Source organism: Asticcacaulis sp. MM231 (assembly GCF_964186625.1).
GTDB lineage: Bacteria > Pseudomonadota > Alphaproteobacteria > Caulobacterales > Caulobacteraceae > Asticcacaulis.
In genome coordinates this window covers 2,976,095-3,033,495 of the sequence record NZ_OZ075108.1, presented here as the reverse complement: position 1 = coordinate 3,033,495, position 57,401 = coordinate 2,976,095, and the positions used below count along the sequence as shown (strand labels likewise).

51 protein-coding genes, 1 other RNA gene and 2 pseudogenes (1 of these 54 cut by a window edge) are annotated in these 57,401 nt (G+C 59.9%); 23 read left to right on the top strand and 31 right to left on the bottom strand.

What is annotated here, in order from left to right:
* Positions 1-42: 42 nt before the first annotated feature.
* Positions 43-1,089 carry a sigma-54-dependent Fis family transcriptional regulator gene (locus tag ABQ278_RS14855; RefSeq protein WP_023447237.1) on the bottom strand — a complete coding sequence of 349 codons (1,047 nt, stop codon included), beginning with the start codon at positions 1,087-1,089 and terminating at the stop codon, positions 43-45.
* Positions 1,090-1,381: 292 nt separating this feature from the next.
* On the opposite strand from ABQ278_RS14855, the gene ABQ278_RS14850 reads away from it, so the two are divergent.
* On the top strand, positions 1,382-2,899 hold the full coding sequence (locus tag ABQ278_RS14850; RefSeq protein ID WP_349320270.1) for an aldehyde dehydrogenase family protein: 1,518 nt from the start codon (positions 1,382-1,384) through the stop codon (positions 2,897-2,899).
* 153 nt (positions 2,900-3,052) lie between these two features.
* Complete coding sequence (locus tag ABQ278_RS14845; protein ID WP_349320269.1) at positions 3,053-3,265, top strand: DUF4287 domain-containing protein; 213 nt, start codon at positions 3,053-3,055, stop codon at positions 3,263-3,265.
* Between the two features lie 67 nt (positions 3,266-3,332).
* On the opposite strand, the gene ABQ278_RS14840 is transcribed toward ABQ278_RS14845, so the two are convergent.
* The gene (locus tag ABQ278_RS14840; protein WP_349320268.1) at positions 3,333-3,935 is read right to left on the bottom strand and encodes a DUF4142 domain-containing protein; all 603 of its coding nucleotides are present in this window, start codon (positions 3,933-3,935) and stop codon (positions 3,333-3,335) included.
* 113 nt (positions 3,936-4,048) lie between these two features.
* Between ABQ278_RS14840 and ssrA the strand changes: the two genes are divergently transcribed.
* Positions 4,049-4,411: a transfer-messenger RNA gene (gene ssrA, locus ABQ278_RS14835) on the top strand.
* A 327-nt stretch (positions 4,412-4,738) separates the two neighbouring features.
* On the opposite strand, the gene ABQ278_RS14830 is transcribed toward ssrA, so the two are convergent.
* Together ABQ278_RS14830 and ABQ278_RS14825 are read right to left on the bottom strand one after the other, a co-directional pair.
* Positions 4,739-5,452 carry an ABC transporter ATP-binding protein gene (locus tag ABQ278_RS14830; RefSeq protein ID WP_349320267.1) on the bottom strand — a complete coding sequence of 238 codons (714 nt, stop codon included), beginning with the start codon at positions 5,450-5,452 and terminating at the stop codon, positions 4,739-4,741.
* Complete coding sequence (locus ABQ278_RS14825) at positions 5,449-6,609, bottom strand: hypothetical protein (RefSeq protein WP_349320266.1); 1,161 nt, start codon at positions 6,607-6,609, stop codon at positions 5,449-5,451. Before ABQ278_RS14825 ends, ABQ278_RS14830 begins: the two co-directional genes overlap by 4 nt.
* 841 nt (positions 6,610-7,450) lie before the next feature.
* On the opposite strand from ABQ278_RS14825, the gene ABQ278_RS14820 reads away from it, so the two are divergent.
* Complete coding sequence (locus ABQ278_RS14820; protein WP_349320265.1) at positions 7,451-8,287, top strand: IS5 family transposase; 837 nt, start codon at positions 7,451-7,453, stop codon at positions 8,285-8,287.
* Between the two features lie 209 nt (positions 8,288-8,496).
* On the opposite strand, the gene ABQ278_RS14815 is transcribed toward ABQ278_RS14820, so the two are convergent.
* A complete protein-coding gene (locus ABQ278_RS14815) occupies positions 8,497-9,834 on the bottom strand; it encodes a globin-coupled sensor protein (protein ID WP_349320264.1) in 1,338 nt (445 codons plus the stop codon).
* Between the two features lie 205 nt (positions 9,835-10,039).
* Between ABQ278_RS14815 and ABQ278_RS14810 the strand changes: the two genes are divergently transcribed.
* Complete coding sequence (locus ABQ278_RS14810) at positions 10,040-10,582, top strand: ClpXP protease specificity-enhancing factor SspB (protein WP_349320263.1); 543 nt, start codon at positions 10,040-10,042, stop codon at positions 10,580-10,582.
* Positions 10,583-10,672: 90 nt separating this feature from the next.
* Positions 10,673-13,039, top strand: a complete 2,367-nt coding sequence (locus ABQ278_RS14805) for a serine hydrolase (RefSeq protein ID WP_349320262.1) — start codon at positions 10,673-10,675, stop codon at positions 13,037-13,039.
* On the opposite strand, the gene ABQ278_RS14800 is transcribed toward ABQ278_RS14805, so the two are convergent.
* From ABQ278_RS14800 to ABQ278_RS14765, 8 genes and pseudogenes are all read right to left on the bottom strand, one after another.
* Positions 13,040-13,396, bottom strand: a complete 357-nt coding sequence (locus ABQ278_RS14800; RefSeq protein ID WP_349322176.1) for a RusA family crossover junction endodeoxyribonuclease — start codon at positions 13,394-13,396, stop codon at positions 13,040-13,042.
* A 210-nt stretch (positions 13,397-13,606) separates the two neighbouring features.
* A pseudogene (locus tag ABQ278_RS14795) lies at positions 13,607-14,185 on the bottom strand (peptidylprolyl isomerase); the annotation flags it as partial.
* Between the two features lie 23 nt (positions 14,186-14,208).
* Positions 14,209-14,814, bottom strand: coding sequence for a hypothetical protein (locus tag ABQ278_RS14790; RefSeq protein WP_349320261.1), 606 nt, complete (start codon positions 14,812-14,814; stop codon positions 14,209-14,211).
* Positions 14,815-14,817: 3 nt separating this feature from the next.
* Positions 14,818-15,006 (bottom strand): hypothetical protein, encoded by a 189-nt coding sequence (locus ABQ278_RS14785; RefSeq protein WP_018081247.1) that lies wholly within the window; start codon positions 15,004-15,006, stop codon positions 14,818-14,820.
* 52 nt (positions 15,007-15,058) lie between these two features.
* Positions 15,059-16,312 carry a cytochrome P450 gene (locus tag ABQ278_RS14780; protein WP_349320260.1) on the bottom strand — a complete coding sequence of 418 codons (1,254 nt, stop codon included), beginning with the start codon at positions 16,310-16,312 and terminating at the stop codon, positions 15,059-15,061.
* Between the two features lie 56 nt (positions 16,313-16,368).
* Entirely contained in the window at positions 16,369-18,672 is a 2,304-nt protein-coding gene (locus ABQ278_RS14775; RefSeq protein ID WP_349320259.1) for a UvrD-helicase domain-containing protein, read from the bottom strand.
* A gap of 220 nt (positions 18,673-18,892) precedes the next feature.
* Complete coding sequence (locus tag ABQ278_RS14770) at positions 18,893-19,126, bottom strand: ribbon-helix-helix domain-containing protein (protein ID WP_349320258.1); 234 nt, start codon at positions 19,124-19,126, stop codon at positions 18,893-18,895.
* Between the two features lie 159 nt (positions 19,127-19,285).
* Positions 19,286-19,483 carry a DUF4169 family protein gene (locus ABQ278_RS14765; protein WP_349320257.1) on the bottom strand — a complete coding sequence of 66 codons (198 nt, stop codon included), beginning with the start codon at positions 19,481-19,483 and terminating at the stop codon, positions 19,286-19,288.
* Between the two features lie 387 nt (positions 19,484-19,870).
* Here ABQ278_RS14765 and ABQ278_RS14760 point away from each other — a divergent pair, with 387 nt between their 5' ends.
* Entirely contained in the window at positions 19,871-20,269 is a 399-nt protein-coding gene (locus ABQ278_RS14760; RefSeq protein ID WP_349320256.1) for a YccF domain-containing protein, read from the top strand.
* Between the two features lie 80 nt (positions 20,270-20,349).
* On the opposite strand, the gene ABQ278_RS14755 is transcribed toward ABQ278_RS14760, so the two are convergent.
* The gene (locus ABQ278_RS14755; RefSeq protein WP_349320255.1) at positions 20,350-21,201 is read right to left on the bottom strand and encodes an MCP four helix bundle domain-containing protein; all 852 of its coding nucleotides are present in this window, start codon (positions 21,199-21,201) and stop codon (positions 20,350-20,352) included.
* 136 nt (positions 21,202-21,337) lie between these two features.
* Positions 21,338-22,633, bottom strand: coding sequence for an MFS transporter (locus ABQ278_RS14750; protein WP_349320254.1), 1,296 nt, complete (start codon positions 22,631-22,633; stop codon positions 21,338-21,340).
* 324 nt (positions 22,634-22,957) lie between these two features.
* Here ABQ278_RS14750 and ABQ278_RS14745 point away from each other — a divergent pair, with 324 nt between their 5' ends.
* Positions 22,958-23,794 (top strand): lysophospholipase, encoded by an 837-nt coding sequence (locus tag ABQ278_RS14745; RefSeq protein WP_349320253.1) that lies wholly within the window; start codon positions 22,958-22,960, stop codon positions 23,792-23,794.
* 88 nt (positions 23,795-23,882) lie between these two features.
* On the opposite strand, the gene ABQ278_RS14740 is transcribed toward ABQ278_RS14745, so the two are convergent.
* From ABQ278_RS14740 to ABQ278_RS14730, 3 genes are all read right to left on the bottom strand, one after another.
* The gene (locus ABQ278_RS14740; protein ID WP_349320252.1) at positions 23,883-25,682 is read right to left on the bottom strand and encodes an IlvD/Edd family dehydratase; all 1,800 of its coding nucleotides are present in this window, start codon (positions 25,680-25,682) and stop codon (positions 23,883-23,885) included.
* 9 nt (positions 25,683-25,691) lie between these two features.
* Positions 25,692-26,885 (bottom strand): aldose epimerase family protein, encoded by a 1,194-nt coding sequence (locus ABQ278_RS14735; RefSeq protein ID WP_349320251.1) that lies wholly within the window; start codon positions 26,883-26,885, stop codon positions 25,692-25,694.
* Positions 26,886-27,109: 224 nt separating this feature from the next.
* Positions 27,110-27,940, bottom strand: a complete 831-nt coding sequence (locus ABQ278_RS14730; RefSeq protein WP_349320250.1) for a FadR/GntR family transcriptional regulator — start codon at positions 27,938-27,940, stop codon at positions 27,110-27,112.
* 145 nt (positions 27,941-28,085) lie between these two features.
* On the opposite strand from ABQ278_RS14730, the gene araD1 reads away from it, so the two are divergent.
* Entirely contained in the window at positions 28,086-29,081 is a 996-nt protein-coding gene (araD1, locus tag ABQ278_RS14725; protein WP_349320249.1) for an AraD1 family protein, read from the top strand.
* A gap of 164 nt (positions 29,082-29,245) precedes the next feature.
* Positions 29,246-29,761: a hypothetical protein gene (locus tag ABQ278_RS14720; protein ID WP_349320248.1), complete on the top strand. Its 516-nt coding sequence runs from the start codon at positions 29,246-29,248 to the stop codon at positions 29,759-29,761.
* Here ABQ278_RS14720 and ABQ278_RS14715 read toward each other — a convergent pair.
* The 4 genes from ABQ278_RS14715 to miaA all read right to left on the bottom strand — a co-directional run bounded on the left by ABQ278_RS14715 (position 29,758) and on the right by miaA (position 33,969).
* Positions 29,758-31,362 carry a S9 family peptidase gene (locus tag ABQ278_RS14715; protein ID WP_349320247.1) on the bottom strand — a complete coding sequence of 535 codons (1,605 nt, stop codon included), beginning with the start codon at positions 31,360-31,362 and terminating at the stop codon, positions 29,758-29,760. The genes ABQ278_RS14720 and ABQ278_RS14715 overlap by 4 nt on opposite strands.
* 250 nt (positions 31,363-31,612) lie before the next feature.
* On the bottom strand, positions 31,613-32,695 hold the full coding sequence (locus ABQ278_RS14710) for an IS5 family transposase (protein ID WP_349320246.1): 1,083 nt from the start codon (positions 32,693-32,695) through the stop codon (positions 31,613-31,615).
* Positions 32,696-32,755: 60 nt separating this feature from the next.
* The gene (locus ABQ278_RS14705) at positions 32,756-33,016 is read right to left on the bottom strand and encodes a hypothetical protein (protein WP_349320245.1); all 261 of its coding nucleotides are present in this window, start codon (positions 33,014-33,016) and stop codon (positions 32,756-32,758) included.
* A gap of 71 nt (positions 33,017-33,087) precedes the next feature.
* The gene (gene miaA / locus ABQ278_RS14700; protein ID WP_349320244.1) at positions 33,088-33,969 is read right to left on the bottom strand and encodes a tRNA (adenosine(37)-N6)-dimethylallyltransferase MiaA; all 882 of its coding nucleotides are present in this window, start codon (positions 33,967-33,969) and stop codon (positions 33,088-33,090) included.
* Between the two features lie 153 nt (positions 33,970-34,122).
* Here miaA and ABQ278_RS14695 point away from each other — a divergent pair, with 153 nt between their 5' ends.
* The 3 genes from ABQ278_RS14695 to ABQ278_RS14685 all read left to right on the top strand — a co-directional run bounded on the left by ABQ278_RS14695 (position 34,123) and on the right by ABQ278_RS14685 (position 38,357).
* Positions 34,123-35,229, top strand: a complete 1,107-nt coding sequence (locus ABQ278_RS14695) for an Mrp/NBP35 family ATP-binding protein (protein ID WP_349320243.1) — start codon at positions 34,123-34,125, stop codon at positions 35,227-35,229.
* Positions 35,230-35,300: 71 nt separating this feature from the next.
* Complete coding sequence (locus ABQ278_RS14690; RefSeq protein WP_349320242.1) at positions 35,301-36,395, top strand: NADH:flavin oxidoreductase; 1,095 nt, start codon at positions 35,301-35,303, stop codon at positions 36,393-36,395.
* Positions 36,396-36,476: 81 nt separating this feature from the next.
* Entirely contained in the window at positions 36,477-38,357 is a 1,881-nt protein-coding gene (locus tag ABQ278_RS14685) for an acyltransferase family protein (RefSeq protein ID WP_349320241.1), read from the top strand.
* On the opposite strand, the gene ABQ278_RS14680 is transcribed toward ABQ278_RS14685, so the two are convergent.
* Positions 38,323-39,084 carry a methyltransferase gene (locus ABQ278_RS14680; RefSeq protein ID WP_349320240.1) on the bottom strand — a complete coding sequence of 254 codons (762 nt, stop codon included), beginning with the start codon at positions 39,082-39,084 and terminating at the stop codon, positions 38,323-38,325. The genes ABQ278_RS14685 and ABQ278_RS14680 overlap by 35 nt on opposite strands.
* 140 nt (positions 39,085-39,224) lie before the next feature.
* Between ABQ278_RS14680 and ABQ278_RS14675 the strand changes: the two genes are divergently transcribed.
* From ABQ278_RS14675 to ABQ278_RS14665, 3 genes are read left to right on the top strand one after another with little or no spacing between them, the layout of a single operon-like run.
* Positions 39,225-40,262, top strand: coding sequence for a polyprenyl synthetase family protein (locus tag ABQ278_RS14675; protein ID WP_349320239.1), 1,038 nt, complete (start codon positions 39,225-39,227; stop codon positions 40,260-40,262).
* A gap of 6 nt (positions 40,263-40,268) precedes the next feature.
* Entirely contained in the window at positions 40,269-41,465 is a 1,197-nt protein-coding gene (locus tag ABQ278_RS14670; protein WP_349320238.1) for an acyltransferase, read from the top strand.
* A 30-nt stretch (positions 41,466-41,495) separates the two neighbouring features.
* Positions 41,496-43,052 carry a helicase HerA-like domain-containing protein gene (locus ABQ278_RS14665; protein ID WP_349320237.1) on the top strand — a complete coding sequence of 519 codons (1,557 nt, stop codon included), beginning with the start codon at positions 41,496-41,498 and terminating at the stop codon, positions 43,050-43,052.
* Here the strand turns inward: ABQ278_RS14665 and ABQ278_RS14660 are convergent.
* A complete protein-coding gene (locus ABQ278_RS14660) occupies positions 43,049-43,798 on the bottom strand; it encodes an SDR family oxidoreductase (protein ID WP_349320236.1) in 750 nt (249 codons plus the stop codon). The two genes, ABQ278_RS14665 and ABQ278_RS14660, sit on opposite strands and share 4 nt — an antisense overlap.
* 219 nt (positions 43,799-44,017) lie before the next feature.
* On the opposite strand from ABQ278_RS14660, the gene ABQ278_RS14655 reads away from it, so the two are divergent.
* Positions 44,018-44,491 (top strand): NUDIX domain-containing protein, encoded by a 474-nt coding sequence (locus ABQ278_RS14655; protein ID WP_349320235.1) that lies wholly within the window; start codon positions 44,018-44,020, stop codon positions 44,489-44,491.
* A gap of 164 nt (positions 44,492-44,655) precedes the next feature.
* On the opposite strand, the gene ABQ278_RS14650 is transcribed toward ABQ278_RS14655, so the two are convergent.
* On the bottom strand, positions 44,656-45,840 hold the full coding sequence (locus tag ABQ278_RS14650; RefSeq protein ID WP_349320234.1) for an acyltransferase: 1,185 nt from the start codon (positions 45,838-45,840) through the stop codon (positions 44,656-44,658).
* Positions 45,841-45,933: 93 nt separating this feature from the next.
* Positions 45,934-47,133, bottom strand: a complete 1,200-nt coding sequence (locus tag ABQ278_RS14645; RefSeq protein ID WP_349320233.1) for an XAC2610-related protein — start codon at positions 47,131-47,133, stop codon at positions 45,934-45,936.
* Between the two features lie 139 nt (positions 47,134-47,272).
* Between ABQ278_RS14645 and uvrC the strand changes: the two genes are divergently transcribed.
* The 6 genes and pseudogenes from uvrC to ABQ278_RS14615 all read left to right on the top strand — a co-directional run bounded on the left by uvrC (position 47,273) and on the right by ABQ278_RS14615 (position 54,260).
* Positions 47,273-49,165: an excinuclease ABC subunit UvrC gene (gene uvrC / locus ABQ278_RS14640; RefSeq protein ID WP_349322175.1), complete on the top strand. Its 1,893-nt coding sequence runs from the start codon at positions 47,273-47,275 to the stop codon at positions 49,163-49,165.
* 75 nt (positions 49,166-49,240) lie between these two features.
* Entirely contained in the window at positions 49,241-49,867 is a 627-nt protein-coding gene (gene pgsA / locus ABQ278_RS14635) for a CDP-diacylglycerol--glycerol-3-phosphate 3-phosphatidyltransferase (protein ID WP_018081218.1), read from the top strand.
* 284 nt (positions 49,868-50,151) lie between these two features.
* Positions 50,152-51,288, top strand: coding sequence for an ABC transporter permease (locus ABQ278_RS14630; RefSeq protein WP_349320232.1), 1,137 nt, complete (start codon positions 50,152-50,154; stop codon positions 51,286-51,288).
* Positions 51,285-51,999: pseudogene (locus ABQ278_RS14625) on the top strand (ABC transporter ATP-binding protein). Before ABQ278_RS14630 ends, ABQ278_RS14625 begins: the two are co-directional and overlap by 4 nt.
* A 25-nt stretch (positions 52,000-52,024) precedes the next feature.
* Positions 52,025-53,011 (top strand): biotin/lipoyl-binding protein, encoded by a 987-nt coding sequence (locus ABQ278_RS14620; RefSeq protein ID WP_349320231.1) that lies wholly within the window; start codon positions 52,025-52,027, stop codon positions 53,009-53,011.
* 124 nt (positions 53,012-53,135) lie between these two features.
* Positions 53,136-54,260 (top strand): acyltransferase, encoded by a 1,125-nt coding sequence (locus ABQ278_RS14615; RefSeq protein WP_349320230.1) that lies wholly within the window; start codon positions 53,136-53,138, stop codon positions 54,258-54,260.
* Here the strand turns inward: ABQ278_RS14615 and ABQ278_RS14610 are convergent.
* From ABQ278_RS14610 to nadA, 5 genes are all read right to left on the bottom strand, one after another.
* Positions 54,257-54,511, bottom strand: coding sequence for a Txe/YoeB family addiction module toxin (locus ABQ278_RS14610; protein WP_349320229.1), 255 nt, complete (start codon positions 54,509-54,511; stop codon positions 54,257-54,259). The genes ABQ278_RS14615 and ABQ278_RS14610 overlap by 4 nt on opposite strands.
* Positions 54,508-54,762, bottom strand: a complete 255-nt coding sequence (locus tag ABQ278_RS14605; protein WP_349320228.1) for a type II toxin-antitoxin system prevent-host-death family antitoxin — start codon at positions 54,760-54,762, stop codon at positions 54,508-54,510. The genes ABQ278_RS14610 and ABQ278_RS14605 overlap by 4 nt, the downstream gene beginning before the upstream one ends.
* 75 nt (positions 54,763-54,837) lie before the next feature.
* A complete protein-coding gene (nadC, locus tag ABQ278_RS14600; RefSeq protein ID WP_349320227.1) occupies positions 54,838-55,704 on the bottom strand; it encodes a carboxylating nicotinate-nucleotide diphosphorylase in 867 nt (288 codons plus the stop codon).
* Positions 55,674-57,242 carry an L-aspartate oxidase gene (locus tag ABQ278_RS14595; RefSeq protein WP_349320226.1) on the bottom strand — a complete coding sequence of 523 codons (1,569 nt, stop codon included), beginning with the start codon at positions 57,240-57,242 and terminating at the stop codon, positions 55,674-55,676. The genes nadC and ABQ278_RS14595 overlap by 31 nt, the downstream gene beginning before the upstream one ends.
* A 140-nt stretch (positions 57,243-57,382) precedes the next feature.
* A protein-coding gene (nadA, locus tag ABQ278_RS14590) for a quinolinate synthase NadA (RefSeq protein WP_349320225.1) crosses the window boundary here: on the bottom strand, positions 57,383-57,401 show its 3' end. 1,070 nt of this gene lie beyond the right edge of the window; only the last 19 of its 1,089 coding nucleotides appear in the window; the start codon falls outside the window, past its right edge; the stop codon is at positions 57,383-57,385.

Genomic DNA, 57,401 nt, shown 5'->3' with positions numbered 1-57,401 from the left:
TAAAGGCGACATTTTATGCGCTCAAGTCGTGCGCGGCAGGGCCTACATGTCCTGGATGCGACGATAGATCGTGCTGCGGTGGATGCCCAGATGGCGGGCGGCGGCGCTGACATTGCCGCCGTGCGCCGCCAGAGCCTGCCGGATGCTCGACAGTTCGATATCTTCGAGGCTTTGCTGCGGCACGACCGGCTGGGATGTCCCCGTGGCCTCGCCATCGAACTGGGCGAAGAACTCGCGGCCGTCCTGCGCTTTCAGCCGGCCCGAAGCCAGGTGCGCGGCGGAGGTATCGAAGATCTCCTCGACGTGCATATGGTCAAGCCCGTCCCAGGTGCGGCCGATCAGCGACAGGCCGCGCCGGTTGGCGGCCACGATCACGCCGTCCTTCACCACCAGTATTCCTTCGCGGGCGACGCCGAGCAGGTTGGGGTCGGTCTGGAAACGCAGGGTCTGGCAGCCGTCAAAGCCGCCGCGGAACAGGCGGTGTTCGATCTGCTCGACCGCCATGCGGACCAGACCGATGACCTGGCCGTTTTGCTGCGTGGCCGGCGCGGAAATATCGAGCACGCCGATGACAGCGCCGCGCGGATCGATGATCGGCGTGGCCGCGCAGGTCAGCACCTGATGGCTCTGGAAATAGTGTTCGCCGCCATTGACCACCACGGCACGGCGCTCGGCGATGGCGGTGCCGATGGCGTTGGTGCCCGTGCCGTCCTCGCTCCACAATATGCCGGGGCGCAAGGCCACCTGGGCGGCCTTATCGGCGAAACCGGCGTCACCGACGGCGTCCAGGATCTCGCCCTTGGCGTTGGTCAGGATAACGATGCCGGAGATTTCGCGCGCTTCGGTATAGAGCGCATCGAGTTCCGGACGCGAGATGCGGCGCAGGGCCTCGTGCTTCTCGTGCAACAGGCGGATTTCCGAAGCGGTAGGGGCATCGACGCGCGGCAGGCTGCGCTCATCAAGCCCCATATCGGCGCAGCGTATCCACGAGCGCAGGATGGAATGGCCGATCTGATCAACCGGCAAGCCTTTGTGCGCGAAGAAGACTTCACGGGCTTTCTGGATTTTTTGTGGATCAGGCGTCGTCAAGTCGCATCCCTGTTTCTTTTATGCTGAGGGAAAGCCTTTTGCGGGCGGCGTGCAAGCGCAATCTGAGCGCTCACGATAGTTTTGATCCAAAAAGCGCCGCCTGTGTTGCAAACTGCGACACCGCACCAAACTCTGTCGTGTGGCGCGACAAACGCCGTTATACGGGGTGAAATCCACCTCACACGCCGCTCAGGAAACCGGATGACAGTTGTTGTTGCGCCGCACACAGGCGCAGCTTCCAGCCCAAGACGCGAGGCCCTATCGCGCCCTATAGGAAACAACAGGAGTCTCCATGACCAAGTTTGAACGCAATATTGAAGCCGGCGTGCCCTTCAAGACGCGCTATGGCAATTTCATCGGCGGTCAGTGGATCGAGCCGGTGCTCGGCAAATATATGGACAACACCTCGCCGGTGAATGGCCAGAAGCTTTGCGAAGTGCCGCGTTCCTCGGCCGAGGATATTGAACTGGCGCTCGACGCCGCCCACGCCGCCAAGGACAAGTGGGGCCGCACCTCGGTGACCGAGCGCTCCAACCTGCTGCTCGCTGTCGCCCAGCGCATTCAGGACAATCTCGGCGTCATCGCCGAGGCCGAAACCTGGGACAACGGCAAGCCCCTGCGCGAAACCACCAACGCCGATATTCCGCTGGCGGTCGATCACTTCCGCTACTTTGCCGGCTGCATCCGCGCGCAGGAAGGCGGCGTTTCGGAGCTCGATCACGACACGGTCGCCTATCACTTCCATGAACCGCTTGGCGTGGTCGGGCAGATCATTCCGTGGAACTTCCCCATCCTGATGGCGGCGTGGAAAATCGCCCCGGCCCTGGCCGCCGGCAACTGCATCGTGCTGAAGCCGGCCGAACAGACCCCGGCCTCGATCCTCGTGCTGATGGAGTTCATTCAGGACCTGCTACCGCCGGGCGTGCTCAACATCGTCAACGGCACCGGCCTTGAGGCCGGCAAGCCGCTGGCGCAAAACCCGCGTATCGCCAAGATCGCCTTTACAGGCTCGACCGCTGTCGGCAAGGCCATCATGGGTTATGCCTCGAACAACCTCACCAACATCACGCTCGAACTGGGCGGGAAGTCACCCAACGTCTTCTTCGCCGACGTCATGGCCGAGGACGACGCCTTCCTCGACAAGGCGATGGAGGGCTTCGCCTTCTTCGCGCTCAATCAGGGCGAGGTCTGCACCTGTCCGTCGCGCGCCCTAGTGCAGGAGTCGATTTACGATCGCTTCATGGAACGCGCCATCAAGCGCGTCGAGGCCATCACCCAGGGCGATCCGCTCAATACCGGCACCATGATCGGCGCGCAGGCCTCGAAAGAGCAGTATGACAAAATCCTGAAATATCTCGATATCGGCAGGAGCGAAGGCGCCAAGGTCTTGACCGGCGGCGACGCCAACATCCTGAGTGGCGACCTGAAGGACGGCTTCTACATCAAGCCGACCATCTTCGAGGGCCACAACAAGATGCGCGTCTTCCAGGAGGAAATCTTCGGGCCGGTCGTTTCCGTGACCACCTTCAAGACGGTGGAAGAGGCCATCGAGATCGCCAACGACACGGTCTATGGTCTGGGCGCCGGGGTGTGGTCACGTGATATGAACACCGCCTATCGCGCCGGCCGCGGCATCCAGGCCGGCCGGGTCTGGACCAACTGCTACCACCAGTATCCGGCCCACGCCGCCTTTGGCGGTTACAAGCAATCGGGCATCGGTCGTGAAAACCACAAGATGATGCTGGATCACTATCAGCAGACCAAGAACCTGCTGGTCTCCTACGCCCCCGCCAAGGTCGGCTTCTTTTAGGCTTTCGTATCTTTCCTGCCCATTGCGCCCGCTTTCTTAAGGAAGCGGGCGTTTTTTTATGGGTTGGGGAGGCATGGAGACCAAACTGATGGCGTCTGGCGTCCAACTTGCGACCGACTTGACAACTATGCCGCAAATCGATTTGATCACGACATGACAGACGCACCGATCAAAGGCCCGGCTTCCTATTTTCCCTCGATAGAGAAAAAGTATGGCCGCCCCATCGCAGACTGGCAGCGTATCGTGCGCGCGCACTACCCGGCAAAGCATATGGAGCTTGTGGCGATGCTCAAGACCGAGCACGGCCTGGGCCATGGTCACGCCAACGCTATCGTTGCCCACACCCTGGCCGAGGATAAGGCTTAGACCTGCCTCAACATAAAACGCCCGCTCCTTTGCAGGAACGGGCGTTTTTGCGTAAATGAGGAAAGATCTATTCCTTGAAGGCGTCGATCTTGTCCTTGTGCGCCTGCAGCGTCGGCAGGGTGTTGGTGGCGAAGGTTTGAAGGGCGGTGTCCTTGCCGTTTTTCGAATAATCCTCGAACAGGTTGACGGCTTCCGAGTGGGCGCTCTGTTGGATATCGATATAGGCCTTGTCGAAATCGGTGCCGGTCTTGGTGGCCAGATCGTCGAGCTTCTTCTGGTGATCTTCGTCGAGCGCGACCGGCGGGGTCAGGCCGGAGGTGGCGGCGACGGCGGTTTCAAACGCCTTGCCGGCGGCGGTGTGATCCTTGACCATCATCTTGGCGAAGGTCAGGACGTCGGCATTCTTTGAGGTTTTGACGGCCAGTTCGCTGGTCTTGATCTCAAACAGGTTGGCGACGGCGGCCTTGGTGACGAAGTCCTGCGTCTTGTCGGCATTCATATCGGCGCCGATGCTGCTGACGGCCGAGGAGGCGTCGGCGGCGACATTGGCTGTGGCGTCTTCCACCTTGTCAGTGGTCGACTTGCTGCACGCCACCATGCCGGTCAGCGAAACAGCGAGAATGAGACCGGAGGCGATGGCGGCGGCGCGATGTTGCTTGTAGGTGGGCATGGATGTTTCCTGTGGTTTAGGCTTGAAGATGGCGCAAGGCTTACCCGCCGCGGCATAAATTTACCCCGTGGGTCGCGCGCCTCATGGCAAAAAATCGGTAAAGAGCCGAGGTATCTCTTCCCATCACCGGGCAGAGCGCCTATATTGAGCGGGTCAGGCTTCGGTTTGACTATGGGGATAAACGCCCACGTAATAAGCGAACTGGACCCGGGTGCGATTCCCGGCGGCTCCACCATTATTCTCCCGGTTTCGCGGGAAGGTTATGGGGCCGATCAGCATCGACAGGCGTGTAAAGGTGAAGCTTTCCCTCAGTGTGAGGCTCTGTGATCGCCTCATTTTTTAACTGCGAACGATAACTTCGCTTCGGACCAAGCCATCGCTGCGTAATGCGGCCTGGTTAATCCAGCCTACAACTCCTGGGAAATAAGCCTCTCAGGCGGGGCCCGGCAGCCGCCTTGCAACAGAAGGCTGCCACCTACGCCTTCCTATGGTTTAGGCGCTTCCATCTTCGTGTGGAATGTTTGGCCGCCTTGCAACAGAAGGCCAGCACCTTTCTATGAAAAGTGTAAGATACGCGCAAACGCGGGCGGTCGCCCTTGCCGAAAGGCAATGCGTCATCGCCTTCCGGAAGTTTTTCGGTCGGTTCTTAACAGGGCTTATTTGAAGGGACGCGGTATTGCGGCTTGGGCAGGCCCCGGCTTTTGCCGTCGGCACAATTTTTTATTTGTACACATTAGATTGGTGTTCGCGTTGCGCTCTATGAGGCGGATGTTGGGCTATAGATTGTTTTGGCTGCCCGAAATCTACCGAGGAAATAACTGGTAAATTTCCGTCTCCATTTCGTCCATCTCGGATCGCTTTGTCGGCATGTGTCCTTCATCAAATAGACGGACAGGCTTGCCGTCATGCATAAGCATTCCGGAGTCGCATTGGGAGGCGAAGATTGAGACCTCATGTAGTGTCGTAATGACGCATTTGGACAGATCCGCGTATGTTCGTAATTCCCGCTTGAGATCGTAAACCGCAACCGGATCAAGCCAATTGAAAGGCTCATCCAGCATGATCACGTCTGGCGTGCCTAAAAAAGCACAATAAAGACTGACCCTTTGCCGCATACCGGCCGACATGCTTCCGATTAAAGTGTCTTTAAGGGCTTCCAAACCTAGCGCTTTGTACACGCCGTGCGGTTCAAACGGCTCGACTTGCTTTAGGTCAGCCAGCAACTCAATCAACTCGCGGGCTTTCAGATTTTGGGGCAATGAATTCACTGCCGGAGCGAAACTAAATAGTCGCGCCCTTTGTGCTTCATCGCCGGTCAGGTCAGCGGAATTGAATTTGATACAACCCCCGCTAAGCGCCTGCCGGGCACATAATGCCTTGAGCAAGGTGGTTTTTCCGCTGCCGTTTATGCCCAAGATGCCATACCAGCCGGCCATGGCAGTAAACGTGATGCCCTTGAGAATCGGACGCTTAAGGATATCGACCTTCAGGTTCAACACTTCGAGCAGCGGAATCACTTGGCCTCTCTCCACCGGTTACGGTCTATCCGATGATAATTGAAGCCAATTTTCCCAGCGAGCCATAAGGCTGAGGGAATACCAGTGAGGAAAACGGCGTTGATCAATGCAGCTATAACCAGGTCGCACACGGCGAACAATAACGCCCCTCCAGGCGACTTCGTCATCCCGTATGAAATTATCAGAAATACCCAAAATGTCAGGGAAACGGTAATCAGGCCGAATGATATCAATTGCAAAGAAACCGGTAATGCCGAGACTAATATGGCAACCAAACCCACAGTCAGGCTAAGGGCAAGACGCGGCAAGCCAATCGTCAATGCGATTCGATGCGTTTTTGCCCCGCAGTAAGAGACAAAACGTAGCAATGAAATATCGGGCCAGCTAAGGATTGCGCCGCAAAGCAGACTGACTGTAATTAAGATTATGAAACCCAAATGACTGTCGGCATTGTTACGCGAAGCTAGGCCGGCTGACGCGCCACCAAGCAGCCACGCCGCGGCTATCACATAAGGCTCAGGCGCGGTTTTACCTTTTCGGCGCAATGCGGTTGTTAGGCTGAGCCACCAGCTTTTGGGCAAAAATTCAGGGCGTGTGGCTACAAATTTCATTGGGCGGAGCCGCCAACGCGGCAATCTATGTCCACTGATCGCCAAGATTCCGCAGAACCTGAGCACAGCTCCAAATAGGCCCAGGAGAAAAAATAGCACGGCAATCATCGGATTTCCCAGTGCAATAGTCATGCTAAGCAGGGCGAGACAAATGAAGCTTATCGCTCCGGCGCGCAACCGGCACCAGTGTTCGAGTTCCGGCCCGAAGCTTGTCCGAGAGTGAAACGGGCCTGACATCAGCGAAATCCGCCTTGACGAATGGGGCGTGCAATAAGACAGGTGAAACAAACCAAAGCCGACTAAGATCGCGCCGACACTGGCTTTTATCGGCATCGAACTAGCCGACTTTCCGATTTGGTAGACCGCAAGAACAGCTATAACCGCGACGAACACAACTAGGCCTACGAAAATCTTGTCGCGGACGATTACCAAGGCAATGTTCCGCCAGGCCACCAGTTCAGAGCGGGTTAGTATTTCTACCAAGCTTCCGCGCCAGCTTTGCTTCTTCGTGTTCGACAATGGTGGTGTCCCGATATCCATAACCACCAAACTAACCTCAAGAAAATTCTTGGCAACCAGATACTGGCAGGTTTTTAAAGGGCCGACTAGCTTGAAGGGAAGGGGTGTTGCGGCTTGGGAAGGCCCTAGCTTTTTGCCTTCGGCACAATTTTTTATTTGTACAAATTAGATTTGTGTTCCGCTTTGCGCCCAAGGGGAATTCAGCATCCTTCTGAGATGGGCTACTCCGGAACGAGCTTAGATTTGGCAAAAAGGCGAAGCCGTATGTCCCACCCAACCTATTCTTAGCTGCTTATCATGCCTCCAAACCGTTGAAAATGACCTCGTTTCATTCCAATAAGTAGGGGCGCATATTGGCACATCACCCGCGGTCATTCATGAACTCTACAAATCAAACCCGGCTAAGTGCGCTTCTGGCTTCGATCTGGTTTGCCGCTTGCATCGGCCTTCTCGTCTACGCCTATTTGTTCCGTGACGCGTCAGAAATGCCCACTACATTCACTTACGGTCTAATCGCGCTCACTTTTCCCTTGGGTTTGCCCGCCGGCGCAATAGTCGGTCTTTCAATGTCGTGGCTGTATTCGCACGCGGGATTACCCTATCATGTGTTTGGGGATCTGGTTCCATCTTGGGTGATAATGGTTCTGGCGGGTTACATTCAATGGTTCGTATTGGTGCCAGCAGCGCAGAGAGCCATGGGGGCCAGATGGAAGCGTAAGCCATAATTGCTGCATGCGTACGGCCAGAATCATTTACTCGGCCGTCTTAATTGCGCCCGGAGCGGAAATATAAGAGCCTGACCGAAAAGAAGGTGGGCAATATCAATAGGTTGTGATTCTCTGTTTGTTGCGAAGAAACGGAGATTCGGATGCCTTGGGATGATATTGCCCGCGTCGAACATAGACGCAAATCGTCGCGCTATCCAAGCGATTTGACGGAACAAGAGTGGTCTTTATTGGTCCCATTACTGCCGCCTGCCAAACGTGGCGGTCGACCGCGCACAACGTCGATGCGGGCCGTGGTGAATGCGATCCTGTATATTGCGTCCTCGGGTTGCCAGTGGCGGATGTTGCCGAAGGACTTTCCCCCGATGACGACCGTTCAGGGCTATTTCTATGATTGGCGTAGCAGCGGTCTATGGCAGAAGATCAATCACCTGCTCGTCATGGCGGCACGCGAACTGGAGGGCCGTGAAGCCAGCCCCTCAGCCGGCGTCATCGACAGTCAGAGCGTCAAAACGACCGAAAGTGGCGGTGTTCGTGGCTATGATGCTGGTAAGAAGATCAAGGGTCGCAAGCGGCATATCATCACCGACACCTTGGGACTGCTGTTATTTGTTGTCATCCATGCGGCGGATATTCAGGATCGTGATGGTGCCCCAGCTGTGCTTCGCGCCGTTCGTTACCATTTTCCCTGGCTGCGCCACGTCTTCGCCGATGGTGGCTATGCTGGTGACAAACTTAAGGCTGCTATGAAGGGCCACGGAGACTGGACCATCGAGATCATAAAGCGTAGCGACGCAGCCAAGGGCTTCGAGGTCCTGCCGCGCCGCTGGGTCGTCGAGCGTACCTTCGCCTGGCTGGGCCGATGCAGACGCCTAGCCAAGGATTGGGAGACAACTCTTCAAAGCGCAACCGCTTGGACAGTCATCGCCAGCGTAAGGCTCTTGACCCGCACGCTCGCAAGGTACTGCTATGTCTCATGAACTTTTGAGTCGGGCTCTTAGCGCAGTAAGTAATTTTCGAGTATTTTCAGATCAAAGCGGACATTAATACTTTCCGGATCCCTGCCGCCACTTATAGCCGATTACGGCCGCTTAGGGCTACAAGCAACTCCTGAATGCGCTGCAGGGTATGTATAAAGCAGCTACTATCGTGCGCCGCCATCGCGGAAGCGTCTTGCGTCGTGAGCGCGTTAGGACGCGCGCAGATTGGTAAAGAACTGCTCGGCATGACGGCGCAGTTCGTCCGATTGCGTGGCCAGGGATTGCGCCGAGGCATCGACCGACGCGGTCGCGGTCTGGGTCTGGCGCACGGCCGTATCCAGGCTGACCATATGTTCGGACAGGCTCGATGAAGCGTCGGACACGTGCTGGATGCTGACGGCGATCTCGTTTGTGGCGGTGCTCTGTTCCTCCACGGCGGCGGCGATCGAGGTGTTCGAGCTTTCCACTTCGGCGACCGCGTTGACGATATCACCGATCGAGGCCACGGCGCGGTCGGTCGAGCCACGCACTTCCTTGATATGAAGAGCTATCTCGGTGGTGGCGCGCGCCGTCTGGTCGGCCAGGGCCTTGACCTCGGTGGCGACGACCGCGAAGCCCTTGCCGGCATCGCCCGCGCGGGCCGCTTCGATGGTGGCGTTGAGCGCCAGCAGGTTGGTTTGCGAGGCGATGCCCTGGATGAGGCTTAAGATATCACCGATCTTGGTCACGGCGCCGGAAAGCTGGCTGACCTCGGCGGTGGAGGCCTCGGCCATATGGACCACCGACCGTATGCCGGTCGAGGCACCGTTGATCTGGCTGCTGATTTCCTGGATCGACTTGGTCAGTTCTTCCGAAGCGGCGGCGACCGATTGCGAATCCATTGAGGCGCGGTTGGCGACATCGGTCACGGTGCCGGAGGTCGATTGCGCGCTGTTGGCCACCTGGCCCAGATCGCGCGATGTGGTCTGCAGCGCGGTGGAACTGTCGGTAAAGGAGGCGACGATCGTCTCGAATTCCTGCCGGAACTGATCGATGGCGCGGTTGGTTTGGCGCGCCCGTTCCATAATGGCGTTTTCGCTGGCGGCCTGATAGGTCGAGATCGCCACATCGAGATCCATGAACACCGCCTTGTTGACCGCGATCAGCGCACGGCTGAGTGCCTTGGGCTTAAAGATGTAGGCCTTGGTGAGCGTGACGGCCAGTTCATCGAGCACGAACTGGTAGGCGGCGATATACCACTTGGGCTCCAGACCGATGCGGTGGTGCGTCTGGCCGATGCGCAGGGCGTTATCGAAATAGCCGGTAGTGAAGCCGTCGTTAAACAGGCTCTTCCAGTGCCGTATCTGCGCGCCTTGCAGGCGGTTTTCATTATCGCCGATCATCTCGCCCAGGCTGGGTTCCTTTCGGACGTGGGCATAGAAGGCATTGAGGATACGGGGCAGGGACGGTTCGATAAGCGGCCACACCTGCCGCAACTGAGCTATATCTTCGGAGGCGATACGGGCGAAAGCAAGCCTGTGCTGGTGGTCCGAAAAATTATCGGTCATAAGGCCTACTCCGTAATTCAAAAAAACTGTGTTATATCCCCTTCTAGTTGAGTCTGGTTAATGAAAGTCTACCGAGGGGAAAGCCCCCCGGAGTTATATGTGGGTATATGGCTTTTTTAGCCCTTCACGGCAATTTGCTGTTTTGTTTCGGCGCAGAAGTGCTAAGTCTCAACGCACCTGCACACTCAAACGGAAACATGGATAGATGTCCGAAGATCAGATGATCGTCGACCAGATGGATTACGCCAACCTGACCCAGAACGCCCTGCGTGGCGTTATCCGGCAAGGCCTGCTGCGCGCAGCATCGCCCGATGGCCTGCCGGGCGAGCATCATTTCTACGTCACCTTCCTGACCCGTGCGCCGGGGGTGTCCGTGCCGCCCGACCTTCTGGCGCGTTATCCTTACGACATCACCATTGTTTTGCAGCATCAGTTCCGCGACCTGCGCGTCACCGATGATTTCTTCCGCGTCACCCTGACCTTTGGCGGCGCACCGAAGATCCTGACCGTGCCCTATACAGCGATTACGCGCTTCCACGATCCGCACGCCCAGTTCATGCTGGAGTTCGAGGTCGATGATCCGGCCGCCCTGACGCAGGACCTGGAAGACGGCGAAGAAATCGGCGATATCGTCGCTGAATTCACCCCGCCGCCGGCTTCGGACAACAAGTCTGCCGTTGCGAAAACCGAGACGGAAGAGGGCGATGCGCCCAAGATCGTCTCGCTCGACCAGTTCCGTAAAAAATAAAGCGTCAGGCGGCAAAAAAGACCGTACGTAAACTGCCAGAATCGCCTATTTTCGCCTCTGGGGTGCATGCGTATCGGGATTTAAGCACGGATGGCCAGGCGGGCTCTCAACATCGGACAAAATTTCAGGACGTTGACGCGCGGCGCGAGCCTCGCGCTGTCGCTTTTTCTCGCTCTGGGGTTTGCCGCGCCGGCGGTGCCGCAAACCACCGATACCGCCGGTCCCATACCGGAAACTAAACCCGCCGAACTCAAGCCCTATGTGCCGTCCAGTGCATCGGCGGAGACCAGTTCGGAAGCACCGAAACCGCGTCCGCGACTGAAGCCGCGCACAACCGTTATCCCGCCCAATCCCGCAGCGCCTGTGCGCACAACGCCGGCCAATCCGGATGCGCCGATCGGTTACGTCACCACGGTGCCGGGGGGCGTGACCGCCAGGCCGGCGCCGATGGTGGTGGCTTCCGGTCTGTCGCCGCGCGCTGGTCAAGTCTCTGGTCAAATCTCTGGGGCCGTGCCGGCCAGCACCCCGATCAGCCCCGACGATATCGAGACGTTCACCGACTCGGTGGTGCGCACCCTGATGCAGCGCGATCACGTTCTGGGCGCCACGGTGGCCATCGTTCAGGGCAATACGCCGCTGCTGATCAAGGGTTACGGCTATGATCGCCTGTCGCCCATGCGCCATGTCGATCCCAATACCAGCTTGTTCCGCATCGGCTCGGTGACCAAGACCTTCACCTGGATCGTGGCGCGTCAGGAGATCGAGGCCGGCCGCATCAAGCTGGACGCGCCGTTTGGTGACTACCTGCCCAATGATATCTACGCCCGCGATCCGCGTTACAAGGATATCACCCTGCGCGCCTTGATGGATCATACCAGCGGCTATGAAGACACCAGCCTCGGGCATCTGTTCCAGCTTAACGGTTCGCGCCTGATCGGGCCGGACAGCTATTTCCACCTGCACAAGCCGCGCCGCGTCCGCGAACCCGGCCAGTTTTCTTCCTATTCCAACTATGGCGCCGGCCTGGCCGCGCGCGCCCTGCAACAGACGGCGCGCGCCCGCGATGTGCCGACCCTGATGGAATCGCGCATCTTCCAGCCGCTTGGCATGGAGCACACCACCCTGCGTGAGCCCTACGAGATCGGGGCGACCAATCTGGAATCCCTGCCGGCGCCTTTGTCGCCGCAATTGACGCGCGATCTGTCGGACGGTTTTATCTGGGACGGCGCCACCTATGAGCCCCAACCCTTCGATCACGCCATTCCCCTGTCTGGCGCGCTTGGCGCGTCCTCGACGGCGCAGGACATGGCGCGCCTGATGGCCATGATGCTCGGCAATGGCCAGAACGACGGCATCCAGCTTTTCAACGCCGCTTCCGCCGACGCTTTCCGCCAGCCGCTGATGAAAATGCCCGAAGGCTATAACGGCTGGGCGTCGGGTCTGATGGTGCGCGAAAGCCCCGCCGGCTTCACCACCTATGGCCACGGCGGCGCGACCCTGTGGTTCAATTCTAACATGATCCTGGTGCCGGAAATGAACCTCGGCATCTTTATCAGCACCAACACCCAGACCGGCAGTGCGCTGGCCGCCAGCTTCCCCAACCTGTTGCTCGATCACCTGTCGGGTGATCTGGTGCGGCCGCCGCTGATGCCGCAACCGAGCATGGCCTATGAGCGCAACAAGGCCTATTACGACGCCATCAAAGGACACTATGTCTCCAGCCGACGTGCCTATGGCGGTCTCGAAGGGGCGATCACGCGCCTGCTCAACACGGTGTCGGTCACGGTCGATGCCGATGGCCGCCTGATCCTCAATACGCAGAACGGCCTGTCGGCCTTCGTGCCGGCTTCGGCGCCCGGTTTCTTCACGCAGCAGGACAGCGAGGATGGCGGGCCGGCGCAGCAAACCGGCGGGCTGCACTTCCTGTTCAACGCCGATGGCACCCATGTCAGCGCCTTCGAGACGGCCACCAATGAGGCGCGTTACGAGCGGGTGAGCTGGATTCACAATCCCGGCATGGTAACCGTGCTGACCGCCTTCATGATGGTGTCGTGCATCTTTGTCTGGTTATCGCTGGCCAAGGGGCCGGCGCGCCATGAGCATCCGAGCGAAGAGCAGGGCCGCGCCACGCTAATTTCGGCCGGCCTGTCGATCCTGTGGCTGGCGTCGATCTTCGTCTTCCATCACTGGCGCTCGCAACTGGCCGATGATCCCGGCGCCTTGTTCACCAAGTGGCCAAGCGGGCAGGTGCGCCTGGCCTCGACCCTGGCCTTCATCGCGGCGCTCGGCACGCTCTACCAGTTCGCCACCTACTACTTCGTCTATAACGAACGCGGCCGTCATGGTGATGGCTGGCCGATGTGGCAGAAGGCGGCGCATGGCGCCCTGCTGCTGTTCTGGGGCTTCTATATCATCGTGCTGACGGCCTGGGGCGCTCTGGAGCCGTGGAGCTGGTAATCAGCGCCTGATCGCGTAGACGCGGATATGGATCTGCTCACGCTCGCCGGGATGACGTTCGACCAGAAGACGCGCCACCTGTAAATCATCGTGGAAGACAAAGCCCTTGATGGCGTCGAGCAGGGCCTTGGCGAGGTTGTCGAGGTCCATCCATGGCGGATCGCCAATATGCTCCATGCGGATTTCTACCGCATAATCGCCCCAGGCCGCGCGTGAGCCGCGCCACTCCTTGCGGAAGAATTCATAAACCAGCGGCTTATAATATTTCGCCTGCGTGGTCAGGCCATCGATCACGATCTCGATGCCATCCGCCGTCTCGCGCGCCCGGACCTTGCCGGCAAGGATCCACTCCGTCACGGCATCACCCGCGCCGGCACGGTGACGTCGCAGATCGAGAAATCGGCACCTTTTTCCGCGCGCACGCGGTCGGTCAGAAGTCTTGAAGGCGGCGCTTTTGGTGTTCATCACCAACACCTGCGGCGGCGTTTTCATATCGGCCATGATCTGCACGTTTCGCATCGAATCCGGTTTAACGGGTGGCTCGCCCGGTGCCAGTTTTTGCAGCACGTCGCCGCCGATGATCACCTGGCCTGCCGGTGTGTAGTCGCGGTCAAGGCGCTGCGTCGGGGCCAGCATAAAGAAGATTTCAGCATTGGCGGAATCGAGCGGGGTATCGTCACGGCCCATACCCATCGTGTTGGTGCAGTAGCTGCCCCAGGCGTGGACGGCCTGATCGGGATTGGCGCCCATGCGCTTCTCATCTACCGAGACATAGGGCAGAGCGCCCATGAAACCGACGTCCAGACCACCGGGACGCGCCACGACCGTATGCGGCACATCAGCCTTGAGGCGAAAGCGAAATTCGGGCTTGAGGTTGGGCAGTTCGGTCTTGCCGCCATCGACATTGCCGGGATCGCCGGTCTGGGCCACGAAGCCCGGAATGACGCGGTGGAACAGCAAGCCGTCATAGGTGCCGCGCCGTGCCAGCAGCTTGATGCGCTCGACCGCCTTGGGGGCGACTTCCGGGTGCAACTCGATGATCAGCCGGCCCTTATCGGTATCGATGACCAGGGTGTTGTCCGGATTGACGGCCAGCCAGTCGGAGTCCGAAGCCTGGGCGGGCAGGGCAGGGAGAACAAGCGCCATGAGGATGGCCATTTTCAGAAGTGTCATGCGTTTCTCACCAGCCATTCGGCTATAAACGTAACGTCGTCATCATAGGTCAGGTCCTTGGGCTGCATCTGTCGGGCCGCCAGCATGACGGGCAGGTTTTTCATGAAGACCGCATACTCATCGGCAATGGCTGTGCCGCCGGGAACGGTCTTGCGTTTGGAGGCGCGCCGAAGCCATGCCGCCACCTCAATAATCAACTGACCGACATCATTATTGTGGGCGTGGATATCCTGACCGGAGATATCCGATATATATTTCTGATAGCGATAGGCTTCGCGGTCAAAAATGATCGCCTTTTTAAGCGATTGCTCCGCATCGCCATATTTTTTCGCCCCGAGAAACAGGCCCAGCTCCAGAGGCATGTTGAAGCGCGGGAGCGGCGGATCACCATCGGAGTCCGTCTTGGATATGTCGTGGATACCGTATTTGCAATCATCTATAATGCGGCAAATCTTGTCGAACCGGACATCGCCGCCGTCATCTTCCTCGCGCGCGCACCGCGGATTAAAGCCGCTGCGAATTACGGTGAACAGGATGGCCTTGAAAAAAGAATCATAATCATCCGAAAACGGACAGTTTATAAAAACGTCCTCGGAATTCATGGATCAGGCGCTTTTTCCCAAAGCTTTGGCCACGGCCTCACGCACTTCTTCAACCGTGAAATTGGTCGGTGCGCGAACAGGCTTCAGAATTTTTACACCATCCTTGGTGACGCCCAGCACCTCAGGCCGGCGCGTTCCGCTTGTGGAACGGCGCTTGGCGGCGGCCGATTTCTGGATCAGAGGCATATTCATAGGCTCAATATCCGCCTGAACCGGTAAAAAATCAAGGCGCGCCGCCAAAATATCACCCTGTCGCCACGTTCAGGCACGCAAGCCCCCGCACGCCCGGCACGGCGCGCCATTCCGGCGCGGGAGCCTCCACGCGCCGCAGGTTCGGGAAGCGCTCGAACAGTTTCAGCAGCGCCATCTGGCCTTCCATCCGAGCCAGTGGCGCACCGAGGCAGATATGGGCGCCGGCGCCAAAGGCCATGTGCGGATTGGGACGGCGCGTGATGTCGAAGCGGTGCGGATCGTCGAATGTGTCCGGGTCGCGGTTGGTGGCGATCAGGCTGACCACCAGAGCGTCGCCGGCGTGATACGGGCATCTGGCGATCGCTCCCTCGGTCTTTGGAAAGCGCGCTGTGAAGGAGATCGGCGGCTCATGACGCAGGATTTCCTCGACCGCCGGCTGGATAAGCCCCGGATCGGCCAGGATGGCGTCGCGCGCCTCTCTGTGATCGAGCAGCAAGGCGACGCCATTGCCGATCAGGTCGGCCGTGGTCAGGTGCCCGGCCACCAGAACGGCGAACAGGTTGTGCAGGATTTCGTTGTCGTCGATTGGCGCGCCGCGCGCCTGCGCCGCCAGCAGGTCGCTGACCAGATCATCACGCGGTTCGGCACGACGCTCGGCCATAAGCAGACGGAAATGACCGAAGATGCCGCGCCGGCCTTCCAGCGCCAGGTGCTCCTGCTCGGCGGACTTGGTCGGATCGAAGGCCAGTTGCCCGGCCTCGGTCCAGCGTTTCAGATCGTCCAGCGCCGCATCGGGGCAGCCCATCAGCGCGCCCAGTACCCGCATGGGTATCTGCGCGGCATAATCGGCCACCACATCGAAGGTATCGCGCCCCGTCAGGGCGTCAAGCCGTTCTGCGATGATGCGCGCCACCGTGGCCTGCAGGGCGGCGGCGCGTTTCAGGAAGGCCTCGGCGATGATCGTGCGCACACGGGTATGGTCGGCGCCATCGAGCGTGACGATGGAATCGTGGCGCCCGAATTCGGCCTCGACCGCCTCATTGAGGCGGCGGACATTGGCGATGACGGGGTTGTTAGGGGCGGCATTGTTGAAATTGCGCGACAGATGGGCGTCACGCAGGGTTTCGCGGCCGGCGGCATAGGATGTGATCAGCACCGCCGACAACATACCGTCGTGCTCGACCGGACGTGCGGAACGTTGCGGATCTAACAGGGTATGCGGGTTATCGCGGAAGGCGGGGTTAAGCTCGGAATATTCAAAAAGCATAAACCGTGGCGGCATCGGATGGGTAGACGCATCGGGCATGAAGGCGCTCTCCTAAGCGACCCCCCAGCCGCTATTCGCAGGTGCGAACCTAATGCTTAAGCCCGATCCACGAAACTGTCGATAACCTTCTTGTCGCCGCTGGTCTCAAAATTAACGATCAGCTTGTTGCCTTCGATCTCGACGATCAGGCCATAGCCGAACTTCATATGGAAGACGCGCTCGCCGAGCTTGAAATTTTTGGCCGAAGGCTTGGCGGGTGCCGGTTGGCGGTGCGGCGTCGGGCGCGCTTTGGGCTCCAGCCGGCGCATATCGACACCGGCCAGATCGCCGCCATAGGCTGGCACCTCGGCCTTCTTGGTGTAGTTCGGTTCATAGCCCGCGCGGTCCCATCGGCTTTGCTGCGATTGCCAGCCCGCCGACTGATAGCCGGTTTGCGAGGTGGCCTCGACGTTCTCGATCGGCAGTTCATCGACGAAGCGCGACGGAATCTGGTTGGTCCAGCGGCCATAGACCTGCCGGTTGGCCACGAAGCTGATCTTGGCTTCCTGACGGGCGCGCGTGATGCCGACATAGGCGAGGCGGCGCTCCTCCTCCAGCGATTTCAGCCCGCCTTCGTCCATCGAGCGCTGCGACGGGAAGATGCCTTCCTCCCAGCCCGGCAGATAAACGACGGGGAATTCCAGCCCCTTGGCGGCGTGCAGGGTCATCAGGCGCACGCTGTCGCCGCCATTGTCGCGCTCCAGGTCCATGACCAGCGACACGTGCTCCAAAAAAGCCGCCAGATCATCGAAGGCGGCCATCGAGTCGCCCAGTTCTTTGAGGTTGTCCAGCCGCGTCTGGCCGGAGGTCTTGTCGGCGCGCTGCATGTCGAAATAGCCGCTATCCGTCAGGACGGTATCGAGCAGGACGCTGGCCTGCGCGTGCTTGCTGAGATCGAGCCAGCGCGAGAAATCACGCATGAAGCCGACCAGCGGCGTCTTGGCGCGCGCCGGCAGTTCATCGGTCTGGATCAGGTCGCGCACGGCGGTCATGACCGATACGCCGGCGAGGCGGGCCTGTTGCAGCAGTTTTTGCACGGTGGCATCGCCGATGCCGCGCTTGGGCACATTGATGATGCGCTCAAACGCCAGATCGTCATCGGGTGACTGGATCAGGCGCAGGTAGGCGATGGCGTCGCGGATTTCGGCGCGCTCGAAGAAGCGCGGGCCGCCGACGACCGTGTAAGGGATCTGCAGCATGACGAAGCGTTCTTCAAACGCCCGCATCTGGAAGGAGGCGCGCACCAGAATGGCCATGTCGGACCACTTGCGCGGATCGTTATCGCGCGTGCCCTTGTGGAGACGCTCCATGTCCTCGGCCACGAACTGCGCTTCGGCGGCGCCATCCCACAGCCCCTGCACCTGCACCTTGTCACCGCCCTTTTCGTCGGTGAAGAGGGTCTTGCCGAGGCGGGCGGTATTGGCCTTGATCAGGCCGGCCGCGGCGCCCAGGATATGCTCGGTGGAGCGGTAGTTGCGCTCCAGGCGGATGATCTTCGCGCCGGGATAATCGCGCTCGAACTTGAGGATGTTATCGACCTCGGCGCCGCGCCAGCCATAGATCGACTGGTCGTCGTCCCCCACACAGCACAGGTTGCGGTCTGCGTTGGTCAGCAGGCGCAGCCACAGATACTGCGAGACGTTGGTGTCTTGATACTCATCGACCAGGATGTATTTGAACTTGCGGTGATAGGTTTCAAGAATGTCCGGGTTTTTCGTCAGTATTTCGAGATTGTGCAGCAGCAGATCGCCGAAATCGCAGGCATTGAGAATGCGCAGACGATCCTGATAGGCCTGATAGAGCTTGATGCCCTTATTGCCGCCAAACTCTGCGCCTTCACCGCCTTTAATTTTATCCGGTGTCAGGCCCTTGTTCTTCCACTGGTCGATCTGCCAGGCAAAGGATTTCGGCGTATAGCGCTTCTGGTCGATGCCTTCCTGCTCGAAGATGGCCTTGAGCAGACGCACCTGATCGTCGTCGTCCAGAATGGTGAAGCTCGATTTCAGACCGACCAGTTCGGCATGGCGGCGAAGGATCTGCGCAGCGATCGAGTGAAAGGTGCCGAGGTTTTGCAGGCCTTCCGCCGAGGCGCCGACGAGCTTTTGCGTGCGCTCGCGCATTTCGCGGGCGGCCTTGTTGGTGAAGGTGACGCACAGGATTTCCCACGGCCGCGCCAGCCCCTGTCCGAGGATATGGGCGATGCGCGTGGTCAGCACGCGGGTCTTGCCGGTGCCGGCGCCCGCCAGCACGAGCACGGGGCCCTGCACCGTGCGGACGGCGGCTTCCTGTTCGCTATTGAGCCCGGTGAAGAGATCGGGCTTGACGGCAGCCATCTGGCTTATGGTGGGGGACGTGGTCATGCCCCTCAGTTAATCGCAGTTGGCCGCCGCGCCAAGTGACAAATAGCGCCGATCACAGAAATTGGCACAAAAAGTGAACAATCTTTTTGTTGCGCGGGGCTGGACATTGAAATCCAGCTCCCGCGTAACGCCGTTATGTTTTAGAGTTTAAAAAAACCACTGTTTCAACTCTGGCGCGTTTTATGGGCCCAGTGTCGAAGGGGAGACAGTGGACGGAAACTCAGGTTTTTTTGCGTTTGGCGCCGGCGCTTTGCACGTAGGCGAGGGCTGACAAGCGGCAGAAAGACGCCAGAAGGCTTTCTCCGCGCTTGGAATTGAGTTCGGCGATCAGTGCCGCCAGACTGATTCGGCGATCCTTGGATATGGTTTCGAGAACTGTCCAGAATTCTGGTTCCAGCGCTACGGATGTGGCATGGCCCGCCAGGTTGACGGAGCGTTTCTTTAAGCCAGGCATAGTTTTCTCCCTGTGTCATGAAGCCCCGCCGCCACTAAGTGCCTTGGGTAAGGTATGCCCCTATTCACAGCGAAGGTAGGGTTGTTCATGTTGACCTCTGTTATTGTGTAACCTTGTTATCTGGTAGTTAGTCAAATCTGTGTTTTTTATTGTTAATCGTCAACTCTTTTTATTGTCGCTGTCAATCTTCAGGCGCTTTTGGGCCAGTTTATCAGCATCGACCTTTTGTCTGGCTTTTTCCAGATTTCTAACCTTGGTTGAAAGGCCGTAAACGATGCGGTTTTCCGCAGCTTTGCTGGCTTCACGCTGTTTTATCTTGGTTTTTCTTGCCTTGTTGAGATTTATCAGCTCAGCCATAGTGCGCCTCCGTTACGTCGTAGTCACATTGAAATTGTCTGCGTACAGACATTTATCTGTACCGTACCGTTCAGTTTTAATAGTTAATCATTCGCAATATCAAGTAAAGCTGTATACGTTTTTACAATCTTGATCTTGCCGTTGAAAGCGTTTCCAAGCATTGATGTGTATATCGGTATATATATCTGTAATTCTATAGTATATTCCTTCATGTCGGCTGTGTCCATAGATCTATAGGCAAATCCCGGTATCCCGATATAGCGTCAACGGTAATAGGGGGCACCATCCGGGTCGGCTAAGCCACGCTTACTCATGACGGAAATTTAACATGACGCGCGACGCAAAGCGCGCATACTTGAGGCTGCCATCCCTTTATAAGGTTATCCCATGACGCTTCTGCTCAATATTCTTTGGTTTATCTGCGGCGGCTTTATCGCCGGGTGCCTGTGGCTGTTCGGCGGGCTGGTTCTGGCCTGCACCGTTATCGGCCTGCCCTGGGCCTTTTCAGCCTGGCGAATCGCCGGCTTCGTCTTCTGGCCCTTCGGCAAGCAGATTGTCGATCGTGAGGCCTATACGGGCGAAGCGGCCATAGGCGGCGGCTGCCTGGGCGTTATCCTCAATATCATCTGGTTTGTCTTCGCCGGCTGGTACATCGCCCTGGCGCACGTGATGGTCGCCATCGCCGAGGCCGTGACCATCATTGGCATCCCGTTCGCCTTCAAGGACATCCAACTGGCGCAACTGGCTCTGGCGCCGGTCGGCAAGATGGTGGTCGATAAGCCATAAATGGACGCTCAAGCGCCGCATGGCTCACGCCAAACGGTGCGGCGGGCTGTGACCTTCCGCCTACGCTTTGGAGGCGCGTCCTAATCAAGCAAAATTTCGCGCAGTTTGAGCTCTTTTTCACGGTCGGCCTGTGCCTTGGCGGCGGACAGTTGCTCGGCTTCGATGGCGCGTTCCTTGAGCACGGCCAGGGCGCGCCAGACCGAGGACACCTCGTCTTCACCCTCGCTCTCCGCTACCGGCACATCTTCATATTCGCCCTTCGACGTCTTGATAATGGCGGCGGCCAGATTGCGTAGCGGGTTGGTGATGAAATGCGCCACGATCCACAGCGACAAGGCCATGATAGCGGCGATACCGAGCAGGGCGGTCAGCAGGAAATCGCCCGCGCGCTTTTTGCTGTAGCTGTCTGCTTCTTTCTGCGCCGCGATGAGATCTTTCTGCGTGCCCTGAACGAGGGCGTCGACTTGCGCCTGAAACGCGATGCGGTCGGCACGATTGCCATCGCTTAAGCCACGTGCGCCGGCGATATCGCCTTTAGTGGCCAGTTGGGCCACCTGGCGGCGCAGGGCGATGAAGCCTGCCATCTGGCCGGAGATCGCCTCAAGACGTGGCTTTTCCGCCGGTGTCGAATCGGCTTTCCATTGGGCCAGCAGGGTCTGCATTTCGTCGAGATTGCGGTTCAGACTGGTGACGAAGCTTGTCAGTTCCTGAGGATTGCGGGCAATATAGATGCCGCGTGTTTCCATAACCGAATTACTGATCAGATGATTGAAACGCTCACCGCGCCACGCATGATCATAGGCGTGATCATACTGCTTCATCATGCGATTGTAGTCGCCGATGGTGATGAGGCCGAGCCCCGTAACGACAAAGGCCATCAGGGCAAAACAGCCCACCAGAATCAAAACACGTGTGCGAATCGACACAGCCATACTCCCCAGTCGACGGGCCTATGGCCCTGAGGGGCCAAGTTGCGCCGTATTCCTTAAGGAATACATCAATTTGCGGGTATCTTGCGGTAATGTGTGCGGGGGAGAGCGATAATATTTCCGTGATGCAGTCAGGTCACTAGGTCAGGGTTTCGTTGCGTTTCAGCTTCGGCGACATGAGGTGAATATAGGCGAAGGCGACGAGGTAGGTGAAGGCGGCGATGGCGAAAATAAGCGTGTAGGAATGGGTGGTTTCCAGCAGGAAGCCAACGAATTTCGACATGAACATGCCGCCGATGGCGCCGGCCATGCCGCCAATCCCGATGACCGAGGCCACGGCCGAACGCGGTAGCAGGTCGGACGGCAGGGTGTAGACATTGGCGGAAAACGCCTGATGGGCCGCCGCCGCCAGACCGATGATGAGTACGGCCAGCCACAGATCCTTCACACCGCTGACGAACAGCATGGGCAGCACGAACAGGGCGAACAAGAACAGGGTCGATTTGCGCGCCACATTGGCCGAGAAGCCCATCTTGAGCATTTGCGACGACATCCAGCCGCCGGCGATGCTGCCGGCATCCGACAGCAGGTAGATGACGACGAGCGGCGGGCCGAAGCTCTTGAGATCGAGGCCGTAGTTTTTTTCGAGGAAATCGGGCAGCCAGAACAGATAGAGCCACCACACGGGATCGATGAGAAACTTGGCGATGGCGTAGATCCAGGTTTCCTTGATGAACAACAGCTTGAACCACTTGACCTTGGCCACCTGATCAGCCGGATCGTTCTCGATCAGGGCCAGTTCGGCGGCATTGACGGCCTTATGGTCACGCGGCTTGCGATACATGCTGAGCCAGGCGATCAGCCACAACATGCTGACGAGGCCGGTGGAGAAGAAGGCGGCGCGCCAGCCCCAGGCGGCGGTGATGAGCGGTATCAACAGCGGCGCGACGATAGCGCCGATGGCGGCGCCGCTGTTAAACACGCCGACGGCCAAAGCGCGTTCTCTCTGCGGGAACCACTCGGCAATACCTTTCAGGCTGGCTGGAAAGGCGCCGGATTCACCAAGGCCCAGGCCAAAGCGCGCGAGCATGAACTGCGTCGAATTGGTCACGAAACCGGTCAGGGTATGGGCGATGGTCCACATGCCAAAGGCGATGGTGTAGCCAGCGCGTGTGCCGATCTTGTCGATAAAACCGCCGAAGCTGATATAGCCGAAGGCATAGGCGCACTGGAACCAGAAGACGATGTCGGCATAGGTCTGCTCCGTCCAGCCCTGTTCGGCCCCAACCGTGCTTTTCAGCAGCGCGAAGGTCTGGCGGTGCGTGTAGTTGATGACCATGGCGATCAGCAACAGACCGCAGATAATCCAGCGGATATTGGTCGGCTTCTGAACCGGCATAGACGGATTTGTAGCGGCTTCCTGAACCTGTGACATCGACTACCTGCAAGCATCTTATTGTTATCGCCACCGCTTTTACACGTCTGGCGCCAAGCCGACTAGGCAAGATTATGACACCGGTGTCAAGATGGGCGGACAAAAAAGCACAATAATGTACAATCCAGCTATGCCCCTCTGCAAAACAGACTTGATTTGGCGGTCACATGCCTGTCATTGTGCCGAAAGTGAAGACGTCCCCTGGTTGCGTTGCCTGCGCGTATCCGGATGCCCTGCATCCGTCTGATAGTTTGCTTCCTGCACTTATCCTTACATTGACCGCCCAACAGGCGGGTTCCTTTTCACCTGACGCAGGAGATGCGCATGACCATGACGCCTACGACCGAAGACAGCTTCATCGGCAAGGGGGGACTGAAGATAGTCTATCGCTCGTGGTTGCCGAAGACGGCGCCGAAGGCCATTGTGCTGTTGTCGCACGGCTTCAATTCGCACAGCGGTCAATATGCCTGGGCGGCCGAACAACTGGTGAAGAGCGGTTACGCCGCCTATGCCGGCGATCTGCGCGGACGCGGCAAATCGGAAGGCAAGCGCTTCTATGTCGACAATTTCAGCGATTACATCGCCGATATCTCCGGCGTGGCCGATATCGCCCGTTCGCGTCATCCGGGGCAGAAACTGTTCGTTCTGGGCCATAGCGCTGGCGGCGTGATCGCTACCAGCTATACGCTCGACAATCCGGACAAGGTGGACGGGCTGATCTGCGAAAGCTTCGCCTACCGCGTGCCGGCACCGGAATTTGCCCTCGATTTCATCACTTTCCTGAGCGGGTTCTTCCCCAATGCCAAGGCATTGAAGCTCAACAATGCGCATTTTTCGCGTGATCCGGCTGTGGTGCTGGCGCTCAATGATGATCCGCTGACCAAGGATGAAATACAGCCGATGAAGACAGTCGGTGAAATGTGGAAGGCCGATCGCCGCTTGCAGGTGTCGTTCGGCCAGATCAAGACGCCGACCCTGATCCTGCACGGCACCGAGGACAAGGCAACCTCCTATCCTGGTAGTGAAGAGTTCTACAAAAACTCAGGCGCGGCCGATAAAACGCTCAAGCTCTACAAGGGCCACTATCATGACCTGCTGGCCGATGTCGGCAAGCAGGATGTGATCGCCGATATTATCGGCTGGATCTACACGCGAACCTGACGGCGCAAATAAAAAACCACCGGAGCATAAAACCCCGGTGGTTTAGTCTGATAGGCACGCATTAGCCTTGCGGCCGTCATGTCTCAGCTTAGTGGTTATCGCGCGGCAGACCTCGGGTCTGGGCAATCTGCTGGAACTGAATGGCGTCTTCCAGACAGGCGCCGCTGCCCATCTGACCGACCGTGCGGCGCTGCATTTCCTGCCACGGAGTCTGGCTGGCGGGATACTTGTAACCGCCTTCAGCTTCCAGTTTCGTACGGCGCTGTGCCAGTTCCTCATCGGAAATAAGGACATTGACCGTGTTGGTGTTGAGATCGACGCGGACCTTATCGCCGGTGACGAGCAGGGCGAGATTGCCGCCGGCCGCCGCTTCCGGAGAGGCGTTGAGGATCGAGGGCGAGCCCGAGGTGCCGGACTGACGGCCATCACCGATACAGGCGAGCGAATGGATGCCGCGCTTGATCAGGTATGTGGGGCAACGCATGTTGACCACTTCGGCGGCGCCCGGATAACCGATGGGGCCGGCGCCGCGCATGAAGAGGATGCAGTGTTCGTCGATATCGAGCAATTCGTCGTCGATGCGGTGGTGATAGTCTTCCGGCCCGTCAAACACGATGGCGCGGCCGACAAAGGCCTGCGGATCGGCCGGATTGTTAAGGTAACGCTCGCGGAATTCGGGCGAGATGACCGACACCTTCATAACGGCCGAATCGAACAGATTGCCCGACAGGACGCGGAAGCCGGCGCGTTCTTTCAGCGGCTGGTCGTAAGGCTTGATGACTTTTTCGTCTTCGATCACGGCCTTGGCGCAGTTTTCGCCAATGGTCTTGCCGTTGACGGTCATGGCGTTCTCACGGATCAGGCCCTGATTCATCAGTTGCTTGACCACGGCGGGCACGCCGCCGGCATGGTGGTAATCTTCGCCGAGATATTCACCGGCCGGCATCAGATTGACCAGCAGCGGCACTTCTTCGCCGAATTCCTGCCATTCCTCGACCTGGAGATCGACGCCGATATGGCGGGCCAGGGCGTTGAGGTGGATCGGCGCATTGGTCGAGCCGCCGATGGCCGAATTGACGCGGATGGCGTTGATGAAGGCGTCCTTCGTCAGGATGTCCGAAGGCTTCAGGTCTTCGTGCACCATGTCAACGATGCGCTTGCCGGTGAGGTAGGCGGTTTCCTGACGGTCGCGGTGCGGCGCGGGGATGGCAGCCGAATAGGGGAGTTGCATGCCCAGGGCTTCGGCCAGCGAGTTCATCGTGGTGGCCGTGCCCATGGTGTTGCAATAGCCGGTCGAAGGCGCAGACGACGCGACGAGCTTGATGAAGCCCTGATAGTCGATCTCGCCGGCCGCCAGCAGTTCTCTAGCCTTCCAGACGATGGTGCCCGAACCCGTGCGCTCGCCCTTGTACCAGCCGTTGAGCATGGGGCCGACCGAGAGGGCGATGGCGGGGATATTGACGGTGGCCGCCGCCATCAGACAGGCGGGGGTGGTCTTGTCGCAGCCGATGGTCAGAACGACGCCGTCGAGCGGGTAGCCGTACAGCACTTCGACGAGGCCGATATAGGCCAGGTTGCGGTCGAGACCGGCGGTGGGGCGCTTGCCGGTTTCCTGAATCGGATGGACCGGAAATTCGAGCGCGATACCGCCGGCTTCGCGGATGCCTTCGCGGATGCGATCTGCCAGCACCAGATGGTGGCGGTTACAGGGAGAAAGGTCCGACCCCGTCTGGGCAATGCCGATGATCGGCTTGCCCGACTGCAATTCCTCCAGCGACAGGCCGAAGTTCATGTAGCGTTCGAGATAGAGCGCCGTCATATCCGGGTTGGACGGATTGTCGAACCAGGCGCGTGAACGGAGCTTTTGGGGGGTAACGGAATCGGACATAGGGTCGGTTTACTTTACAGTGTAGAAGTGATGGACAGTGGTCTGGGTGTAGGTTTGGCCCGGATCGAGACGCGTGGTCGGGAAGGCGGGGTGGTTGGGGCTGTCCGGATAGCGCTGGGCTTCAAAGGCGATGGCCTGATATTTCACCAGGCTCTGACCGCCCTTGCCGACGATCTTGCCGTCAAGGAAGTTGCCCGTATACATCTGGATGCCCGGCTCGGTGGTCGAGATGGTCATGCCGCGGCCGGAGGTCTTGTCCTCGATGGTGACGGCCAGCTTTGGCGTCGCGGTCAGGCCGCCACGGATGATGTAGTTGTGGTCGATGCCGCCATTGCCGATAACGATCTGCGGATCGGTCGACTTGACGCGATCGGTGACCAGGGCCGGAGACGTGAAGTCGAACGGCGTGCCCTTGACCGGCATTTCCTTGCCTGTCGGGATCAGTGCCTTGTCGACCGGCAGGATGGCGTCGGATTCGATCTTCACCTCGGCGTCGGTGGCCAGACGGGTGGCGGGGATGCCGCCCAGATTATAGAGTCCGTGATTGGTCAGGTTGACCACGGTCGGCTTGTCGGTGGTGGCCTTGTAGGTAAAGGACAGATCGTTGTTTTCGGTCAGGGTGTAGGTCACGTCGGCGACGACCGTGCCGGGGAAGCCCTGATCGCCATCCTTGGAAGTCAGGGTAAAGGTGACCGAGGCTTCATTGGCGCCGGATTTCACGTCCTTGATCGTCCAGTTGAGCTTGTCCCAGCCCTTCGGCCCGCCGTGGAGGGTGTTGGTCTTGTCGTTCAGCGGCAGGGTGAAGGTCTTGCCGTCGAGCGTGAACTTGCCGCCGGCGATGCGGTTGGCGTAGCGGCCGACCGTGACATTGGTGTAGTTGGGGGTCTTTTCAAAGCCCTCGACCGTATCATAGCCGATGATGATGTCGGCGGCCTTGCCGTCCTTGTCCGGTACCAGCAGGCTCTGCATGGCGGCGCCATAGGTGATGAGCTTGACCGAAATGCCCTTGGAGTTCTTCAGTTCGACGCTTTCGACGGCCGTGCCATCAGAGAGAGCGCCAAACGAGGCGCGCGTCGCGGTGACGCCGGCGGAAGCCGCCGTGACCGCCGTATCCCCCTTGGGAGCCTTGTCCGAGCAGGCGCTGAGCAGCATCAGCGTGCCCAGTCCGGCGACCAGAGCAAATCTTTTCGTAACCAACATCATACCATCCTTCTTGTGAACTGATGACGCCGTGGTGCGGCGCCGGCTTTCCATTCCTGTATCGCCACGCCGGCTAAAAATGACGAAGGGCCGGGCGCGCGTTTATGATTTTCTGACCGTTACATACCGCGCAGGCATTAGTCAGACAATAAAAAAAGCATATATCGTACAAAATAAAGCAACAATTTGACGGTGCGTCCTGTTGCGCCTGTAAATGTGGGGTGCGGCTACTGGGAAAAGGTGCGCTGGGTGTCTTCGTGGGCCATGCGGATCAGTGATTCCATGCACCAGCGCGCGCCGCTGGCGTCACGGCGTTCGATGGCCTCGAACACGCGCTCATGGTCGGGCACCGGATCGCGCGTCAGGGCGTTGTGGCGCGCCTTGTAGCGCGTGGTCCAGGAGACCGCGGCCTCGATCGAACTCGACAGCGAGGCCAGAGCCTCGTTGCAGGTGGCCTGGATCAGGGCGTGGTGGAAATCAAGATCGGCGCGGCGGCCTGTCTCAGATTGCAGGGTTTCGCGCTTCATGATCTCCAGCGCGCTGCGCATCTGCTCGATCTGCGCCTCGGTGCGGCGGGTGGCGGCCAGTTCGGCGGCGGCCGGTTCGGTGATCAGGCGCAACTCGAACAGCGACTTGATAAAGTCCTGACTGGGCTCGGTTTCAAACATCCAGCCGAGCACTTCGGGGTCGAGCAGGTTCCAGCGCTCGCGCTCGGTGACGCGCGTGCCGGTTTTCGGGCGACTTTCGACCATGCCCTTGGCGGCGAGAATGCGAATCGCCTCTCGATAGGCCGAGCGCGAAATATCGAGTTTCGAGCTCGATTCAATTTCGTTGGGCAGGATCTCGCCGGACTTGAACGTGCCGCGAAGGATGTCGACGCCTAGGCGGTGCGCCAGAGCGCCGTGCAGGCGACCCTGATACATGGTGTGGCCATGGGTGGCGGCATTATGCTGAACATCGCCGCGCAAGGCGCGGGCCGGACTGATTTTCAGGCGGCTGCCGGTCGACTTCGGATCGGTGGCAGAGGTTGACGCAGGGGCAGGGATCGGTTTTCGCATATGTGTTTCCTTAGCCCAACACATGACATTGAATTGTCTGTTTGACAAAGTGAATTTACAAGCTAAAGAGCTTACAATATAGCCATTTGTCTGAGTTAATGGCGTGCATGCCTCGATCATGCCCGCAACATAGAGGAAGTTTTACATGACCCTGCGCCTTATACAGATTGTCACGCCGGAAGGCGAGCGCCGCGTTCTGGCCGCGCAGGCAGACGGTTCGGCGCGCAGCATCAATGGCGTCAGCTCAACCTACGAACTGGCCCGCAAGGCCATTGCCGCCAAGGCTTCTCTGGCCGCGCAGGTCGAGACGCAAGGCCTGGGCGACGAGGTCGACGTGGCGGTCGCCCTGTCGGAAGGCCGTGTCCTGGCGCCGATCGATCACCCCGACGCCGCCCACCTGCACGTCACCGGCACCGGCCTGACCCACCTCGGTTCCGCCGAAGGCCGCGACAAGATGCACAAGGCCGCGGCAGCGGCCGAAACCCAGACCGATTCCATGCGCATGTTCCTGATGGGCGTGAAAAACGGCAAGCCGGAAGCTGGCACCGTCGGCGCCCAGCCGGAATGGTTCTACAAGGGCAATGGCACCACGCTCGTTGGCCCCGGCGCCGAGCTGCAATCGCCCGCCTTTGCCGAAGACGGCGGCGAAGAGCCTGAAATGGCCGGTATCTATTTGATCGGTGACGATGGCGCGCCCTATCGCATCGGCTATGCCCTTGCCAACGAATTTTCCGATCACGTCACCGAAAAGCAGAACTATCTGTGGCTGGCCCACTCCAAGCTGCGTCCGGCGTCGCTTGGCGTCGAAATTCTGACCGGCGACCTGCCGAAGGACGTGCGCGGCACCTCGCGCATCTGGCGGGGCAACGAGGTCATTTGGGAAAAGCCATTTATCTCGGGCGAGGACAACATGTCCCACTCGCTCGATAACCTTGAGCACCATCACTTCAAATACGACCTGTTCCGCCAGCCGGGTGACGTTCATGTCCACTGCTTCGGCACCGCCACGGCCTCGTTTGCTGACGGCATCCAGACGAAGGACGGCGACGTGTTCGAGATCACTGCCGCGCCCTACGCCTATGGCCTGCGCAATCCGCTGATCACCCGCGCCGAAGAAAAGGTCGCCATCAAGGCGCTCTAAAATAGCCTGCCTCCAAGGTGCTGAAAGCATCTTGGCAAGGGCCGGCATCGCCGCTGCGGCGAGCCATGCGGCGCTTGAGCTGCTGGAATGGTTACATAATGTGCGTGGCGGCGCGGCGTGGTCTGGATTATGCTCCCGAAATCCGCTTTCGGGAGAAGTCCGTCATGCTGCGCCGCACCTTGCTTGTCCTGCCTCTGGCGACCCTGCTCGTTCAGGCCGCGCATGCGGCGACACCGGGGCCCGATCCCGTCACCATCATCAAGACACTTTACGCCGGCTACCAGGCGCCACCGACCGAGGCGCCGGAATCGCCGACCGAAGGCAAGAAGGCCTTCTTCACCGACTCCCTTGAGGCGCTCTATACCGCCGCTACAAGTGCGCCGGACGGTGATCTGCCGCTGATCGACTGGGACGTCTTCGCCAATGGTCAGGATTTTCAGATCAGCGACGTCACGGTCACCGCCACGCCCATGAACGGCGACAGCGCAACCGTGACCGCCCGTTTCAACAATTTCGACGAACCGACCACGGTGATCTATGCGTTCACGGCGACGCCGAAGGGCTGGCGGGTGGCTGATCTGTCCTACCCGCCCAGCGTCAATTTCCCCGAAGGTTTCTCGCTCAAAGCCTATATCGCCGCTGGCAACAGCGACGAAACACCGGCTGCCGTGATACCTTAAGCTGGATTATATTTACCCAGGAAAGCCATGGCCGCCTTCATCATCTCGATGCGCGCCGAGCCGACCGTTTCCCAGTGATCCTGACCCTTGTAGGTCACGAACTCTACCGGCTTGACCGCCTTTTTCAGCGCACTTTCCATGCGGCGGCTCTGCTCGATCGGCACCACGGTGTCGTCGGTGCCGTGAATCAGCAGGATCGGGCACGAGGCGTTGGCGGCTTGCCTGGCGGGAGAAATGGCGTCCCAACTCTTCGGATCGCCGGTGAACTGCTTCCAGTACAGAACCGAAGAGCTGTCGCGTCCGCCGGTTTTTTCGGCGATAAACTCGTTGAAGCTCTTGGGATCGGAAATGCCGGCGATTGAAATGGCACAATTATAGACGCCGGGATCGAGCGTGGCGCCCGCCAGCGCTGCATAGCCGCCATAGGATGCCCCCATGATGGCGACGCGCTTCGGATCGACGATGCCCTGCTTGACCAAATTGCGTACGCCATCGGACAGATCGGTCTGCATCTTGCGGCCGAATTCGCCATGGCCGGCGTTGACGAAACTGCTGCTGTAGCCGGAGGAGCCGCGGAAATTGGGCTGCAGAACGGCATAGCCGTTGGCCGCCAGGGCCTGAACCTGCCAGTCAAAATCGATACGATCACGCGACTGCGGTCCGCCGTGCGGCAGCACGACGAGCGGCAGGGCCTTGGCGGCCTTGCGCGGCGGCAGGGTGAGGTAGCCGTGAATCTCCAGGCCGTCGGCGGCCTTGTAGCTGATCGGCTTTTTTTCGGTGATCCATTCGGTCGGCAGCTTGTCGTAATTCATCGCCAGAAGCCTGGTGTCTCCGGTCGAGAGGTCGGCGAAAAAATAGGTGCCTGCGTCCTGAGCGTTCTCGCCATAAATGATCATCTTGCGCGGATCTTCGGCGAAATCGATGATGGCGGCGCGGTAATCTTCGCCGAGGACATCTGTCAAGGCACCGGCTAGCTTTTTCAGCAGTGTGTCTTCGTAATCGTACTTGATCCAATCGTTGGTGCGGGCGAAGCCGGCAAAGCGGCGTGTGACGGGATGGAAGAGGGCATCCGTGCTGCTTTCGTCTTCGCTGGTATCGAGCGACGGTCCCATAATGCCCTCGGCATTGATTTCGTGGTATTCGCCCTTGGTCTCGCCCTTGTTGAAATAGACGACGACCGACGCACCATCACGTCCCAGGCCTTGCAGGGACGGATAGTCCAGCGCCTCTTTAAGTTCATAGATCGGCTTGAAGATGCACATCTTGCCGCGCGGCGCCCGGTTATAATAGAGCGTCCATTTTTTGCGGTCGTCGATAAATTCGGCATAGGCGACGACATAACCATCGGGCGCTATGACGTAGTTCTGCGTATCTTTTGAACTTTCATAGATGAGCTTGTCGCCGGCCTTGTCGACGGGGAAACTGAACAGGCACATATTATATTCGCCGGCCATCCGGTAATTGGACGCCATCAGCCGGTATTCGCCATCAACCTTGACCCGGGTCACGCCGCCGACGACGATGGAATAGAATTCTTCCTGGCGCTCAAACAGGGTGCGCAGCTTGTTGGTCTTGAGATCGATGACCCGGGCCAGCGACATTTCCTGCTTTCTGCCGGTGAATTGCGGCAGCGACGTCGTTTGGGAATCGATGACGACGACCCGGTCATTATCGCCCCAGAACAGGTTGCGAATCTTGATTGGCCCCAGGCGAAGGCTTTTCGGCTTTAGCAGTCTGCTGAAAAAGGCTTTGCCTTTGGCCTTTCCGCATTTTTGCGTAAGTCTCTTGGTCTTTTATGGGTCTTCATTCGTTGTTGTTTTTGTTGCTTTCCTAAATTTAGACGGACCTCTCCTATGCGGTTAGCAACTTGGGTATCCGGATGAGGTTGTAGGCTATGAGATTGAGCAGAAAATCTCCAGCTACAGCTTCAAGGCCGCGATGCTTTGTCTTACGCATCGTGCCGTGCTGCTTGCCCCAACCGAAGATGCACTCGATCATCTTTCGCCGGGTCTGTGACATTGCGTAGCCATCGCTGGCGGCCGTTTCATCGTCGATGATGGTCGTTCTGGTCTTGCCGGTTTTAGTCGTGGCGTTATTACGGGCGACATGCGGCTCCACGCCAAGATTGCGTAAGGCTTCGCCATGTGCAGCGACATCATAAGCCTTGTCTTCGCCTACGGTCGCCGGCTTGCCGGTGTGCTTGACCCTAACCGCCAGCATGGCTTCGGATGCCTCGCGCTCGGCCGTGCCGGTGGCTTGGGTGACAACGCTACCAACCGCCAGTCCGTTGCGGTTCTCCATCAGCGCGTGGCCCATGTAGCACAGCTTCGCTTCACGGCCCTGAGCCTTGCGGTACAAGCGGCTGTCGCCATCGGTCGTCGAGACGTGGGTGTCATTGCCGCGTTTCTGATTATGGAAGTCAGACCCGTCCGTATCGTCCGGCCCGTCCTTCGGCTTGAAGCTCTTGAACGAAGCCCAGGCTTCAATCAGCGTGCCATCGACTGAGAAATGCTCGTCCGAGAGTAAGGGCGTAACCTTTGGGTGGCACAGCAAGGCCGTCATGAACTTCGTAAAAACATCACCCTTCTGCAGGCGCTCACGGTTCTTGGTGAATGTCGTCGCCACCCACACAGCCGCGTCGGGTGACAAGCCCACGAACCATCGAAACAGAAGGTTGTAATCCAACTGCTCCATCAACTGGCGTTCCGAGCGGACGCCGTAGAACACCTGCAGAAGCAAGGCGCTCAGTAACTGTTCCGGTGGAATGGAAGGGCGCCCTTCCTCCGAATACATCGCCGAAAAGTCCGCGTTCAGGTCGACCAGAACCGAGCGAACCAACTCACGAACCTTGCGAAGAGGATGCGTATCCGGAACGCGTTCTTCCAACGATATGTACGAAAATAATCCGCCCTGATCCCGAAACTCGCCACGCATTGGTTGCTCCTTCTCGCTCAAGAAGGGAATCACGGCAAAATCAAAATGACCAGAGGTTTTTCAGCAGACTGTTAGGTCATCGACATTGAAGGTCATCAGAAGTTTGGTGTCCCCAGATTGGGTCACCATGGCGACGCGCTTGCCATCGGGCGACAGGGCGACCTCATCGACGAGCGGAGACTCGGCGAAAACCTCGATCGGCGGCAAGGGCGCGTCCGTGGTCGCTGGCGCGTCTTCGGCGCGGACGGTGAACGGCAGGCTGGCCAGAGCAGCGGCCGAACCTGAAAAACGCATAAGTGCGCGACGGCTGATCGATATCATGAAAATCCCCCCACAGGTCTTGTCGACCGAAGGTATAATTTTCCAGATAGGCTTGCAAGCCTCGGTTGCTCTTATTTCGGGGTATAATCGTGTTTTTTGAACTGGTTACGGAACCAGGTCGATTGGCGCTTGGCGTAGTTGCGCGTTTTTTGTCGCGCCAGGGAGAGGGCGTCTTCCAGTGTCATGGCCCCTGACAGATAGGCGACGAATTCGGTCAGGCCGAGCACGCGCATGATCGGCCAGTCGGGCGTCAGGCCTTTGCCCATCAGATCGCGGACCTCATCGAGGGCGCCGTGATCGAGCATGATCTGCAGACGGCGGTCGCAGCGTTCATAAAGCCAATCGCGGTCTGGATGCAGGATGTCGAGCTGATAGGTGGTCTCAGGCAATTCCGGCACGGTCTGGTTCTGCCAGTCGGTCAGGGAACGGCCGGTTTGCAGCCACACCTCATAGGCGCGCGCCAGGCGCTGCTGGTCATTCGGCATGATGCGCGCCGCCGATTCCGGATCGTGCTGCCGCAAGATGTTGCGCAAAGCGTCTTCGCCTATGTCGGCATAGGCCGCGCGCGCTTTCAGGCGCACGGCGTCGTCGATATTGGGGATCTCGGCCAGACCATGCACCAGAGCGTTGAAATAGAGGCCGGTGCCGCCGACTAGGCACAAAGGCCGGCCGCCGCTCAGCGCTTCGGCGATATGGGGGCGGGCCGCGCGCAGCCAGTCTCCGGTCGACCACAGGGTTTGTCCGTCGAGGTGACCATAGAGCAGGTGCGGCGCCTGCGCGGTGTCAGCGGCATCCGGCCGGGCCGTCAGTAACGGCACATCGGCATAGAGTTGCATGGAGTTGGCGTTGAGGATCGCGCCACCGGTTTTTTGCGCCCAGGCCAGCGCTCTGGCCGATTTGCCCGATGCGGTCGGGCCGGCGAGCAGATAAAGCGGGCGGTGAGTTTCGGGCATTTAGGACTTTAAATTGCTGCGCATTGGGCTTATTGGCTCCAATTCTCATGAGCTTGTTCATGAGAATTGGCAAGGGCGCCATGCTTTCCTAAAAGGGTGGCCGCCGCGCATGTTTGCGCGAGCCCTGCGGCGCTTGAGCAATAAAGGATTCCCATGCTTGACAAGGAAACGGTGCTGACGGCGCTGAACACCATCATCGATCCGATGAGCGGGCAGGGCCTGACCGACGCCGGTCTGGTGCGCGCCCTGATCGTTTCGCCTGAGCGCGTTGGCTTCATGCTGGAAGTGCCGCAGGACCGCGTCACGCAATACGGCCCGATCCGTCTGGCCTCGGAAAAGTTGCTGGCGGGGCTGGATGGCGTCAAGAAAGCTCAGGTCGTCCTGACCGCCGAACTGGCGCCCAATCCGCAGCCGCAGCAAGCCGCCTCGGCCAGGCTTTCCGACAAGGCGGTCGAGGACAGCCGCCCGAAAGCGCCGGTCGCCGGCGTGCGCCCCAACCACGTCAAGCGCGTGATTGTGGTCGGCTCGGGCAAGGGCGGTGTCGGCAAATCGACCGTATCGCTGGGATTGGCCATCGGATTGCGGCAACTGGGCCTGAGTGTTGGTTATCTTGACGCCGATATCTACGGGCCGTCGGCGCCGGTCATGCTCGGCATCTCCAGGCCGCCCGAATTTGGCGCCGACAAGCTCATGGTGCCGCCGGAAGCCTTTGGCCTCAAGGTCAATTCGGTCGGCTTTCTCGTCGATCCCGATCAGGCGATGATCTGGCGCGGGCCAATGGCCTCGCAGGCCCTGACGCAACTCCTGACGCAAAGCCGCTGGGGCACGGCGGAAGAGCCGCTCGACGTGCTGGTCATCGACCTGCCGCCCGGCACCGGCGATGTACAGCTTACCCTGACACAAAAGACGCTGATCGATGGCGCGGTGGTGGTCTCGACGCCGCAGGAAATGGCCCTGAGTGATGCGCGTCGCGCTGTCACCCTGTTCGGCAAGACCGGTATTGAGGTGCTGGGCGTTGTGGAGAACATGGCCTATTTCTTAAGCCCCGATGGTTCGGAACTGGAGATCTTCGGCCGTGGTGGCGCGAAGAAGATGGCTGAGGCGTTGAAAATCCCGTTCCTCGGCGAAGTGCCGCTTGATCCGGCGATGCGCAAGGGCTGCGACGAGGCGCGTCCGCTGACGGCTCTGGAACCTGACGGCGCCATGGCGTCGCGTTTCAAGGTGATGGCGCAGAAGGTTCTCGACGGTTTGGGGAAATAAGCGCCGTTCCTCTTGCAGCGCAACATATTGTAACCATATCAGCGACAGATGCAATTCACTGGAGCTGCTGCATGTCCCTCGATACCCTGTTTTCGCCCTTTTCGCTGAAATCCCTGACCCTGCCGAACCGCGTGGTCATGGCGCCGATGACGCGCAACTTCTCGCCGGGTGGCATCCCCAATCAGGCGGTGGCCGATTATTACGAACGCCGCGCCGAGGGCAAGGTCGGGCTGATCCTGACCGAGGGCACTGTGATCGAGCGTCCGGCCTCGAAGAACGAAGCCAATATCCCCAATATCTACGGCGAAGCGCTCGAAGGCTGGGCGAAGGTCGTCAAGGCCGTGCATGGCAAGGGCGGCAAGATCGCCCCGCAGATCTGGCACACGGGTGCGGCCTTCGGCAACACGCCCGATTACCGCCCGACGCCGATGGATTCGCCCTCGGGCCTGGGGCTTGATGGCGCCAGAGTTGGTGCGCCTATGTCGGAAAGCGATATCGCCGACGCCATCGCCGCCTTCGGCCGCGCCACGGGTGATGCCAAGCGGATCGGCTTCGATGCCATCGAACTGCACGGCGCCCACGGCTATCTGATCGATGAATTCTTCTGGGACGCCACCAATAAGCGCACCGACAAATGGGGCGGCGCCACCATCGCCGAGCGCAACCTGTTCGCCACCGAGGTCGTGAAAGCGGCGCGCGCGGCGGTCGGTCCGGACTTCCCGATCATCCTGCGCCTGTCGCAATGGAAGCCGGGCGCCTTCGATTACAAGATCGCCGCCACCCCGGCCGAGATGGAGCAATGGCTGCAGCCGCTGGTCGATGCCGGCGTCGATATCCTGCACTGCTCGCAGCGCCGTTTCTGGGAGCCGGAATTTGCGGGCTCCGAGCTGAACTTCGCTGGCTGGGCCAGAAAGATCACCAACGTCCCGACCATCACGGTCGGATCGGTCGGTCTGTCGGGTGAATTCATCGCCGGCTTCGGCGGCGAGGTGTCGCATCCGGCCTCCATCGACGGCCTGCTCAAGCGCCTCGATGCCGGCGAATTTGACCTGGTGGCGGTCGGCCGTGCGCTGCTGTCCGATCCGGAGTGGGTGGAAAAGATCCGCACCGGTCGCGGCGAGGACACCAAAGGCTTCGAACGCGCCATGCTTGGCTCACTGGTCTAACGGCCCCTGGCCCTCGCTCTGTAACCGGGGCGAGGGCGCTTACATATTTTACCACCAGGGTTCACGTGCTAAGCGTGTAGCATGACGGATACGCCTTTGCAAAAACGCGCTGATATACAGGGGCTTCGCGGCATCGCCGTGCTGGCGGTGGTGCTGTTCCATGTCAGCCCTGCGGCGCTGCCGGGCGGATTTGCCGGCGTCGATATCTTCTTTGTTATATCGGGTTACCTGATCACGCAGATTCTGTTGCGTGACATGGAGGCCGGCGGCTTTCGCCTGCGCGACTTCTATCAGCGCCGCATCCGGCGGCTGTTTCCGGCGCTCTATGCCGTGCTGGCGTTTACGCTCATCGCTGGCCTGCTGATCCTGCCGCCGAAGCTGCTAAGCGAACTGGTTTACAGCCAGTTTTTCACCACCCTGTTCCTGTCGAACTTTGCCTTTGCCCATCTGGCCGATTATTTCGACAGCGCCTCCAGCCTCAAGCCCTTGCTGCACACCTGGTCGCTCGGCGTCGAGGAACAGTTTTACCTGATTTTCCCCTTGGCCCTTCTGGCCTTGCACAGGTTGGCGCGACGTTTTTTGTGGCCTGTGCTGGGTGCGCTGGCGCTGCTGTCGCTGACGCTGGCTCAGATCACCACCAAACCTGAAGCCGCCTTCTATCTGCCGACCACACGGGCTTTTGAGATTTTAATCGGTGCGTTGTGCGTCTGGGCGAAGGCGCGTTTGCGCTTAAGCGACGCGCTCCGGCGATGGTTGTCGCTGTTGGGGCTGGCCTTGATGATCGCCAGCCTGATCCTGCTGAACGACCGCCTGCCGTTTCCCGGCCTGTGGGCCTTGCCGCCCTGCCTCGGCGCGGCCCTGCTATTGCTCACGCATGACGGCTGGTGCAATACACTGATCGCCGCGCCACCCCTGACCTTTACCGGCGATATCTCCTATTCGCTCTATCTCTGGCACTGGCCGCTGCTGGTCTATGCGCGGCTGATGTTCGGCGATTCGGTGTGGATCGCCCTGCCGGTGGTGGGGCTCGGCTTTGTCATGGCGGCGCTGTCGCGGCGCTATATCGAACAGCCGTTTCTCGAAAAGCGCCTGCGGTTTGTCTGGCCGATGGCGCTTGGCGCCATGGCGGTGTCGATTATCGTGGCGCTGCTAATTTTCGATGCCAAAGGCCTGCCTCAGCGCTTCAATGCCGCCGAGCAGGCCGCTTTCGCCGCCACGGACGATTACAATCACGACCGCCGCCATTGTCACCTCGGCAAGGATGCCCGGATCGCATATCGCGACACCTGTATCTATGGCGATGTGAAAGCCGCACCCGCCATCGCCATCTGGGGCGACAGCGAAGGCGCCGAACTGGCGCAGGCCCTGGGTGAGCGCCTTACAGGCGCCAGCGGGCGCCAGATCACGGCCTCGGCCTGTCCGCCGAGCGTTGGCTACGTCATCGCCTATAATCGCGGCTGCCGGGCGCACAATGCCGACATGCTGCTGCATCTGAAAGCCGATCCCAACATCAAGACTGTGGTGCTGGTGCTGAACTATCGGCGCTATGATGCGGATAACCCTGCCGCCATGCTGACCGGCCTGCAACTGAGCGCGCTCGATTTGCAGGCTTCCGGCAAGCGGGTGGTGCTGGTCTATCCGCTGCCGGTCTATGGCTTTGATCCGCCGTCTCAGGTCGGGCTGGCGATGCGACTGGGGCGCGATCCGGCAGGCGTCGGCATGCGCCGGGCGCAGTTCGAGACGGAGCATGGCCGCACCATCAGCGAACTTGATGCTTTCTCGGCCGCGCACGGTCTGGAGGTTCTGCGGCCTTCGGAGGTGCTGTGCGATGCGGAGCGTTGCCGAGTGTATCAAGCCCAAAAGGGTGTGCTCTATTTCAACGGCCAGCATCTGAGCCTTAAGGGCGCAGGGCTTCTGGCGGATCGGCTTACCATTTCAGCGCCTCTTCCCCGCGCAGAATAGCCTCGACCTCGGGTGCATGCTTGCGCTCGCCATCGTCATGCAGGATCAGCGGTGGCAACAGCCGCAAGGGCGCCTTGCCGAGCCGTTGCGCTTTGACCAGCACGCGCTTGGCGCATCGGTCGGCGAACGGCAGGACCGAACGGATGACGAAAGAGCCGCACTTCTTCGACAAGCCGCCGAGGATATCGGCCAGCCGGTCGGCGCGATGGATAAAGACGATATGGCCGCCATCGACCACGGCGCTTAGCGCGAAATCGAGCCAGGCGCCCAGGCCGTCATCGGCGATCCAGGCGGGGCGTTTTGTGTCGTGCGGCGCACGCAACAGGTCGGGATCGTCGAAATAGGGCGGGTTGGAGAAGACGAGATCGACGCGCTCCAGCGCCAGGGGTTTGAACCCCAAACCGATATCGCCGGCAAGGATGGTCACATCCTCCATCGCGTTTAGCCGCACATTGTCCTGCGCCAGCGCTACATAGCCGGCTTCGCGCTCGATGCCGCTGAGCCGGAGGGCCGGACAACGGGCTTTCAGCGACAGCAGGGCGCCGCCCACGCCGCAGCCCAGTTCCAGTGCGGTTTTAACCTTGGGAATCGACGCGCAGGCGGCCGCCAGAAGCGCGCCGTCCATGCCTATGCGATAGCCCTTTTGCGGCTGCATCACTTTGACGCGGCCCCCAAGGAGGTGCGTCTCGGTCACATCTGTGAGAAAATGAGGGATGTCCTCAGTCATACGCCGGATCTTTTTCTGATATTTTTCCGGCGCCAAGGCCGTGAACTGTCACAAGTTAAGTGCCTAAATAGTATCGCGGGGCATTGCCTGTACCGTCAAGGCGGTTTATGGCCTAAAAGTTAATGTCAGGAGTAACCGCCTTGGATTCGGCCAATATCGATACTGTACGTCCCGCGCCAGATGCCACGCCAGAACTCGTCAAGGCGGACGTCAAGGCGCTGGTCAGCCTGTGCGAACCTGACATGGTCGATATCAATGCCCTGATCACCGCGCGCATGCAGTCCGAAGTGGCCGTCATCCCGGCTCTGGCGGCGCACCTGATCGCCGCCGGTGGCAAGCGCCTGCGCCCGCTTCTGTGCGTGGCGGCGGCCCGCATGTGCGGCACCACCAATACCCACCACCACAATTTCTCGGCCGCGGTCGAGTTCATCCATACCGCCACCCTTTTGCATGACGACGTGGTCGATTCCTCGCAACTGCGCCGCGGCAAGGTGGCTGCGCACCTGATCTGGGGCGCGCCGTCGTCCGTTCTGGTCGGTGACTTCCTGTTCGCCCGCGCCTTTGAGCTGATGGTCGAAACCGGATCTTTGCGCGCGCTCGATATCCTCTCCAAGGCCTCGGCCATCATCACCCAGGGCGAGGTGCTCCAGTTGATGAAGGCCTTCGACCTAACCCTGACCCAGGCCGATTATATCGAAATCATCTCATCGAAGACGGCGGCGCTGTTCTCGGCGGCTTCCGAAAGCGGTGCTGTGGCCTCCGGGGCTTCTGAAGAGAAGATCAAGGCGCTCTACAGCTACGGCATGAACCTCGGTCTCGCCTTCCAGATTCAGGACGATATCCTGGATTATCAGGGCGATGCCGCTGATCTCGGCAAGAACGCCGGCGATGATTTCGCGGAGGGCAAATCGACCCTGCCGCTGATCCTCGCCATGGCGGCCACCAGCGGCAGCGATGCGGCCTTCTGGGAACGCACGGTCGGCAAGCGTGAGCAGAAGCCCGGCGATTTCCAGCATGCGCAAGGCCTGATGATCTCCAGCGGCGCGCTGGATGCCGCCCGTGCCGTGGCGCGCGGTTATGCCGATAAGGCGCGCGCGGCCTTGAGCCTGTTCGATCAGGGCCCGTGGCGTCAGGCGTTGGAAAGCCTCGCCGTCTACAGCGTCGAACGCCAGACCTAAAATCTCTTGTCCGTCGCCCCGCCTTTACACCCAAGGGAAGCCCGCTTTTACGAGCTGGATATCCTGCGCGGTCTGGCGGCGATCGTGGTCGTTTTCTTTCATTACAAGCACTTCCTGCTGATCAGCGATGCGGCCGGTTTTGACTACGCCCATATGCCGTTCAGCGCCGTGCTGATGCCATTTTATCTGTACGGCCAGTTCTTTGTGGAACTGTTCTTCGCCATTTCGGGCTATGTCTTCTTCTGGCTCTATGCCCGCGCCATCGAGGAAGGCCGCACCGGTCCGTGGGGCTTTTTCGTCGCCCGCTTTGCCCGGCTTTATCCGCTTTATATCGTCACCCTGTTCGCGGTGGTTGGGCTGCAACTGGCGTATCGCAGCCTTTATGGCGAAGATTTCATCTATAATGAGGACACGCCGCTCAACTTCGTTCTGAACCTGCTGATGATCCAGCAATGGCTGCCCTTTGCCGTGCAGTCGTTCAACGGACCGGCCTGGTCGATCTCGGTCGAGGTGTTCCTCTATGCCCTGTTCTTCGCGCTTTGCGCCTGGCGGCTCAACCGCATCTGGGTGCTGGCAGCCCTGTTCGGGGCGGGCGTGGTTATCCGCATTCTGAGCGATCCGACGGTCGATTTCGTGCGCGGTGTGCCGAGTTTTTTCGAGGGTGGGTTGGTCTTCTATGCGGTGCAGGCGTTGCGCAAGCCGGCAAATGCGCTGTGGCGCAAACGCCTCGTGCTGGCCCTGTCGGTCTTGCTGCCGGTTCTGTGGGGCATCAGCTATGCGCGCGCCTTCCACCCGATCAATGTGCTACTCGAACCCGGCGTGTTTGCCGCCATTTTCAGCGTCGTCGGCTTTCTCTATGTCGTCATGCCGCTCACCCTGCTGGCGCTGGGCCTGATGCAGGATAACTGGCGTGCCGCATGGCTCAGCCGTGACCGCCTGCACAAAATTTCGTGGATCGGCGATATCAGCTATTCGATCTACCTGATCCACTTCCCGTTGCAACTGGCGATCATGCTGGTGATGGCGCGTCTGCCGTTTGCCGAGCGGGCGCAGATTTTCAGCTGGCCGCTGGCGCTTTTGGCCTTTATGGCCGCCGCCGCCGGATTGGGCTGGCTGAGCTTTCACTATTTCGAGATGCCGATGCGGCGTTACCTGCAAAAACGCATGCGGTCCGCACTGGCGCCACCCTCGGGCGTGCGATAAAACAAAAAGAGATTCAAAGGGAGCAAGATCATGGCGGACACCAACACCCCGGCCGGCGCATTTGTCGGCAAGGCCACCCAACCGGAAATCCTGCTCTACAGTCGCGCCAACCGGCATGGCCTCGTGGCCGGCGCCACCGGCACGGGCAAGACCATCACCCTGCAGATTCTGGCCCAGGCCTTTTCCGATGCCGGCGTACCGGTCTTCGCCGCCGACATCAAGGGTGACCTGTCGGGCGTCAGCCAGCCGGGCGCACCGAATGACAAGCTGATCGAGCGCGCCAAGTCGATGGACCTCGACCTTACACCGGCCGCAGCACCGGTCATCTTCTGGGACCTTTACGGCCAGAAGGGCCACCCGATCCGCGCCACCATTTCCGAGATGGGGCCGCTGCTGCTGGCGCGCCTGCTCGAACTGAACGACGTGCAGGAAGGTGTGCTCAATATCGCCTTCGCCGTGGCCGACAAGGAAGGCCTGCTGCTGCTCGATCTTAACGATCTGCGCGCCATGCTGAACCATATTTCGGAAAACGCCAAGGATCTCAGCCAGGTCTATGGTCAGGTGTCGCCGACCACGGTCGCCACCATCCTGCGCAACCTGCTGACCCTGGAAAATCAGGGCGCCGCCCACTTCTTCGGTGAGCCGGCCCTGCGTCTCGAAGACCTGATGCGCACCAATATCGCCGGCAAGGGTTACATCAATATTCTGGCGTCCGATCGCCTGATGCAGAATCCGAAGCTCTATTCGACCTTCCTGTTGTGGCTGATGTCGGAGCTTTTCGAGGAACTGCCCGAAGTTGGCGATCCGGAAAAGCCGCGCCTCGTCTTCTTCTTCGATGAAGCGCATCTTCTGTTCAATGAGTTGTCGCCGGCTCTTTTGCAAAAGATCGAACAGGTGGTGCGCCTGATCCGTTCCAAGGGCGTCGGCATCTATTTTATCACGCAAAATCCGGCCGATATCCCCGATACGGTGCTGGGCCAGCTTGGCAATCGCGTGCAGCACGCCCTGCGCGCCTATACGCCTTCGGAGCAGAAGGGGCTGAAGGCGGCGGCGGATTCGTTCCGCGAGAACCCGGCGTTCAAGACCATCGATGTGCTGCAACAACTCGGCACCGGCGAGGCGCTGGTGTCGCTGCTTGACCCTAAGGGCATCCCCAATATCTGCGATCGCACGATGATCCGCCCGCCTTCGTCACGCATGGGGCCGGCCACCGATCAGGAGCGCGCTGACATCATGGCGAAATCGCCGGTTGGCGGGGTGTATGACGCGCTGAAGGACCGTGAGTCAGCCTATGAAATTCTGAGCGCGCGTATGGCCAAGGCGCAAGCCGATGCGCCACCGCCACCACCTTCTACTGCTGAAAAAGAAGCGGCCAAAGCGGCGGCGCAAGCTGCAAAGCTTGAGGAGCGCCAGCGTGTGGCCGATGAGAAGGCCAGGCTCGCCGAACAAAAGGCCAAGGACAAGGCCGCCGCCCAGACCATGAAGACGGTTACCTCGGTGGCGGTGCCGATCATCCGCTCCATCGGTATCGCTGTGGTCGGGCAGTTGATGCGCGGTATGATGGGTAATGCCAAGCGTCGGCGCTAGAGATCCAGCATATCGATGGTGCGCCAGCCGAGATGCTGGCCGCTATCGACGCAGATCATCTGGCCGGTCACGCTCGGCGCATTGAGCAGATAGATCACCGCCGCCGCCACTTCCTCGGGCGAGGTCGGTTTTTGCAGCAGGGTGGAGCGCGCCTCGCGGGCGAAATCGGCCTCGCTCTGGTGGATCGATTTCAGCGTAGGGCCTGGTCCCACCGCATTGACGCGGATATTAGGCGCCAGCGCCTGTGCCAGGGTGCGCGTGGCGTGCCACAGGCCGGCCTTCGACATGCTGTAGCTGAAAAAGGGCGGGGAGGGCTTGAGCACCCGCTGGTCGATCATGTTGATGATCGAGGCGCCGCTACGGATATCGGCTTGCGCGGCAAAGGCCTGAGATAGCAGCACGGGCGCCAGCAGATTGGTGTCCATGTGCATCTGCCAGCTGTCGATGGACAGCGTGCGGGCACGGTCATCGGCGAAGACAGAGGCGTTGTTGACCAGCACATCGAGCGGCCCGAGCACCGCGCGCGCCTCATCGATCAGGCCGGAGACGCCGGCCACATCATTGAGATCACACGCAAGGGCATGGGCGCGGACGCCAAGCGCCTCAAGCTCGCTGACAAGCAAAAGCGCATCGTCGCGCGACCGGCCGTAATGGACGCCGATATCATAGCCGGCCCTGGCTAGCGCGATGGCGATGGCGCGTCCGATGCGCTTTGCGGCGCCGGTAACTAAGGCTGTTTTAGTCAATGCGGCCGAAATCGATGACGTTCATGACGGCCATGAAGATAAGGAACGAGCCGAGGATAGCGATGGCTAACATGTGAGAACTCCCTGAAAGGACTTTACACATAGTTAGACGGCTTGCGCGGGCGAGACAAGGGGGAGGGATTTAATACGGTCATATCTTGCGCCCATCGCTGATTGACGCCACAGTGCGCCCCTTCTTCATGATATCGGAAAACGCGCTTGGAAGACTGGAAACGCATCGTAGAACCCTATTCGCGGCCGCTGTTCTTTGCCTATTCGCGGGCGACGCGGGGCAAGACGCTGGGGGTGCGCGGGCTGGTCATCAATCCGAAGGGTGAGGTTCTCCTGATCGAGCACACCTATCTCGAAGGCTGGTGGCTGCCCGGCGGCGGTGTCGATGCCGGCGAAACCTCCCATGCCGCCGTGGCGCGTGAACTGCGCGAGGAAGCAGGCGTCAACCCGACCGAGGTACCGAAACTGTTATCCGTTCATAGCAATGAGCGCTTTTTCCCCGGCGACCATGTGCTGCTGTTCCGCGTCGATCAGTATGAAGAGGTGCCTATGACCTCGCATGGCGAGATCAAGAATGTCGACTTCTTCGCGCTCGACGCCCTGCCGGAGAATATCAATGACGGCAGCCTGCGCCGGATCCAGGAAGTACTGCTTGGCTTTCCGGCCGATCCCAACTGGTAAACTCGCCCCGATGGTCTGCAAGCCGTCATCTTTCTGCGCGCCTTAGCTCGTGTACCAAAAGTACACGTCGCGTCAGGTGCTCAAAAGCTAACGACTTTGGCTTCGCCGAATTGTGTTTCGCCTCATCAGGCCGGTCTACCCGCTATGGCTTTAGAGGTATAAATTTACTCCGCCGGCGTGGTTGGGCGGATGGCGACCGAACGCACATAGTTGACGACCTTGGCGTAGTTGGCGCGGCTGAAAACCGGCGGACGGCTTTCCATCTGCTTGATCAGGTTGCGCGCCCAGACGCGGGACGGTTTTTCATAGAAATAGTGCGCCAGCGCCGCCACGCCGATCGACAGGGCGATGGAGACCAGCGCCCAGTTGAGGCGCGACAGATCACCGGCCAGCCCCCAGGCGGGCAGGGATTTCAGGATGATCTTCTGGATCAGGTCGTGAACCAGATAGAGCGCGAACGACACCAGACCCAGCCAGTAGGCGACGCGGCTTTGCAGCAGGCGGGCGACGAAGCCCTCATCGTGGCTCAGGCTCATGATCAGGCCGGCGAAAACCGCAATCAGCCACAGGTCGGTCGGCTTGTACCACAGGAGCACCAGCGCCAGTATCGCCAGCACGCCGCTGGCGCGCGACGTAATCAGGTCCTTGAAGCGGAAGGCGACGAGGCCGATATAAAATGACGCCAGGCAGCGCAGGGTGGTGCCGGGCGCATAGGAATGGACGACATCGAGACGACCGCTGACCTGCGCGTGGTGCGTCATCCATTGCGGCCCGAAGGCGACCGCGGCCAGCACGCCGAAGGCGGCGACCACTCCCAGCAGGGCATAGCGGCGCGGCATCCACATGGCCAGCCAGATGCTGACGGGGAAGAGCAGGTAAGCCGCCCATTCGGTGCTGATCGACCAGGACGGCGGCACGATGGCATAGGCCAGCCCCCAGACGTGGGTCATGGTGATGTTGAAAGGCAGGGCGCGCAGCACATTGTCATCGAAGCGATAGGTGCTGCTGAGGACGGTGGTGATGGCAATCGCGGTGATGACGGTCATCAGGATGTAGAGCGGATAGATCCGCGCCACGCGCGCCAGCAGGAATTTTTTGAAGCTGGCGAAGGAAAAGCCGTCGCGGAACCAGTCGGCATAGGTGATCGCCATGACGAAGCCGCTCAGGATAAAGAACAGGTCTACCGACATATAACCATGGCCGATAAAGGGCTTTACCAGCGACGGAAACGCCACCAGCCCATTGGCGTGGAAGAACACCACGTACAGGGCGGCTATCCCACGAAGCCCGGTCAGGGCGCGGATTTCAGCTTTTTTTGGCGCAGGCGACGGTAGGGCTGCGGGCGTCATTGAAACTCGGAAACGGTTCGTGGAAAGCCCCCGTATAAGGCATTGTGACGCCTGCACCAAATCACAATCACGGATGCGTGATGTAACATAGCTTTAGGCGGGGTTCGGATCGTCTTCCGAGCACAGGTCGGGATCGCTGTTGAGGGCTGCAGGGACGATCTGGCCATTGTTGACGAAGGGCACGACCGGGCAGTAACGGGTGGCGCCGTTCACCTGCGTCTTCTGCCAGGTTACGCCTTGCGTATCGGTCAGAACCAGCGTGCCGTCAGCCTTCTTTTGCCAGACATCCACGCGGGTGCGCTCCAGCATGTAAGGGCCGACATCGCAGCCTTTCAGATCACCGCGCACGAGCACCTTGCCGCTGGCATCCTTGATGGCGGCGTCAGGATATCCGACGCGACCATCGACATAGGCTGGTGTGACATAGCAATAATAGTCGGTGGTGCCGACGCGCACCGGCATGACATAGCTCTCACCGCTGCCGTCCGGTTCCAGATTGCCATTCTTCCAGGTGAAGACATCGATGCCATGATCGCAGCAACTGCCGCGCCAGAAGTTCCATACCTTGTGATGCTCGGCATCAAACTCCGGCGAGGTGACATCGAGCAGCGAGGCCGGGGCGGTGACAAAGGTCTGTGTCGCCGGATCGAACAGCCACATATCGTAAGGGATGTTCGGGCCGGCCGGCAGGGTCTGGGCGATCATCAGATCAAGGTGGCCGTCGAAATTCATATCGACGAATTGCGGCGTGAAGATCGAGCAGGTGCCTTGCGATTCGGTCGGCAAGGCCTGAACCAGCTTGCCCTTTCGGTAGAGCCGGATTTGGTGGACCATGGGCGGGGTGGGGCAGGAGTTGTCCGCGTCGGGCAGGGTGTCGGCCACCAGTCGGATATCATAGGGAGGGGGCGTGCCGGTTTCGCTCAACACCATCGGCAGAACGCGCTTGGCGTCGGGCGATTTCCAGGCGCCTTTGGCGCTGCCGTCGGTGAGAATAAGCGTCCAGGCGCCGCTTTTTGCGGCCACGCCGATGGTTTCACTGAGTTGCGCCACCTGTCCCGTCACCGTGCCCTGAAGGTGCAGGGTGTAGCGTGTCTCGTCTTTGCAGGGGGCATAACAGTAGCTGCCACTTATGGTGTCGGCTATGCGCTCTAACTGCACCTCCACCGTTTTCTTGCCGAGGGTGCCGGCATAGGTCCGTGACCAGATTGGGAATTCGACCGTTTCGTTTTGCGCCAGGGCGGTGGTGGGCAAAAGGCAGCACAGGAAGAAGGCGGACAGGCAGGCGCGAAACATGGAGGTCTCCTTGGGGGACGAACGGTCCTTATCGGCTAAGGCCGATGTAATTTCAACAAGACTTGACCGCACCCGTGGCGATCCCATTTGTGACGAGGCGGCATTGATTATAGAGTACAGCGTGAACAGCGATTCCCCCATGAACACGGATGCCGGTGCGGCGCAGGAGATTATCCTGGACGCCCCCCTGATCGGCTCGGAACTGATCCGGCGCGAGGCCGCGCTGGCGCCCGATAAGCCGGGCGTTTACCGCATGCTGGGTGCCGATGGCGAAGTGCTTTATGTCGGCAAGGCGAAAAGCCTGAAGAAGCGCGTGCTGCAATATGCGCAAGGCCGTTTCCATACCCAGCGCATCGCCCGCATGGTGGCGCTCACCCGCGAAATGGTCCTGCTGCGCACCGATACCGAGGGCGAGGCGCTTCTGCTCGAAGCCCGCCTCATCAAGGCGCTCAAGCCGCGCTACAATGTGCTGCTGCGCGATGACAAGATGTTCGCCGAAATCCTGGTACGCAAGGATCATGAAGCGCCGCAGATCACCAAGCACCGCGGCGCCCACACGATCCCCGGCGACTATTACGGCCCCTTCGCCTCGACCGTGGCGGTGAACCACACGCTCGATACCCTGCAAAAAGCCTTCCTGCTGCGCACCTGCACCGACAGCGTCTATGCCAGCCGGACGCGGCCGTGTATGCTGCACCAGATCAAGCGCTGTTCGGCGCCCTGCACCGGCGTGATCGCTCTGGCGGATTATAACGACCTCGCCCGGCAGGCCCACGACTTCCTCAAAGGCAAGAGCCGCAGCGTGATCGAGCGCCTGTCGAAGGAGATGATGCAGGCTTCCGATGACATGGAGTTTGAAACCGCCGCGCGTCTGCGCGATCGCGTCCGTGCGCTCAGCCATGTCTCGATGTCGACCTCGGTCGATCTGCGTGAGGAAGAGGCCGACGTCTTCGCCGTCTTTAACGAGGGTGGATCGGCCTGTGTGCAGGTGGTCTTCTATCGCGCCGGCCAGAACTGGGGCGATCGCGCCTATTTCCCGCGCGTCGATCAGGAAGACGACGCCGGCAGCATCCTCGATGCCTTTTTGGGGCAGTTCTATCAGGACCGTCAGGTGCCGCGCCTTATCCTCGTGTCGCACGATTTGCACGAGGCCGATCTGATGATGGAGGCCCTGTCGCTCAAGGCTAATCGTAAGGTGCAGGTGCTGCGGCCGCAGCGCGGCGACAAGTGCGAGGTGGTGCAGCACGCGCTCAACAATGCCCGCGCTGCGCTGGGCCGTCGTCTGGCCGAAAGCAGCGCGCAGTCGAAGCTCTTGCAGGGTGTATGTGAGGCCTTCGGGCTGGAAGCGCCGCCGGTGCGCATCGAGGTGTATGACAACTCGCACCTGGGTGGCACCCATGCGGTCGGCGGCATGGTGGTGGCGGGGCCTGAGGGTTTTCTGAAAGGCCAGTACCGCAAGTTCACCATCCGCGATCTCGATACCATGCCCGGCGATGACTACGCCATGATGTCCGAGGTGTTCCGTCGCCGCTTCACGCGGCTGATCAAGGAGAAGGACTTACCCGAAGGTGAAAAGAACTTCGGCCGTCCTCATCTGGTGCTGGTCGATGGCGGGCAGGGGCAACTCGATGCCGTGCTGGCGGTCATGAAGGATCTGGGTCTGGAGGATATTCCGATTGTCGGGGTCGCCAAGGGGCCTGACCGCGACGCCGGCATGGAGCGCTTCTTCATGCCGGGGCGTTTGCCTTTCATGATGGAGCCGAAATCGCCCGTGCTCTATTACCTCCAGCGCCTGCGCGACGAGGCCCACCGTTACGCGATCGGCGCCAACCGCCAGAAGCGCGACGCCGCCGTCACCAAGAACCCGCTCGATGAGATCGAGGGCATTGGCCCGCGCAAGAAGCGCGCCCTGCTGGCGGCCTTCGGTTCAGGCCGCGAGGTCGGCCGCGCCACGGTCGACGAACTGATGAAGATCGAGGGCATCAGCGCCACCCTGGCGCAGAAGATCCATGATTTCTTCCACGCCGGTTAGATAAAACACTTTGGCGCCTCGTCTTTCTTGTCTAGTATGCCGCGCAACACGATTAACTGAAGAAACGATGCGTTCATGACCGGCGAAAAAGTCAATCCGATCCCCAACATCCTCACCATGCTGCGTCTGGTTTTCGGTGTGCTGATGTTCCTGTTGCTGGCGGGATCGGCCGGCGGCATACCCTTCTTCAGCACCTATCTGGCGCCGGACGATATGTTCGCCATGCAGCGCTGGGCCTTCTACGCCTTCGTGATAGCCTCTGTCACCGACTTCTTCGACGGTATGCTGGCGCGCAAGCTCAATGCCGAAAGCGCCTGGGGCGCCATCCTTGATCCGATCGCCGACAAGATCCTCGTCTGCGGCACCATCCTTGGCCTGTTCGCCTTCAATATCGCTGATCCGGTGATCGGCCTGCCATGCGCCCTGATTCTGTTCCGCGAATTTGCCGTCAGCGCCTTGCGCGAAGCCGCCGCCGGCAAGGGTTTCAAGGTGCCGGTCAGCTTTCTGGCCAAGGCCAAGACCACGATTCAGCTTATCGCTCTGGGTGCGCTGCTGCTGGCCGGTAGCTGGGCCGCCTTCAATCTGCCGCCCGTCTGGTACAGCCCGGTGCAGAGCATCGCCTATATCCTGATCTGCGTCGCCGCCATCGTCACCCTGTGGACCGGCATTGCCTACTTTATCGCCGCCAAAAAAGACATTTAAAGCGCCATCCTTGGCCGATGCGTGCGCCGTCGTCGCTTGCAGGTACGCAAATGTACCTGCGGCAGCTAGCCGGCTGCTCTCGACCCAAGGCTGACACTTTAACCGCCTAAGCCCTTAAATTTAAGGAAAGTGGCGATCTCGCCTGTCCGGAAACGAACACCAAAACGGTGGCACTAACACAACATATCGCAACCGTAATCTAGGTTACGCCGATTTAATTAGACCTTTGTCGAAAACTTATAGATGTTGCCCACAACGTGCATTGCGCACTCAAAAGTGGTAATATGTCCCTAGCTCTATCAACTCTGATTTATGAATGGCGACGGTATATGGCAGCCGTCATCGCCCTTGCTGTGGCCGGCCTGTTGGTACTGGCGATGACCGGCATGTTCATGGGTATGGCCTTGTCCTTCACCGCTACGGTGGATAAGTCGCCAGCGCAGATACTGATCCTGCCACCGCAGGCGGATGGTCTTTTTGGCGATTCCGGCCAGCCGCGCCGCATGATTCCGATGGTGTATCAGCATCCTGGCGTGGCTGAGGTTCAGCCGATGATCATGAATTGGGCGATGTGGTCGAACTTTCCCAAGGATGGCCAACCAGCCAAGGGCGATGGCGTGCGCGTTGTCGTCGTCGATCCCGTCAAGGGCGCGGTTACCTTGCCCAACGATTTTTCTGATGCGACCATTGAAGCCCTGAAGGAACCCTTCGCCGTCATTCTCGATCGCAGCAGCCTCGGCAAGCTGGGCGTCCAGGTGGGCGACAAGGCCAAGATGAACGGACGTACCGTAACTGTGGCCGGCGTAGTCGATGGCTATCCCAATATGTTCAATACGCAGGTCTTCACCTCTTACCAGACGGCGAAGCTGATCTATGTCGCCGATGATGGTCCGCGCGTCGGCCCGCTGCTGGTCAAGCTGAACGATACGACAAAAGCCAAGGAAGTGGCCGCAGAGTTGAACGTCATTGGCGCCGGCCAGTTCAAAGCCTGGACGCGTGAGGAATTATCCAAAAGTTCACAGTTGAGCATGATGAAGGAAGGCGGTATCGCCATCATGGTCGGCTTCATGGCGCTGGTCGGGGTATTTATCGGCATCGTCATCACCTGGCAGACCTTGCAGGGCGCTATTCTGGCCAATATCAAGGAGTTCGCTTCCTTGCGTGCCCTGGGTGTATCGATGGGTGCGCTGCGGCTGATCATCATTGAGCTGAGCTTCTGGGTCGGCGTTGCGGGCCTCATCCTGACCGTCATTCTTGTGAGCGGCGTCGCCATGCTGGCCAAGGTAGGCGGCGTGCCGATGGACTTCCCGCTCTTCCTCGATATCCCGGTCGCCATCATGCTGATGGTCATCGCCATCCTGTCGGGCCTGTTTTCGCTCGGCATCCTGAAAAAGAGCCAACCTGCGGACCTGCTACGATGACCGGTAAAATCGCATTGAACGCAAAAGGCCTATCGAAGGGCTACAAGATCGGCAAACTGAAACAGCAGGTCCTGAAGAACGTCGATTTCACCGCCTATCATGGCCAAGTCACCATGGTGATGGGGCCGTCGGGTTCCGGCAAATCAACCCTGATTGCGGCTTTGTCTGGGCTGATGAAGCCTGATGAAGGCGAGGTTCTGGCGCTGGGGGAAAACCTGTGGAAGAAGAAGCGGAGCAAGATCGACAAGTTTCGCCTCGACCACTGCGGCTTTATTTTCCAGGGCTTCAACCTGTTCCCTTCGCTGAACGCCACCCAGCAGGTCGAACAGGTACTGAAGTATCAGAAGGTTAAGAAGACTGAGGCCCATCGCCGGGCCGTCGAGGTGCTGGGGGCGGTCGGGCTGGACCATCGCCTGAAACAGAAGCCGTCCGAAATGTCGGGCGGAGAAAAGCAGCGCGTCGCCATCGCCCGCGCCCTGTCCAAGATGCCGTCGCTGATCTTCGCCGACGAACCGACCTCGGCGCTCGAATTCGGTCAGCGGTCAGGTGGTCATCAAGCTCCTGCACCAGGCGGCCAAGGAACGCGGGGCGGCGGTGGTCGTCGTGACCCACGATCCGCGCCTTGAAGCCTATGCCGATCGCGTTATTCACATGGAAGACGGTAAAATTCTGAGCGACACCATGATCTCGGAACCGCCAATTCTTGCTTAAAAAATTACGGAAACAGAGAAAACACATGTCTCGTAAATTCGCTACATCGACGGCTCTTACCTTTGGCCTGCTGGCCCTGACGGGGCTGTCGCTCGCTGCCTGCCAGAAGCCGGGCGCGCCCGGTGGCAAACCCGGTGACAAACCCGCTGTGGTCGCTCCGCCAAGCCCCTATGCCGCCATCGCTGCCGGCAAGGTCGATGTCGAAGGCGGTGTCATCGAAGTGGCGGCGCGCCGCGGTGGTATCGTGGAGCAGGTCTTCGTGCAAGAAGGCGACATCGTCACCAAGGGACAGATTCTGGCCCGTCAGGAGGATGAAGACACACTTCTGGCCGTTAACAATTCCCGCGCTTCGGTGGCCCAGGCGCAAAGCCAACTGGCCCTGACCAACGTCAATATCCGGACCGCCCAACGCGAATATGACCGCCTGGTCAAGCTGGCCCCTACCAATTTCGTGGCGCAGCAAAAACTCGATCAGGCGCGTGACGCCATCGACAGCGGCAAGGCGACGCTGGAGGCCCAGCAGGCTGCGGTCGCCGTGGCCCGTTCGCAACTGGCTCAGGCCGAATACCAGCAGGATCTGACGATCATCCGTGCACCGATGGATGGCAAGATCATCCGTCGTTACGCCAATCCGGGCGCCGGCGCCTCCACCCTCAACGTCTCGAACATGTTCGATCTTGAACCGGCCGTGCCGCACATCATCCGTTCGGAAATCGTCGAAAGTTCTATTCCCGATGTTAAGATCGGTCAGGACGCCGAGATCATCCCCGAGGCCGATCCGACCAAGCTCTATGTCGGTAAGGTCATCCGCGTCGCCGCTACCTTTGGGGCGCGCAAGCTGAAATCTGATGGCGGCAACGAGGCCAGTGATGAACGCGTCGTCGAAGTGGTGGTCTCGGCCGACAACACCCCCTTCCTGATCGGCCAGCGCGTGCTGGTGAAGTTCATGAAGCCGGGGCAGGTGGCGGGCGCCAAGCGCGAAGCGCCGAAGCCGGCCACGCCCGCGAAATAATGTCTTATACCTCCCTGAACGCGAAGCGTTTGGGGAGGGGGACCGCTCAGCCACTTGGCTGAGTGGTGGCGTTTCTTGCTTTCCCATATCCAAATTTTAACGTCCCTCGACTAAGGTTGGGGACGTGAAACCCTTCTCTTTTGCTTTTGAATCGATCCATCACGCCGCCACGGCCCAGCCAAGAGCGGGCGGGGCCAGCCTTGATGTGCTGCGTTTCATGGCGGCCAGCTTCATCCTGCTGTTTCACTATGGCAGCACCGCGCCAGTTGCGCTGAGCACACTATTCCCCGTGTTCAGTCAGGGCTGGCTGGCCACAGATTCCTTTCTGCTGCTCTCGGGCTACATCCTGTCGCGTGCCTATGGTTCGCGTCTGGTGACCTCGCATATGCGCCGCTCGCACTTCTTGCTGCGTCGGTTTGCGCGGTTATGGCCATCGCATATCCTTGTGCTCCTGACCTTCGGTGTCTTTGTGCTGGCAGCTTCCGCAGCCGGTTTCGCGCCCAACCATGTGGAAAAATACGGCCTGGTGGATTTTATCGCGCAGGCTTTCATGGTGCATGGCTGGGGCATTATGCACGCCGAAGCGTGGAACACCCCGACCTGGACCCTGTCGGCCCTGCTGGTGTGCTACGCCCTGTTCAGTTTTTATGTGCCGCTGGTCTATAAGCGCTCGCTGCCGGTGATGCTGGCAATGTCGGCCGGTGTTCTGCTGGTCGCGCACCTTCTGGCCCTGACCCTGGCGCATCATCCACTGGTCGATCTGCCGTTTGCCTGGGGCTTGCTGCGCGCCATTCCCCTGTTTATGCTGGGTAACCTGATCGAGCGCATGACGGCAGACCTACGCCTGTCCAAAACCGCTTTCTGGTTTAGCCTCGCCGGCGCCTTTGCCGGCATTAGCCTGTTGTGCCAGTTGCCGCGCAACCCTTACAGCGATAGCGTCATAGTGCTTTTGCTCGGTACGGTGCTAGCGGTGTCTGGCGGCGTCACCTTCCACGAAACCTATGTCACGCACCGGATGGGTCGCGCTTCGTTCGCGCTGTTCCTGACCCATTCTCTGGTCGGCGCCATCTGGTTTGGCATCAGCCCAAACCTAATAGACCGTTTTTCGCTGGGCATACCCGCTCAGTGGGGGCTGTGGGGCTCAGGTGTTGTCGTGGCCATCGTGACGGCCTTCCTGTTCGACGCACTTGTCGATAAACCGCTCAGCCAGTGGGTCTCGAAACGCCCCTTTATAAAGGGCGATATCTAATAGTGGAAACGGCATTGGGCGATAAGTATCGCGTCGTCGGATATTGCGTAGACCAGGCGGTGTTTCTGATCGATCCGGCGTGACCAATAGCCGGCCCAATTGTGCTTCAGGGGCTCTGGCTGGCCTATGCCTTCAAAAGGATGCCCATCGATATCCTTAACAAGCGCGTTGATCCGCTTAAGGACGGCCTTATCCGTCGCTTGCCAATAAAGATAATCCTCCCACGCCTGGGTGGAAAACGTCTTTTTCATTCTTCAATCAGATCGCGCTGAATACCCCGACCGGCGTTGAGTTCATGGATAGAATGATCGAGATGTTCCGCATTTTTAGGGCTGGAGCGCAGATAAGCCGTTTCCTGCCATGCCGAGAAATCCTCAAGCGACATGACCACAGCCGGCGCGCCATTTTGCCGTGTGATCAGCAGGGGCGCATGATCATCGTTCACCTTGTCCAGCATCTTGGCAAGGTCGGCTCGAAAAGCGGAATAGGTGACGTGGTGCATGGCGAGCCTATGTTGTACGCATTACAGTACAATGATGGGCCTGAAATGTCAAATTGCGTCCTGCCCCAACGGTCGTTAGACCGCGTCCAGCCCGATGTCGAAGTTCGGCGCCGAATGTGTCAGCGCGCCGACCGAAATCACATCGACGCCGGTCTCGGCGATGGCGCGCACGGTCTCCAAATTGACACCACCTGAAGCCTCAAGGATCGTTTTGCCATAGGTTTCGGCAGAATTAGCCGCCAGCTTTACGGCCTCGGCGTACATATCGAGCGTGAAGTTATCGAGCAGCAGCACGTCCGGACTATAGGGCAGGGCCTGCTTGAGCTGCGCGATCGAATCGACCTCGATCTCGATCTTCATGGTGTGACCGACGCCGGCCTTGGCGCGTTCCATGGCTTCGCCCACGCCACCGCAGATGGCGATATGGTTGTCCTTGATCAGGATGGCGTCATCGAGGCCGTAACGGTGGTTATGGCCGCCGCCGCATTTCACAGCGTGCTTTTGCAGGCCGCGCAGCAGCGGCAGGGTCTTGCGCGTGCAGGCGATCTTGGTTTTCAGCCCTTCGACCACCTTAACGTAATCCGAGGTCAGGGTGGCAACACCGGAGAGATGGCACAGCAGGTTCAGCGCCACGCGCTCCGCGGCCAGTATGGCGCGCGCCTTGCCTTCAACGCGGGCAATCACATCGCCCGGCTTGATCTCGCTGCCATCGGGCAACAAGGTCTCGAAACGGATTTGCGGATCCATGATGGTCATGGCCAGACGGGCGCAATCGATACCGGCGGAAATGCCGGTCTTGCGCGCGCGGAACTCGGCCTTGAAGCGTGCCTTGGGCTGGATCACGGCCGAGGCGGTGACATCGCCGGCGCGGCCGAGATCTTCCAGCAGGGCGTCGCGGACGATAGGCTCGATCAGGAGGTCAGGCAGTCCTGTGATGTACATGCGGTCATTTCCCCGGCTGTGGTGAGGGCTTGCGCCCATGTTATATAGGTGCGTGCGCCCGTGGCCTCGGTCAGCGGGTAATCGCTGCGATAATGAGAACCGCGACTCTCGCGCCGATGCAAGGCGCAAGTTGCGATCAGACGCGCATTGACCAAGGCCAGCGCACCGGGATAGCGCTGATCGAGGCTATCGATTAGGCTGAGCAGGGTGCGCAAACCGGCCTCATCGCGCACCACCCCGGCATAGCGCGTCATGGCGTCGCGTAAGGTCTTCAGATCAGGCTCGCTGAGGTGCGGTGGCATGGCTGGGCGCACGGCCTTTGCGATATCGGGTGCGAAACCGTCCGCCCTCAGGCCTTGAATGGCGTCAAGGCCGATGCGCTCACCGAAGGCGGCCGCTTCGAGCAGGCTGTTGGAGGCCAGACGGTTGGCGCCATGCACACCCGTTGAGGCGCATTCACCGACGGCATAGAGGCCTTTCAGCGAGGTGTGGCCGAAGATATCGCTGCCGATGCCGCCCATATGATAGTGCGCGGCGGGCGCGACCGGCATCGGGGTTGTGCGCGGATCGACGCCTTGCGCCATGCAAGATGCGAAGACGGTGGGGAATTCGGCCGGGAAGTGGTCCCCGATGGCGGCGCGGGCATCGAGGAAGGCGCCGCCGTTCAGGTCAGCCTTATGGACGGCGCGGGCGACGATATCGCGTGGTGCCAGTTCGCCTTCGGGGTGGTCATCGAAGACAAAGCGATGACCGTTCTGATCGATCAGGGTGGCGCCTTCGCCGCGCAAAGCCTCGGTGGCCAGCGGGGCGGGGTCGAGGCCGAATTTCAGCGCGGTCGGGTGGAACTGGACGAATTCCGGATCGGCGATCACCGCGCCCGCCAGCGCCGCCATGGCCATGCCCTCGCCACGCAGATTGGCCGGATTGGTGGTGACGGCAAACAGGCCGCCCGAACCGCCGCTGGCCATGATGACCACCGGCGCATAGACCTCGATCAGCTTGCCGGCGTGATCGACCAGAGCGCCAATGACCGTTTCGTCGGCGGATTTGATCAGGCCGAGCGCCGTGGCGCGTTCCCAGACGTCGATATGCGGCGAATTCAGCGTCTGGTGGACGACGGCTTCCAGAATGGCCTTGCCGGCGAGATCGCCCCCGACGCGCGCGACGCGCGCCAGGCCGTGCGCGGCCTCGCGGTTGAGCACGAAGGAACCATCGGGCTTGTGGTCGAAGGGCGCGCCCATGGCGTTGAGCTTGCGCACCGTTTCCGGGCCCATGTCGGTGAGGGTTTTTGCCGCCAGTTCATCGACGATGCCGGCGCCGGCGTGGATGGTGTCCTCGGCGTGGTCTTTGGGCAAATCTTCGGGGGAGAGCGCTGCCGCGATCCCGCCCTGCGCCCAGGCCGACGAACAGGCGACGCCGAGCGCCACGGGCGCCAGCACCAGCGTCTTGTGGGGGGCAGTATTGAGCGCGACGCTTAAGCCGGCCAGTCCCGCGCCGATCACCAGCGGGCCGTTATGGATATAGGTGTCTATGGCCATGATGGCCTCCTTCCTAACCCCCTCTCCCCGCGGGCGGGGAGAGGGTTGGGGTGAGGGGCGGGTAAAGTAGGACGTATAAGCCGTGAGTTGCCCCTCATCCGGCCTTTGGCCACCTTCTCCCCGTAAACGGGGCGAAGGGTTTAGCTGATAATCTCGACA

Coding starts and splice junctions, on each gene's coding strand:
- ABQ278_RS14850 (WP_349320270.1), top strand. CDS start 1,382: ATGACCAAGTTTGAACGCAATATTGAAGCCGGCGTGCCCTTCAAGACG.
- ABQ278_RS14845 (WP_349320269.1), top strand. CDS start 3,053: ATGACAGACGCACCGATCAAAGGCCCGGCTTCCTATTTTCCCTCGATA.
- ABQ278_RS14840 (WP_349320268.1), bottom strand. CDS start 3,935: ATGCCCACCTACAAGCAACATCGCGCCGCCGCCATCGCCTCCGGTCTC.
- ABQ278_RS14820 (WP_349320265.1), top strand. CDS start 7,451: ATGCCTTGGGATGATATTGCCCGCGTCGAACATAGACGCAAATCGTCG.
- ABQ278_RS14815 (WP_349320264.1), bottom strand. CDS start 9,834: ATGACCGATAATTTTTCGGACCACCAGCACAGGCTTGCTTTCGCCCGT.
- ABQ278_RS14810 (WP_349320263.1), top strand. CDS start 10,040: ATGTCCGAAGATCAGATGATCGTCGACCAGATGGATTACGCCAACCTG.
- ABQ278_RS14805 (WP_349320262.1), top strand. CDS start 10,673: ATGGCCAGGCGGGCTCTCAACATCGGACAAAATTTCAGGACGTTGACG.
- ABQ278_RS14790 (WP_349320261.1), bottom strand. CDS start 14,814: ATGAATTCCGAGGACGTTTTTATAAACTGTCCGTTTTCGGATGATTAT.
- ABQ278_RS14785 (WP_018081247.1), bottom strand. CDS start 15,006: ATGAATATGCCTCTGATCCAGAAATCGGCCGCCGCCAAGCGCCGTTCC.
- ABQ278_RS14780 (WP_349320260.1), bottom strand. CDS start 16,312: ATGCCCGATGCGTCTACCCATCCGATGCCGCCACGGTTTATGCTTTTT.
- ABQ278_RS14775 (WP_349320259.1), bottom strand. CDS start 18,672: ATGACCACGTCCCCCACCATAAGCCAGATGGCTGCCGTCAAGCCCGAT.
- ABQ278_RS14770 (WP_349320258.1), bottom strand. CDS start 19,126: ATGCCTGGCTTAAAGAAACGCTCCGTCAACCTGGCGGGCCATGCCACA.
- ABQ278_RS14765 (WP_349320257.1), bottom strand. CDS start 19,483: ATGGCTGAGCTGATAAATCTCAACAAGGCAAGAAAAACCAAGATAAAA.
- ABQ278_RS14760 (WP_349320256.1), top strand. CDS start 19,871: ATGACGCTTCTGCTCAATATTCTTTGGTTTATCTGCGGCGGCTTTATC.
- ABQ278_RS14755 (WP_349320255.1), bottom strand. CDS start 21,201: ATGGCTGTGTCGATTCGCACACGTGTTTTGATTCTGGTGGGCTGTTTT.
- ABQ278_RS14750 (WP_349320254.1), bottom strand. CDS start 22,633: ATGTCACAGGTTCAGGAAGCCGCTACAAATCCGTCTATGCCGGTTCAG.
- ABQ278_RS14745 (WP_349320253.1), top strand. CDS start 22,958: ATGACCATGACGCCTACGACCGAAGACAGCTTCATCGGCAAGGGGGGA.
- ABQ278_RS14740 (WP_349320252.1), bottom strand. CDS start 25,682: ATGTCCGATTCCGTTACCCCCCAAAAGCTCCGTTCACGCGCCTGGTTC.
- ABQ278_RS14735 (WP_349320251.1), bottom strand. CDS start 26,885: ATGATGTTGGTTACGAAAAGATTTGCTCTGGTCGCCGGACTGGGCACG.
- ABQ278_RS14730 (WP_349320250.1), bottom strand. CDS start 27,940: ATGCGAAAACCGATCCCTGCCCCTGCGTCAACCTCTGCCACCGATCCG.
- araD1 (WP_349320249.1), top strand. CDS start 28,086: ATGACCCTGCGCCTTATACAGATTGTCACGCCGGAAGGCGAGCGCCGC.
- ABQ278_RS14720 (WP_349320248.1), top strand. CDS start 29,246: ATGCTGCGCCGCACCTTGCTTGTCCTGCCTCTGGCGACCCTGCTCGTT.
- ABQ278_RS14715 (WP_349320247.1), bottom strand. CDS start 31,362: ATGTCGCTGGCCCGGGTCATCGATCTCAAGACCAACAAGCTGCGCACC.
- ABQ278_RS14710 (WP_349320246.1), bottom strand. CDS start 32,695: ATGCGTGGCGAGTTTCGGGATCAGGGCGGATTATTTTCGTACATATCG.
- ABQ278_RS14705 (WP_349320245.1), bottom strand. CDS start 33,016: ATGATATCGATCAGCCGTCGCGCACTTATGCGTTTTTCAGGTTCGGCC.
- miaA (WP_349320244.1), bottom strand. CDS start 33,969: ATGCCCGAAACTCACCGCCCGCTTTATCTGCTCGCCGGCCCGACCGCA.
- ABQ278_RS14695 (WP_349320243.1), top strand. CDS start 34,123: ATGCTTGACAAGGAAACGGTGCTGACGGCGCTGAACACCATCATCGAT.
- ABQ278_RS14690 (WP_349320242.1), top strand. CDS start 35,301: ATGTCCCTCGATACCCTGTTTTCGCCCTTTTCGCTGAAATCCCTGACC.
- ABQ278_RS14685 (WP_349320241.1), top strand. CDS start 36,477: ATGACGGATACGCCTTTGCAAAAACGCGCTGATATACAGGGGCTTCGC.
- ABQ278_RS14680 (WP_349320240.1), bottom strand. CDS start 39,084: ATGACTGAGGACATCCCTCATTTTCTCACAGATGTGACCGAGACGCAC.
- ABQ278_RS14665 (WP_349320237.1), top strand. CDS start 41,496: ATGGCGGACACCAACACCCCGGCCGGCGCATTTGTCGGCAAGGCCACC.
- ABQ278_RS14650 (WP_349320234.1), bottom strand. CDS start 45,840: ATGACGCCCGCAGCCCTACCGTCGCCTGCGCCAAAAAAAGCTGAAATC.
- ABQ278_RS14645 (WP_349320233.1), bottom strand. CDS start 47,133: ATGTTTCGCGCCTGCCTGTCCGCCTTCTTCCTGTGCTGCCTTTTGCCC.
- uvrC (WP_349322175.1), top strand. CDS start 47,273: ATGAACACGGATGCCGGTGCGGCGCAGGAGATTATCCTGGACGCCCCC.
- pgsA (WP_018081218.1), top strand. CDS start 49,241: ATGACCGGCGAAAAAGTCAATCCGATCCCCAACATCCTCACCATGCTG.
- ABQ278_RS14630 (WP_349320232.1), top strand. CDS start 50,152: ATGTCCCTAGCTCTATCAACTCTGATTTATGAATGGCGACGGTATATG.
- ABQ278_RS14620 (WP_349320231.1), top strand. CDS start 52,025: ATGTCTCGTAAATTCGCTACATCGACGGCTCTTACCTTTGGCCTGCTG.
- ABQ278_RS14610 (WP_349320229.1), bottom strand. CDS start 54,511: ATGAAAAAGACGTTTTCCACCCAGGCGTGGGAGGATTATCTTTATTGG.
- ABQ278_RS14605 (WP_349320228.1), bottom strand. CDS start 54,762: ATGCACCACGTCACCTATTCCGCTTTTCGAGCCGACCTTGCCAAGATG.
- nadC (WP_349320227.1), bottom strand. CDS start 55,704: ATGTACATCACAGGACTGCCTGACCTCCTGATCGAGCCTATCGTCCGC.
- ABQ278_RS14595 (WP_349320226.1), bottom strand. CDS start 57,242: ATGGCCATAGACACCTATATCCATAACGGCCCGCTGGTGATCGGCGCG.